Annotated in this window: 51 protein-coding genes and 4 pseudogenes (1 of these 55 running past the window's edge); 22 read left to right on the forward strand and 33 right to left on the reverse strand. The window is 59.2% G+C overall.

Annotated elements, in window-relative coordinates; translation table 11 throughout:
• Positions 1-3,412 precede the first annotated feature (3,412 nt).
• Positions 3,413-3,481, forward strand: a pseudogene (locus tag IPP88_16455) (peptidoglycan-associated lipoprotein).
• A 266-nt stretch (positions 3,482-3,747) separates the two neighbouring features.
• Here IPP88_16455 and lgt read toward each other — a convergent pair.
• The 8 genes and pseudogenes from lgt to IPP88_16495 form a co-directional block, all read right to left on the reverse strand.
• Positions 3,748-4,478: pseudogene (lgt, locus tag IPP88_16460) on the reverse strand (prolipoprotein diacylglyceryl transferase).
• A gap of 318 nt (positions 4,479-4,796) precedes the next feature.
• Positions 4,797-5,033: a hypothetical protein gene (locus tag IPP88_16465; GenBank protein ID MBL0124240.1), complete on the reverse strand. Its 237-nt coding sequence runs from the start codon at positions 5,031-5,033 to the stop codon at positions 4,797-4,799.
• Between the two features lie 363 nt (positions 5,034-5,396).
• Positions 5,397-5,720 carry a hypothetical protein gene (locus IPP88_16470; GenBank protein MBL0124241.1) on the reverse strand — a complete coding sequence of 108 codons (324 nt, stop codon included), beginning with the start codon at positions 5,718-5,720 and terminating at the stop codon, positions 5,397-5,399.
• A 289-nt stretch (positions 5,721-6,009) separates the two neighbouring features.
• Positions 6,010-6,396 (reverse strand): hypothetical protein, encoded by a 387-nt coding sequence (locus tag IPP88_16475; GenBank protein ID MBL0124242.1) that lies wholly within the window; start codon positions 6,394-6,396, stop codon positions 6,010-6,012.
• A gap of 181 nt (positions 6,397-6,577) precedes the next feature.
• Positions 6,578-6,766 (reverse strand): hypothetical protein, encoded by a 189-nt coding sequence (locus tag IPP88_16480; protein ID MBL0124243.1) that lies wholly within the window; start codon positions 6,764-6,766, stop codon positions 6,578-6,580.
• 4 nt (positions 6,767-6,770) lie between these two features.
• Entirely contained in the window at positions 6,771-7,016 is a 246-nt protein-coding gene (locus IPP88_16485) for a hypothetical protein (protein MBL0124244.1), read from the reverse strand.
• A gap of 146 nt (positions 7,017-7,162) precedes the next feature.
• Positions 7,163-7,570, reverse strand: a complete 408-nt coding sequence (locus IPP88_16490; protein ID MBL0124245.1) for a hypothetical protein — start codon at positions 7,568-7,570, stop codon at positions 7,163-7,165.
• 210 nt (positions 7,571-7,780) lie between these two features.
• Complete coding sequence (locus IPP88_16495; GenBank protein MBL0124246.1) at positions 7,781-8,548, reverse strand: GntR family transcriptional regulator; 768 nt, start codon at positions 8,546-8,548, stop codon at positions 7,781-7,783.
• A gap of 301 nt (positions 8,549-8,849) precedes the next feature.
• Here IPP88_16495 and ilvD point away from each other — a divergent pair.
• Together ilvD and IPP88_16505 are read left to right on the forward strand one after the other, a co-directional pair.
• Positions 8,850-10,461 (forward strand): annotated as a pseudogene (gene ilvD, locus IPP88_16500) (dihydroxy-acid dehydratase).
• Between the two features lie 99 nt (positions 10,462-10,560).
• Entirely contained in the window at positions 10,561-11,286 is a 726-nt protein-coding gene (locus IPP88_16505) for a hypothetical protein (GenBank protein ID MBL0124247.1), read from the forward strand.
• A gap of 1,147 nt (positions 11,287-12,433) precedes the next feature.
• Here the strand turns inward: IPP88_16505 and IPP88_16510 are convergent.
• Positions 12,434-17,332 (reverse strand): hypothetical protein, encoded by a 4,899-nt coding sequence (locus IPP88_16510; protein ID MBL0124248.1) that lies wholly within the window; start codon positions 17,330-17,332, stop codon positions 12,434-12,436.
• Positions 17,333-17,626: 294 nt separating this feature from the next.
• Positions 17,627-17,926: a DUF3500 domain-containing protein gene (locus IPP88_16515; GenBank protein ID MBL0124249.1), complete on the reverse strand. Its 300-nt coding sequence runs from the start codon at positions 17,924-17,926 to the stop codon at positions 17,627-17,629.
• A gap of 122 nt (positions 17,927-18,048) precedes the next feature.
• On the opposite strand from IPP88_16515, the gene IPP88_16520 reads away from it, so the two are divergent.
• From IPP88_16520 to IPP88_16535, 4 genes are all read left to right on the forward strand, one after another.
• Positions 18,049-19,029, forward strand: a complete 981-nt coding sequence (locus IPP88_16520; protein MBL0124250.1) for a tripartite tricarboxylate transporter substrate binding protein — start codon at positions 18,049-18,051, stop codon at positions 19,027-19,029.
• A 35-nt stretch (positions 19,030-19,064) separates the two neighbouring features.
• Positions 19,065-20,429 (forward strand): arylsulfatase, encoded by a 1,365-nt coding sequence (locus tag IPP88_16525; protein MBL0124251.1) that lies wholly within the window; start codon positions 19,065-19,067, stop codon positions 20,427-20,429.
• A 33-nt stretch (positions 20,430-20,462) separates the two neighbouring features.
• Entirely contained in the window at positions 20,463-20,903 is a 441-nt protein-coding gene (locus tag IPP88_16530; protein ID MBL0124252.1) for a nuclear transport factor 2 family protein, read from the forward strand.
• Between the two features lie 320 nt (positions 20,904-21,223).
• On the forward strand, positions 21,224-21,916 hold the full coding sequence (locus tag IPP88_16535) for a phytanoyl-CoA dioxygenase family protein (GenBank protein MBL0124253.1): 693 nt from the start codon (positions 21,224-21,226) through the stop codon (positions 21,914-21,916).
• 272 nt (positions 21,917-22,188) lie between these two features.
• Here the strand turns inward: IPP88_16535 and IPP88_16540 are convergent, their stop codons facing one another.
• Together IPP88_16540 and IPP88_16545 are read right to left on the reverse strand one after the other, a co-directional pair.
• Positions 22,189-22,575, reverse strand: a complete 387-nt coding sequence (locus IPP88_16540) for a VOC family protein (protein ID MBL0124254.1) — start codon at positions 22,573-22,575, stop codon at positions 22,189-22,191.
• Between the two features lie 277 nt (positions 22,576-22,852).
• A complete protein-coding gene (locus tag IPP88_16545; GenBank protein ID MBL0124255.1) occupies positions 22,853-25,741 on the reverse strand; it encodes a DUF11 domain-containing protein in 2,889 nt (962 codons plus the stop codon).
• A 20-nt stretch (positions 25,742-25,761) separates the two neighbouring features.
• Between IPP88_16545 and IPP88_16550 the strand changes: the two genes are divergently transcribed.
• Positions 25,762-26,184 carry a hypothetical protein gene (locus tag IPP88_16550; protein MBL0124256.1) on the forward strand — a complete coding sequence of 141 codons (423 nt, stop codon included), beginning with the start codon at positions 25,762-25,764 and terminating at the stop codon, positions 26,182-26,184.
• Positions 26,185-26,188: 4 nt separating this feature from the next.
• Here IPP88_16550 and IPP88_16555 read toward each other — a convergent pair whose 3' ends face one another.
• Positions 26,189-26,563 (reverse strand): VOC family protein, encoded by a 375-nt coding sequence (locus tag IPP88_16555; protein ID MBL0124257.1) that lies wholly within the window; start codon positions 26,561-26,563, stop codon positions 26,189-26,191.
• 221 nt (positions 26,564-26,784) lie between these two features.
• Here IPP88_16555 and IPP88_16560 point away from each other — a divergent pair, with 221 nt between their 5' ends.
• Positions 26,785-27,177, forward strand: coding sequence for a GFA family protein (locus IPP88_16560; protein ID MBL0124258.1), 393 nt, complete (start codon positions 26,785-26,787; stop codon positions 27,175-27,177).
• Between the two features lie 236 nt (positions 27,178-27,413).
• Here the strand turns inward: IPP88_16560 and IPP88_16565 are convergent, their stop codons facing one another.
• Positions 27,414-28,352: an alpha/beta hydrolase gene (locus tag IPP88_16565; protein ID MBL0124259.1), complete on the reverse strand. Its 939-nt coding sequence runs from the start codon at positions 28,350-28,352 to the stop codon at positions 27,414-27,416.
• 529 nt (positions 28,353-28,881) lie between these two features.
• On the opposite strand from IPP88_16565, the gene IPP88_16570 reads away from it, so the two are divergent.
• On the forward strand, positions 28,882-29,934 hold the full coding sequence (locus tag IPP88_16570; GenBank protein MBL0124260.1) for a dienelactone hydrolase family protein: 1,053 nt from the start codon (positions 28,882-28,884) through the stop codon (positions 29,932-29,934).
• A gap of 216 nt (positions 29,935-30,150) precedes the next feature.
• Entirely contained in the window at positions 30,151-30,561 is a 411-nt protein-coding gene (locus IPP88_16575) for a hypothetical protein (GenBank protein MBL0124261.1), read from the forward strand.
• 114 nt (positions 30,562-30,675) lie between these two features.
• Here the strand turns inward: IPP88_16575 and IPP88_16580 are convergent, their stop codons facing one another.
• The 5 genes and pseudogenes from IPP88_16580 to IPP88_16600 form a co-directional block, all read right to left on the reverse strand.
• On the reverse strand, positions 30,676-31,668 hold the full coding sequence (locus tag IPP88_16580; protein ID MBL0124262.1) for a TerC family protein: 993 nt from the start codon (positions 31,666-31,668) through the stop codon (positions 30,676-30,678).
• A 32-nt stretch (positions 31,669-31,700) separates the two neighbouring features.
• Complete coding sequence (locus tag IPP88_16585) at positions 31,701-31,877, reverse strand: hypothetical protein (protein ID MBL0124263.1); 177 nt, start codon at positions 31,875-31,877, stop codon at positions 31,701-31,703.
• Complete coding sequence (locus IPP88_16590; GenBank protein ID MBL0124264.1) at positions 31,870-32,301, reverse strand: TerB family tellurite resistance protein; 432 nt, start codon at positions 32,299-32,301, stop codon at positions 31,870-31,872. Before IPP88_16590 ends, IPP88_16585 begins: the two co-directional genes overlap by 8 nt.
• Positions 32,302-32,405: 104 nt before the next feature.
• Positions 32,406-32,983 (reverse strand): annotated as a pseudogene (locus tag IPP88_16595) (Bax inhibitor-1 family protein).
• A gap of 133 nt (positions 32,984-33,116) precedes the next feature.
• Positions 33,117-33,458 carry an HPF/RaiA family ribosome-associated protein gene (locus IPP88_16600; protein ID MBL0124265.1) on the reverse strand — a complete coding sequence of 114 codons (342 nt, stop codon included), beginning with the start codon at positions 33,456-33,458 and terminating at the stop codon, positions 33,117-33,119.
• Between the two features lie 98 nt (positions 33,459-33,556).
• Between IPP88_16600 and IPP88_16605 the strand changes: the two genes are divergently transcribed.
• From IPP88_16605 to IPP88_16615, 3 genes are all read left to right on the forward strand, one after another.
• Positions 33,557-34,441 carry a LysR family transcriptional regulator gene (locus IPP88_16605; GenBank protein ID MBL0124266.1) on the forward strand — a complete coding sequence of 295 codons (885 nt, stop codon included), beginning with the start codon at positions 33,557-33,559 and terminating at the stop codon, positions 34,439-34,441.
• 322 nt (positions 34,442-34,763) lie between these two features.
• Positions 34,764-35,732 carry a 23S rRNA (adenine(1618)-N(6))-methyltransferase RlmF gene (rlmF, locus tag IPP88_16610; protein ID MBL0124267.1) on the forward strand — a complete coding sequence of 323 codons (969 nt, stop codon included), beginning with the start codon at positions 34,764-34,766 and terminating at the stop codon, positions 35,730-35,732.
• A 157-nt stretch (positions 35,733-35,889) separates the two neighbouring features.
• Positions 35,890-36,075 carry a hypothetical protein gene (locus IPP88_16615; protein MBL0124268.1) on the forward strand — a complete coding sequence of 62 codons (186 nt, stop codon included), beginning with the start codon at positions 35,890-35,892 and terminating at the stop codon, positions 36,073-36,075.
• Between the two features lie 308 nt (positions 36,076-36,383).
• Here the strand turns inward: IPP88_16615 and IPP88_16620 are convergent, their stop codons facing one another.
• Positions 36,384-37,472 carry an alkene reductase gene (locus IPP88_16620; GenBank protein ID MBL0124269.1) on the reverse strand — a complete coding sequence of 363 codons (1,089 nt, stop codon included), beginning with the start codon at positions 37,470-37,472 and terminating at the stop codon, positions 36,384-36,386.
• 317 nt (positions 37,473-37,789) lie between these two features.
• On the opposite strand from IPP88_16620, the gene IPP88_16625 reads away from it, so the two are divergent.
• Complete coding sequence (locus IPP88_16625) at positions 37,790-38,626, forward strand: OmpA family protein (protein MBL0124270.1); 837 nt, start codon at positions 37,790-37,792, stop codon at positions 38,624-38,626.
• 58 nt (positions 38,627-38,684) lie between these two features.
• Entirely contained in the window at positions 38,685-39,128 is a 444-nt protein-coding gene (locus tag IPP88_16630; protein MBL0124271.1) for a PaaI family thioesterase, read from the forward strand.
• A gap of 135 nt (positions 39,129-39,263) precedes the next feature.
• Here the strand turns inward: IPP88_16630 and IPP88_16635 are convergent, their stop codons facing one another.
• Positions 39,264-40,556, reverse strand: coding sequence for an amidohydrolase family protein (locus IPP88_16635; protein MBL0124272.1), 1,293 nt, complete (start codon positions 40,554-40,556; stop codon positions 39,264-39,266).
• 298 nt (positions 40,557-40,854) lie between these two features.
• Between IPP88_16635 and IPP88_16640 the strand changes: the two genes are divergently transcribed.
• The gene (locus IPP88_16640) at positions 40,855-41,244 is read left to right on the forward strand and encodes a hypothetical protein (GenBank protein MBL0124273.1); all 390 of its coding nucleotides are present in this window, start codon (positions 40,855-40,857) and stop codon (positions 41,242-41,244) included.
• The gene (locus tag IPP88_16645) at positions 41,241-41,693 is read left to right on the forward strand and encodes an EF-hand domain-containing protein (protein ID MBL0124274.1); all 453 of its coding nucleotides are present in this window, start codon (positions 41,241-41,243) and stop codon (positions 41,691-41,693) included. Before IPP88_16640 ends, IPP88_16645 begins: the two co-directional genes overlap by 4 nt.
• Positions 41,694-41,695: 2 nt before the next feature.
• Here IPP88_16645 and IPP88_16650 read toward each other — a convergent pair whose 3' ends face one another.
• From IPP88_16650 to IPP88_16675, 6 genes are all read right to left on the reverse strand, one after another.
• Positions 41,696-42,520, reverse strand: a complete 825-nt coding sequence (locus tag IPP88_16650; protein ID MBL0124275.1) for a tripartite tricarboxylate transporter substrate binding protein — start codon at positions 42,518-42,520, stop codon at positions 41,696-41,698.
• Between the two features lie 302 nt (positions 42,521-42,822).
• Positions 42,823-43,227 carry a hypothetical protein gene (locus IPP88_16655; protein ID MBL0124276.1) on the reverse strand — a complete coding sequence of 135 codons (405 nt, stop codon included), beginning with the start codon at positions 43,225-43,227 and terminating at the stop codon, positions 42,823-42,825.
• 137 nt (positions 43,228-43,364) lie between these two features.
• On the reverse strand, positions 43,365-45,011 hold the full coding sequence (locus tag IPP88_16660) for a hypothetical protein (protein ID MBL0124277.1): 1,647 nt from the start codon (positions 45,009-45,011) through the stop codon (positions 43,365-43,367).
• 133 nt (positions 45,012-45,144) lie between these two features.
• Positions 45,145-45,942, reverse strand: a complete 798-nt coding sequence (locus IPP88_16665) for a response regulator transcription factor (GenBank protein ID MBL0124278.1) — start codon at positions 45,940-45,942, stop codon at positions 45,145-45,147.
• Positions 45,939-47,021: a histidine kinase gene (locus IPP88_16670; protein ID MBL0124279.1), complete on the reverse strand. Its 1,083-nt coding sequence runs from the start codon at positions 47,019-47,021 to the stop codon at positions 45,939-45,941. The genes IPP88_16665 and IPP88_16670 overlap by 4 nt, the downstream gene beginning before the upstream one ends.
• 192 nt (positions 47,022-47,213) lie before the next feature.
• A complete protein-coding gene (locus IPP88_16675) occupies positions 47,214-47,696 on the reverse strand; it encodes a hypothetical protein (protein ID MBL0124280.1) in 483 nt (160 codons plus the stop codon).
• Between the two features lies 1 nt (position 47,697).
• Between IPP88_16675 and IPP88_16680 the strand changes: the two genes are divergently transcribed.
• The 3 genes from IPP88_16680 to yjjG are packed head-to-tail and all read left to right on the forward strand — an operon-like array spanning position 47,698 to position 49,772.
• Positions 47,698-48,633, forward strand: coding sequence for a glycerophosphodiester phosphodiesterase (locus IPP88_16680; GenBank protein ID MBL0124281.1), 936 nt, complete (start codon positions 47,698-47,700; stop codon positions 48,631-48,633).
• Between the two features lie 54 nt (positions 48,634-48,687).
• Positions 48,688-49,089 (forward strand): NUDIX domain-containing protein, encoded by a 402-nt coding sequence (locus IPP88_16685; protein MBL0124282.1) that lies wholly within the window; start codon positions 48,688-48,690, stop codon positions 49,087-49,089.
• Complete coding sequence (gene yjjG / locus IPP88_16690; GenBank protein MBL0124283.1) at positions 49,086-49,772, forward strand: pyrimidine 5'-nucleotidase; 687 nt, start codon at positions 49,086-49,088, stop codon at positions 49,770-49,772. The genes IPP88_16685 and yjjG overlap by 4 nt, the downstream gene beginning before the upstream one ends.
• 50 nt (positions 49,773-49,822) lie before the next feature.
• Here the strand turns inward: yjjG and IPP88_16695 are convergent, their stop codons facing one another.
• From IPP88_16695 to IPP88_16720, 6 genes are all read right to left on the reverse strand, one after another.
• A complete protein-coding gene (locus tag IPP88_16695) occupies positions 49,823-50,152 on the reverse strand; it encodes a thioredoxin family protein (GenBank protein MBL0124284.1) in 330 nt (109 codons plus the stop codon).
• 43 nt (positions 50,153-50,195) lie between these two features.
• On the reverse strand, positions 50,196-52,070 hold the full coding sequence (gene sppA / locus IPP88_16700; protein MBL0124285.1) for a signal peptide peptidase SppA: 1,875 nt from the start codon (positions 52,068-52,070) through the stop codon (positions 50,196-50,198).
• Between the two features lie 241 nt (positions 52,071-52,311).
• Positions 52,312-53,784, reverse strand: a complete 1,473-nt coding sequence (locus IPP88_16705) for a DUF3943 domain-containing protein (protein ID MBL0124286.1) — start codon at positions 53,782-53,784, stop codon at positions 52,312-52,314.
• A 284-nt stretch (positions 53,785-54,068) separates the two neighbouring features.
• Positions 54,069-54,542, reverse strand: a complete 474-nt coding sequence (locus IPP88_16710) for a hypothetical protein (GenBank protein MBL0124287.1) — start codon at positions 54,540-54,542, stop codon at positions 54,069-54,071.
• A 157-nt stretch (positions 54,543-54,699) separates the two neighbouring features.
• Positions 54,700-55,989 (reverse strand): beta-lactamase family protein, encoded by a 1,290-nt coding sequence (locus IPP88_16715; GenBank protein MBL0124288.1) that lies wholly within the window; start codon positions 55,987-55,989, stop codon positions 54,700-54,702.
• 124 nt (positions 55,990-56,113) lie between these two features.
• Complete coding sequence (locus IPP88_16720) at positions 56,114-57,175, reverse strand: hypothetical protein (protein ID MBL0124289.1); 1,062 nt, start codon at positions 57,173-57,175, stop codon at positions 56,114-56,116.
• A 432-nt stretch (positions 57,176-57,607) separates the two neighbouring features.
• Here IPP88_16720 and IPP88_16725 point away from each other — a divergent pair, with 432 nt between their 5' ends.
• Positions 57,608-57,671: the 5' portion of an HDOD domain-containing protein gene (locus tag IPP88_16725; GenBank protein MBL0124290.1), read on the forward strand. It continues 788 nt past the right edge of the window; the window shows 64 of its 852 coding nt (coding positions 1-64); its start codon is at positions 57,608-57,610; its stop codon lies off the right edge, out of view.

Here is a 57,671-nt window from a genome sequence, read left to right on the forward strand (position 1 = left end):
GCCCTGTTTTCCGCCGAAAGCGCCGTCCGCCCTGCACGAGAGGCACGTGAATCACGCCCGCCGCGGATATTCGCACCGACCCTGCCAATAACACCGTCACGTTTATCTTGCCCGGCGAGCTCACTCGGGCCGCTGAAATCACTTTCGAGGCGTGAAGCTCTACGTCACCACCTGGGACCCCGAGCGTGGCTATCGCACCCTCCGGCCAGACGCACAGTGAGCAGCATCAGCGGCGGAGACCCGGCGGTTGACCCGCGAGTAATGGACGACACAAATGTGATTACGCTCCTTGAAAAACAATCGATCTGACGTGCCGCTGCAAAGCCCGTCCGCGTCTGCTGGCCATCGCTTGGCCCATGTTCTTTGAACTGTGTCTGGGCATCGGTGTTGGTGTGCTGGGCACCATACTGGCTGCACCTTATCAGCGATCCGGCCGGCGCCGCGTTCCGCCCTCGCCTAGCAGATTTCCGCGATGCTGCAGCCACCGTTGAGGATAGTGGGCGCAGATATCAACCAGATGTTAACGAAGACCTGGGCAGCCGGGCGGCGCGGCGCGAAGCAGATCCGGTCTTTGTTATTGTAACATAAAGCCGGGTTGAATCAATCAATTACCGCCATTAAGCGCGTTTTGGCGTTATACCCGCCACGTTGATATGTTTCCACTTGGAAGAGTGCTCTTTGTAAACAGTTACAGCGCTCCCGCAAACGTTCGCCGGATGCCGCAAAGAGTACTCGAACAGCGACAGCGTTGATATCACGCGATTGCGCGATACGCCTGCAACAGTGATGGTCTTTAAATGCCGCTATAATAAGTTCTCCCTTTCATTATGTAATTCAGAGGCTGCAGGGTTTTTTTATCGCTCGAATCTTAAACAAGTACTTCAGACTTTGATTACATTTGCATCTTATTAACAAAAATTGGGTTAATTCTCCTGGATGTCAAGCGACAGATGGCGTCTGCCGCGGCAAGACCTGGCGCTCGATCTGCGCGAAACCCTTGCCGGTGCGGCGGAAAATCATTACCTCAGAGCTCGCCCGCCTGGTCCGCGTCGGCCGTCGATGGACGCAGCTTCCAGAGCTGATCACCGCCGTTTTACAACCCGCTGCAGGTCACCTATGAATCCTTTGGTTTAACAACGGGACCTGCTGGTAGAGTCGTCCGGGTCATGGTCGGCGCCGAGCGCCCGCGCGACCCAAATCGACAGTCAACAGCGCGCGCCAAACAGGGAGCGCCATCAACTTCAAATCCCGTAAGCATTCAAACCGCGGATGCCAGATCAAACTGAACCTGCGACTGATTCACTCAAAGATGAAGGATATCATTACCTTCGGATTTCCATGTGTGTGATTGGACGATTGCTGCGCTGGAACCATTGAATACTTTAAATCAGTGTTTTGAATCAATGCTGCGCAAACAAGAATGATCTTTACATCCCAAATAATCGCGGAAGCAGAATCCACGCAACGATGCTGGTCGCAGCCGGTTTCTGAGCATCCGCACCTCAGCCTGGGCGCGAAACCGGTGTGTGGATTACCTACGCCAGCAACAGACCGATGGTGCGATCTGCTCCCGTTACGGCACTGGATCCGCCGCCGACTTTTGAATTCTGCACGCTCACCGCGGGCTGAGAAGCGCGAGATTATCGCGCCGCGAAACGCGATGGTTTTCCAACCATGAAACAGTTCTCGCCACTTTGCGCAGATCCTCAGGCGCAAAACAACAGCGGCGCTGGTGAATAAGCGTTGATGACCAATGGCAGGAACAAATCAACTGCCGGATTTAAATGCCTGATCCGACCGGTACGTCGCCTTCATCGGCGCGAGCCGCCGCCGCGTCCTCCACCGGCATGGAATCATGTGTTACCAAACGCCTCTCCGCTATCCATCCGCTATCTGGCGGTCCCGCGAAGCTGGTGCCCAACCCCCTGGGCGACAACTTATAACTCGCATCATCAATTGGATGCAAGGTTGGCGCTGTGGGCAGATCATCTTGCAATGCCGCCCGTGATAACGCGGAAGTCAGGAATGCGTGATGAGGATGCTACAACCTGACCGATTGGGTTGCGGTTGGCGCTGAAGTATGGCGCTAGGAACTGAGTTGCTTAAATGTCAAGGACCAATCTTTTCACCCGATTTTTTATGTTGTTATATCGGTTCTTGAAAGCTCAGATCATTATCGGTGGCGAAGCGCACCACGCCGACCGCGTTAGGAAACTTTATCGATGTTGATTGACCCGCCAAATCGTGAGATCGAGCTGCAGAATCGCGCGTCACTGTTGAAACGCCTCATGGATCATTTAGACCAGAACCATGGTTCCTTCCAGGCGCCGCCTTATAATCGAAGTGCCAGTTTTGAATCACGATTCTTTATCGTGGCATTAGTAGATCGCGGATTCCATACAAAGCAAACTCGAGCAGATTAACGATACGCAACTTCCACCTGATGGGTTTAAGCGCAGGACAGATACGAATAGGCGTAGGATATTTGTTTAAACTATCGGTTCAACTTTTTGCCATGTTTTAATCCCGATACCGTCGTTGTGAAACAGATCATTGCCAAGTGAGAAATCGTCCCCAGGATTTTAACAGAGAAGGCGATCAGACATTATCTTCGCAAACCACCATCCGATTTTTGCTGGCACAAAATTATGAATAAGCCATAAACTATGCAAGAACCTGAGGACAGAAGAGTTTGCTTGTTGTAAATAAGTTTTCCAATGAAAATGAGGCTGTATCAACCTCACCACCCCCGCGCCTATCACGCCGGCATGTCGAATGCCGCCGCGATCGACGAGCCGCCATCCCGATACCAATGGCGGCACGAAAAGTGGTTTGACACAGATGCGATGTTGCAAGTTTAATTGTGCACCCCTGTAATCACCTTGACAAGTGTCAATCGCGATCTTCGGCAATTAAACGGACACGGCATTAAATCGGATGTAGGCGATTCACCGACAAACCGTAGCCTTCGCATCTGACAAGTTCCGGCATCCGGGAATGGAAGCTCGAGCTTTTCGATACTTTTAATTGTCCCTCGTAACGAATATATTTCAGAAGTAGTGATCGTTCAATCAACTTTAGGAGATTATCTTGAAAAATTCATATGCAGGTGCGCTGACTTTGATGTTCGGCGCGCTCGTCCTCTCGGTGGTTGCGCGTCGGACAAACCCGTCGCGTCTGTCGCCTCTTCTTCGCAGGCAGTCCCTACGCAGGTCAGCGAACGCATCGACCAATGCCCGACCCGCGGCAGCGCACATCCAACCGATGCAAACAGCCGTGGTTGCACCCAACGCCCGCAAGTAATATGGTCTACTTTGATTACGACAGCTATACCGTGAAGGATCAATATGCAGGAGTCGTTCGCGGCAACGATACCAGATTACCTGGCCAATACCAATGGCGCGATTAGCAGACGCTGGACGGTTATGCCGACGAACGCGGCAGCCGTGAATACAACATAGCGCTGGGACAAAAGCAGCGCTGACGCCGCCAAGCGAGCATTAGCCGTGCTGGGCGTGAAGAACGACCGCACATCAGAGACGATCCCGGCTTTGGCGAAGACAAACCAAGGGCACTGGCCATAATGAAGCCGCATGGGCGGAAAATCGCCAGGTCGATTTTGTGGTGAAGAGCGGCAAATAGGCTGGCGCCAAATCCATGATTGCAGGGAAAGCGCCCGGCCAGCCTGGCTAGCGCGCCCCGCATGATGCAAACAAACAGGCCAGGGCTCGGGGGCTGACGCAAACGCTAAGCGGTTCGTGTCCGGTTGCTACGCACCAGGGAGAAAATCACGCCTGCCGACCATCGGCCAAAGCCCAAGCCATTGCCCCATCCGGAAGCCCAGCCCAGGATGCCCAGAAAGCTGTCCGGCTCGCGCGCAAATTCATTAAAAACGAAAGCTCTGCCGTATCCAATCAGGAACACGGCCGACCACCGCCCCACCGGTCGCGGCTTCTTGAGTAGATCCACAAAATCACGAACAACGGGATTCCTTCCATCGCGAACTGATACAACTGCGAAGGATGGCGTGCCAATGGCGGTAAGCATCAACCTGCAGAAACCACATGGCCCACGGCCCTCGCGGCGTCGGTCACGCCGCCCCGGCAATTCGCCATTGATGAAAGTACCCATCCGGCCCCCGCGGCGGGTCCCGTCGGCACCAGTGGCGCGATGAAATCCGTCACCCCCCAGAAAGAACGATTGGTTTTGCGCCCAAACCACCACATCGCCACCAGCAGCCTAAGCCGCCATGAAACGACATGCCGCCCTGCCATATATAGAGAATTTCGATCAGGGTGCGCGATGAAGTAACCGGCATGTGGGAAATCACGTAACCAATCTTCCGCCCAGCACAACCCCGAAAGGCATGCCGAAGAACAGCAGATCGTCCGGGGCTTCCAGATGAAACCGGTATCCGGGCGGCGTTTCATGTGCAATCTCCCCAACGCCATGAACAGCACGAACGCGACGACGTACATCAACCCATACCAGCGAATGGCAACGGGGCCAAGTGAGAGCGCGATGGGATCAAGGTGGGGTGAGTCGGCATGGGGTCAAAACAAATTCAGCAGAATGCGATTATCGCATCGCTATCGCCGCTTACCCGCGATGGCCCGATCGGGCTGTCTCCAAAACCGTCGTCCCAGCCTCCGCTGGGACGACGGCAAATTACAAATCTGTAGACCAAACTCCAGCATCCACGCGCCTCACGGGCAATAAATGCCTTTCAAGCAGCGCCAGTGCTAGTGTTTCATAATCTACATCCTGCTAGTCCGCCTTGATCTGCGATTTCTTCACTACATCGCTCCAGCGCGCGGCTTCCACCTTGATGAATTCCGCGAACTCCTTTGGCGACATGGTCGCCGGTGCGGCTGCTTCACCGACAGGCGCTCAGCGACAGCAGGTGTCTTGCCCTGCAGCAGCCCGCGCGCCAGTTTCTGCACGATGGCATCCGGCGTGCCGGCGGGCGCGAGTAATCCGTACCACTGTGAGGTTTCAAATCCGGTGTAGCCCGATTCCGCAACAATCGGCATCCACCAGCGCAGGCGAACGTTTTTGCCGTGCCGACGGCGGTGGGACTACCATGTACCTGCTTTTACGTGCGCCATCAGCGGCGGGCGCCGGTGAAGGTGGTCGCAAGCCTGCCGGCAAAGGTCGGTCTCATCATCGGGCCGGTGCCTGTACGGCTTGGGTCGCCATAAAACCGCAATCAACGCGAGGTACGCCATTGCCGGGTGCCCCGAACTGCCATTGCCCGCCGAGCCGTATTCAGTTCCTGATTTTTCTTCGCGTATTCCACCAGCTCTTTGAGATTCTTTGGCACCATTTTCCGAATTCACCTCCAGCATGCTCGGCCTTTGCCAGCAGCGTGATCGACACGAAAATCGCCAGCCGGGTCATAGGGCAGTTTGGGAAACATGGCCGGATTCACGGCTGGCGTGCCGACGTGGCCGGGATGATGGTGCCCAGCCATCGGGCGCACTGTTTTTCGCTTCCTGCATGGCGATATTGCCGGCGCCGCCGGGTTTTGCTTTCAACCAAGTCAATGGCCGAGCGTCTTCTGCATTTCGCCCGCAAACGAAGCGCGACACAATATCCGAACTTCCGCCCGGCGCGAACAGCACGAGCAAGCGGATCGGTTTACTGGGGTAGATGTCGGCGTGCGCCGCACCGCACAAGGCGAGCGCCGTGCGATGGCGGCAATGATTCGAAAGTTTCATGTTGGCACCTGAAAGTGAAAGTGAAAGTGAAAGTGAAATTGAGGAATTCTCTATGCGTTGCGCAGCGCCATTCTCGTGACGCCCCAAAAAACACTGTCGTCCCGGATTCAGTCCGGGACCCAAGTTGTTGCACACCCCGATGCGAAGAACTGGATCAAGACACCACATGTGTTCCGCCCAACAGACAATCGCCGATAAATTCCGACAGACGTGATCGTTGCTTGCTCTACGATTCGGCAAGCACACAACCTCTCCCCGGCGCTCCAACCAGAATCGGTGCTGTACTGCTTCATCCGGAAACGCGCGCCACCGGCGTAAGCAATTCTCCATACGCCGTTGCGTTGCCGCGCGGCTTTTCCGCGAACCACGTGTGCGGCCAATCGGATCCCCACAATACGCGTCCGGCGAACCGTCCGCCAATGTGGGGCGGCAATGTGTCGCACGCGGCAAGCGGCGCCTGCATCTCCGTGCGATACTGCGCGGAAATCTTGATCAGACACCGCGTCTGCCGAGGCCCGCGGGTCCGCGCTCGGTTGGCGTGGTGCGACATCCGCCCCATGCCGGCCAGATGATCGCCCACGACGTTGATGGCCCACGCCTCAGGCCTCTCGCGCACCACGCATAGGCGCGCGGGCCGCAGGAACGAATACAAGTGCCAGCCCAATGGACAAGGCACTCCACGGTCCGGTCGATCAGCGCCGGATCGTTGCCGACCGGAGAGACCAGATTGGATCGCGCCCGCGCACCCCGGCCGCGTGCATGTCTTCCAACCGCCGGTCCGTCACCCCGGGATCGAGGACCGCCACGCCGCGATACGCCACCCGACGCTGAGGAGTGCGGCGAGCATCACCGAATTGTCAACGCCTTACGCTCGGTTGCACCAGCACGACGCGGTCGATGCCGTGCGGCTCCGCGGTCGCGCGCCACATCGCGAGCGTATGGTCCGCGGGCGTGTAGTGGCTGCCCGGCAGCACCGGGCCCGCGAACACATGTGCGTGCGTGTCCCAGCGATGCGATTGCGGGATTACGTTCGACTGCGCTATCAAGAAATTATTCGGGCTTGATGCCGCGATCCTTGATGACCTTGCTCCAGATGGCGGTTTGCTCATGGAGAAACTTGACGGACTCCGGCGTGCCGCCACTGAAGACTTCGCCACCGAGACCCGCAATGCGTTCGCGCACATCGGGCGCGTCGAGCGCGGCGCGCAAAGCGCCGGCGAGCTTGGCCAGCACGGGTGCGCGTGTGCCGGCAGGCGCGACGATCACATTCCATTCGTACACCTGATAGCCCGGCACCGGCCTCGGCGATCGTCAAAACGTCAGGAAGAATGGCCGAGCGCTGCTGCTGGTCACCGCGAGCGCCTGCATTTACCGCCCTTGATATGTTCCCGGGCTCGAGGCAACGTTGGCAAAAAGAACAGTACCTGCCCGCCGAGCGTCGATCAGCACAGGTCCGCCACCTTTGTACAGCATGCAACATATCCACTTCGCCTGCCAGTTCGAACAACGCACCGGCCAGATGCTGCGCGGAACCGTTGCCTGACGACGCGCGTGACAATCGCACCCGGTTGCTTCTTTGCCAATACAGTCACATCCGCCCCGACTTCACCCGGATAGCCGGCCGTGGAAACCAGCATTCCGAAACGGCGCCGTCGCCGATGGGTGTAAATGCCTTGTCCCGTGTCGTAGGGAAGCTTGGCGAACAGGCTGGGATTGACGGTGTACGACGACGCATCGAGCATCAACGTGTAACCATCCGGCGCCGCCTTGGCCACCGCGCTCGCCGCGATCTGCCCGCTGGCGCCGGGACGGTTCTCGACGATCACCGGTTGCTTCAGGGTCGCGGACATTTTCGGTGCCACCAATCTCGCCATCAGGTCCGCGCCGCCACCGGCAAGATAGGCTAACGACGATGGTGATCGGCTTCCGATGGATATTCCTGTGCGATGGCGGTGCCCGCAACGAAGAAGGACAGGAATATCGACAGTGCGATCAAGCGTATCAAGCGGGCGGCGGGGGAAGGAGCTGGGGCAACTGGCTGGGGAAATAGCAGAAAATCTCTATGGGCTCCGACTGCACGAAAGAACTAAGTCAGGTTGACGGTGTAATGGAAAGCGTTGGCGTCGCCGCTGACGCTTACCTCCACACCAGCCGCCCGCAATATCGAACGCCTGCCGGAAACCATCACGCACGGGTGCCGCGCCGACAATTACGGCAGTCGCGCGTCGGCGGCGTTGAAGTTGCCAGATTCGATCGTGTCCCGTCGCGCGATGCACCACCACACCGCAGCGGGCGGCGTATTCAGGATACATCAGGTCGCCCATTGCGGCGGGTTCGCTGGCGACCATGGCGGAAAAGCGGCGCGCATCCGCAGATATTTTCAGCAGGAGGCGCGGTGCATCATCCAACCAGCGGGTACGCGCCATATGCGGCATTGCCGCCCGCGCGGATGCCAGGTTAATTGGCGAGCTCGGCGGACGCGGCGATGTCCTACCGCTCATGATCTTCGATTTTGGAATCTGCGCGGCGCCGGACGCGCCGAAACGAAAGAAGCGCATCAGTGAGGCGCCCGCCAGCCCCGCGCGCACAAACGTGCCGCGCCCGTGCCGCCGTTCCAGCAGCCCCTCATTCACCAGCAGCGCGATGGCCTGACGCATGGTCCCGAGTGCGACCGCGAATTCCTGCATCAATACCGTTTCGGCGGGAATCGGCTCGCCCGCCGCCCAGCGTCCTGCCGTAATCGCGGCGCGCAGGCGTTCGGCGATGGCGGCGTAACGTGCGCGGCCGATATCGGTATTGACCGCAGCGAGTTGGGCGGAAGGTGGCAAGGCAATGTCCTATAGAGGACTAGATGATAAAGCAGGTTTGCGCCGGAAGTCAATTCTCCCGGCGTGCCCGCACGGGTACAATTCCATCAGGCAGCAATTCGCACCGTTATCAGGCAGCATTCCGCACCGTCATTTCGCACGTCAATTCGCACGTCACATCGCACGTTACATCGCACGCCACCTCCACCCTCATCCCTTCGCTCACTCCCGCAGATAAATCATACTACGCCCACCCAAAACGCCCCAACCACCTTTCCGCTCATTCGCCATCACCCAGGGCAAGGAACGCGCTAACCGCTCGATGCTGCGCGGCATCGGCTACAAAGATGCGATTTTCAACAGCCCTTCATCGGCCTCGCCAGCAGCCACTCCACGCTGAACCCCTGCAACGCTGGCATCCAGCCGCTCGCCGATGCTGCCGACGCCGCCATCCGCGAAGCAGGCGGCATGCCGCAAATGTTCGGCACCATCACCGTCACCGACGGCATCTCGATGGGCACGGAGAGGCATGAAGTACTCCTTGGTATCGCGCGAAGTGATCGCCGACTGATCGAGACCGCCTGCCAATCACGCAATTCATGGACGGCGTGCTCGCCATCGGCGGCTGCGACAAGAACATGCCCGGCGCGATGATCGGCCTGTGCCGCATGAACCTGCCGGCGATCTTCGTCTACGGCGGCACGATCAAGCCCGGCCACCACAAGGGCCAGGACCTGCAGGTGGTTTCAGTGTTCGAAGCCGTCGGCGCATTCCAGGCCGGCAAGATGGCGAGGAAGACTTCGGCTGCATCGAGCGCTGCGCGATCCCCGGCGTGGGCGCCTGCGGCGGCATGTACACCGCCAACACCATGTCCAGCGCCTGCGAAGCGATCGGCATGTCGCTGCCTTACTCTTCCACCATGGCCGCCGAAGACCAGGAGAAGGATTCCGCCGCCGAATCCGCGCGCGTGCTGCTCGCGGCCGTCAAGAAAGGCCTCAAGCCGCGCGACATCGTCACCCGCAAAGCGGTTGAGAACGCCATCGCCGTCATCATGGCCGTGGGCGGCTCGACCAACGCGGTGCTGCATTTCCTCGCCATCACCCACGCGGCCGATGTGGATTGGACCATCGACGATTTCGAGCGCATGCGCAAGAAGGTCCCGGTGATCTGTGACCTGAAGCCTTCCGGCAAGTACGTCGCGGTCGATCTGCACAAGGCCGGCGGCATCCCGCAGGTGATGAAGCTTTTACTGAACGCGGGATTACTGCACGGCGACTGCATGACCATCACCGGCAAGACCGTCGCCGAAACATTGAAAGACGTACCCGACGTGCCGCCGAGCGCGGATCAAGACCGTGATCATGCCGATCGACAAGGCGCTATATAAACAGGGCCACCTCGCCATCCTCAAAGGCAACCTCGCCCCCGAAGGCTGCGTGGCCAAGATCACCGGCCTCAAGAACCCCGTCATCACCGGCCCCGCGCGCGTATTCGATTCCGAGCCGCAACTGATGGACGCCATCATGGCCGACAAGATCAATCACGGCGACGTGATCGTGCTGCGCTACGAAGGCCCCAAAGGCGGCCCCGGCATGCGCGAGATGCTGGCACCGACGGCGGCGCTGATCGGCAAGGGCTTCGGCGAAACCGTGGGGCTCATCACCGACGGACGATTTTCCGGCGGCACCTGGGGAATGGTGGTGGGGCATGTGGCGCCCGAAGCGTTTGTGGGCGGCACCATCGGCCTGGTGCATGAGGGCGATTCCGTCACCATCGATGCGGTCCAGCTGCTGATTCAGTTGAATGTGGATGAGGCGGAGATTGCGAAGCGGCGGGCGGCGTGGAAGGCGCCTGCGCCAAGGTATACGCGGGGGGTGTTGGGGAAATACTTTAAGTTGGTGGGGACGGCTAGTAAGGGGGCGGTGACGGATTAGGGCAAACTGGAGAAGAGAGCGTGCGAGACAAACTCTTTATCCGTCGGCAAAAGGCGCGGCAACGTCCCGAGTCTGCGGCGGAACACTCCGTCAAGCAACTTGGATTTGACAAGTGGTCTTTGCGCGCTTCGCAGACGGCGACAATCCTGGGCGTACTTACTGCCATCTTTAGCTATTTCTACACTGTCAAGCCAATTTATCGAAAAAGCGCTGCTTGACGAAACAATAGCGAAGAAAAGAAATCAATTGCGGTCAGTTACTGGTGCGCTTGAAGAAAATTACAAGCAATTAAGATCACTTACGCTTCGCAATTTCTTGTTTAGAGCCTCAGCTGAATGCGGAGGAATCATTAATTCGAGGGCCCTGAAGGATATTGAAGTGCCCAACGAAAAAAAACCAACCGCTGAAGAGGAATTGCGTTCAGTAGATGTAGCGGCATGTATTCGTAAGGTCCATACCGATTACCAATCTCTCTTGACTCCATTGCGAATATCCGATGCGGCTAGACTACGGGCAGAACTCGATGCGCGGAGCGCTAAGCTAACCAGCAGACGTGAAGTCTTTCTGCAAAAGATTCGCTCACTTCCAGTTGATGCCAGTCGGGATCCATCTATTCTTGAGCCCCCGGGACCGTTTCGACAACGCTCGCTTGATTTATTGGCTGAAGCCGCGCGCAAAGTCGGTGCAAAGTATTACCCATCAAAGGAGCAATTGCTGGCAGAAGGTATAGCGCGGACACAGCATTCGATTGTTCGCAGCTTTGAAGAAGAAATTAGAGATGAGTTGCAGTCTATCTCTGATGCTTCGTGGAATTTGCCCAACTAGCCGCAGCGCTTTCGCCGCCCACATCCACAAGCCCATGATGGGGACAGGGATAAGCGCCACGCAGCTTAGTAGTCACAACACAAAGCTGCCATGGGAATATTTTCTGTGTTAAAGGTTTCAGCGTGATTTGTTTTCGCGACCGAGAAAAACTAATCACGCTGCCCCTAAATTCTCGCGTACCAACAACCCGTGCGTCGCTAGCCAATCTGGGGCAGAGGATCTCAGATTTGAATCGTTATGTTCTTCCGAACGGTCACTTTTACCCCAAATTTTCTGAGGAAGCGAATAGTTCGATCTGAACCGTTGAATTGAATGATGGGAGATTTGAGATAGGACGTAACAATGGTCTAACAGCGCACGTGTCTCATCAAGCACCGGAATGTTCAATCGTCGCCTCTAATTGCAGAAATGCTTTTCCAACATCACTTCCTTTGAGTTCAACTAGTTTATCTTGTCCACTCCCGCTTTCAGCTTCTTCCAAAGGCAGTTCGAAACACAGAGTTGCAAGTTATTTGGGCTCGATTCAACATCCAACTTGCGTTGAACGGAGGCGTGTTATTTGCATACCTAAGCCTCATTAAGGACAATGTCGTTTCAAAGTTCGAACCCGCAGCGCCCGTTTTTGGTTTGATATTGACGATACTCTGCATTCTGGCTGAACGAGCGGGCCGCAGAAATCTTGCGTACTTCGATAGCAAAGTGCGGGCAATTGAGCAAGCGCTATTCAACAAAGAGGCTGAGCGCAAACTTTGCCCCCTTCAGCACATCCCTCTCTTTCTTCAACGACCAAGCAAACCTATCGCGGACATTGATCTTTTCATTTTCAGTAGCTTGGTTGTATCTACTGTCGTCTCGAGATCTATTTCCATGGGTCAGTTCAGTAGCAATTTGCTATTTTTGTCTGGTACTTACCTGGGCACGCGAACATGGTTGGGGCAATCCTGAGCTTGACAGAATTTATTCGCCGCAGATAAAGCATAATAAATAATAAATGGGGTCAGACTGAATTAAAGGGGTAGCGTCAATTGTTTTTCGAGTCAATTGACGCTGACCCCTGACTGGGCAGCAGCTTCCGGCAAGACCGTTCAGCAGGATGAACGTGGTGCCTTCACACGACACCGCCGTCACCACTGCGCTGGCGCCTTCTCTAGGGAAAGCCCGCCACATCGACCGCCGACGCGCTGGCCGTCGTCGTGCCATTGCCGAGTTGTCCCTGGAAATTCTGGCCCCAGCATTTCACACCACGGCTCGCGGTGCGCGCGCAGGCGTGAGCGAAGCCCGCGGCAATCCCCGTCACGCCGCTCGCCAACCCGCTGACGTCGGCAGGTACGGTGCTATTGGTTGATGAACCGCACATCACACCGCCGGTGGTGGTCAATGCGCAGAGCTGGCTGCCGCCGACCGCAATCGCCACTACGCCACTGGCAAAACCCCCGGCGTTGTAAGGCGGCGACGGCGCGAGGCCGCTCAGATCCCAGCATTTGATCGCACCAGCGGTCGTGACGCCGCAAGTGGGGGTTGAAAAACCATCGGCGGCAATGGACGTGATGCTGGATCCCAGCGCGCCGACAGTGACCGGCACGGTCTGATACTGGTCCTTGAAATCCGGCGCCGGGCCCTCGAAGCCGAGCGCATAACCCCAGCATCTGACGCTGCCGCTAGTCACCAGCACGCAACTTTGGCGGCTGCCGGCCGACAGCGCAGTGACGCCACCCGACAGCGCGCTGGAGTTGGGCGTCAGCTTGTCGACATACGTTCCATCCGCCAACGCTCCACCGGAGTTGCTGCCCCAGCATTTCACGGCACCGGCGCTGGTCAAGGCGCAGGTCGCACTACTGGCAGCCGAGATCGCGGCAATACCGCTGGTGAGCCCGACAACATCGGTCGGCACATTCCGGCTGATTCTGGTGCCGTCGCCGAGCATGCCGTTGAAGTTCGCACCCCAGCATTTCACGCTGCCGTCCGCCATCACCGCGCAGGTATGGTCGGGGCCGGCCGCGACGGCGGTGACGCCACTGCTCAACCCGAGCACATCGACCGGCGCGTTCCTGCTGATGTTGGTGCCGTCGCCAAGCTGGCCGGAAGTGTTGTCGCCCCAGCATTTGACGCCCCGGCTTGCCGTCAGGGCACAGGTGTGTCCACGTCCGGCTGTCAGATCGCCGCGTACCTCCACGCCGGCCGATCCCACCTCCAGCGCCAGCAAATCCAGCGGCAGCAGCGTCGTCACCACGAAGGCCGAGAACTGCGACGCCGTTCCCGCATTCGGCGCGGTGAAGGCGATGTTGAACACCGTCTGCCCTGGTGCCGCATCCAGGCTGCCGACCACCGTCGGCGAGCCGGTTTGATCGCGCACCAGCTGGATTTTCTTCACGTTGTACGGCCCGATGACGGGCAGGAAGTCCACCGTGGCCGGATCGAGCTTGACGGTGAAGTTGACCGTATCGCCGGTGACAAAGGTGTCTTTGTCCGCCACTACCGCACCGGTCGCCAATGCGCCGGGCGATTTGGCGATGTCGGTGGTGATCGCCAGTTCCACCGCATTGATGCTGAACAGGCCGAACAACCGCAGCGCTTCGCTCAGATTCGAGCCGGCTGTGACGCCGGCCTTGAGTTGCAGCTTGTAATCGGATTTGTAGAGCGGGTCGGCGAGCTGACTTTCCTTGAGCGCAAAGCTGCCCAGCAGATCGGCAGATGCCTTGATCTTGATGAAGTTGAAGCGCAGCGATTTGAAGAACGGGTTGCCGACCGAGGCATCGACAAAGCCAAACGCGGAAAACTTGGGTTCGAGCCGGACATCGCCGATCGATGGCGCGTTCAGTGTCGGGGTGAACTTCGGCGGCGCGATGTCCAGGCCGGTTTCAAAATTGCAGTCAAAGCCGCCGCCCACGCAGGAGAAGCCCGCCTTGGCATCGGCAATGAGTTCAACCTTGCTGCCGATACCCATGGTCGCCAGCGTGATCTTGCCGCCGGCCTCGATGCCGACGCCGACCGGCACCAGGCCGCCGATGATCAGTGCAAACGGCCCGCCGACCGGCACCCGGAATATGAACAGGTCGGCCTTGCATTCGACCTTGCCTTCGAATGCCGCGACGACGTTGACACCGCCTTCGACCTTGACCGTGGGCTTGGCGCGGACAATGAAGCGCTCGACTCCTTGCGCGCCGGCGGCGTTGTATTTGAAGTCGAGCGTGGGGTTGATGCTGACGCTGAACAGTGGCGGCGCGCTCAGCACGATCGGCAATGGCGCACCGGGACCGCTGCCGGTGATGGTGGTTTCACAATTGGTGAACGGCGGCAGCGCGCTGGTGCCGACCGGCCCGTCGCGGCTGATGCCCTTGTCGGCCGGGCCCTTCAGCGTCGTGTTTGGCAGTGCAGCCGCTTTGCTGGCAGCCGCTGCAACGGCGGCACCGGACTTGGGCGTGAAGGTGTAGGTGTCGCCGGTGCGCACGACATCGTAAGCCGCGGCGAGATCGCCGGGAATCGTGACCGGCGCATTCCTCATTTCGATGGTCTCGTCGATGTCCAGCGTCGGAAACATGTCGCGCAACGTCACCAGGCCCAGCGTGACCACCGCCGGGTTGCTGCCATCGACCTGAAGCACCCGCCCGGCAACAATTTTCGATCCGGTATTGATCAGCAGCGAGCCGACCGCAGGGGGCGTACCAGCCAGCGTCACTTTGTAGGTATTGCTGAAACTGGGCGCGGCAACGGCATTGGTTTCAACCGGTTCGCCCACGATCTGCTCATCGTCGAGCAGGATCGCACCGGATGCCGGCACGGTGGCCACCGCCAGCAGCGGTGCCGAGCTGACGCCACCGGCGGTGGCAACGATCTGCGTCACACCATTCAGCGACGACGCCGTCGCCAGTCCGTTGCTATCGACCGCGATATTGGCGGCGCGGCTGGAACTCCAGGACACCGGCACATTGAGGCGCCGCCCCAGCGCATCGGTGACCTTCGCTACCAATTGCCTGCTGGCGCCTACCTGGCTCAACAGCAGGCCGCTTTGTTCAATCGCCACGTTCGCGATCGACGGCGCGACGATTGCTGTGAACGGGACATTGGCCGCGCTGCGTGCCTTGATCGCCGCAATATCGGCGGCCGTGACCACACCGGAGGCATTGATGTCGTAACGCACGCTGTTGTCGTCAATGACGTGGCCGGATCGCGACTTTGCGACCGCGATATCGGCCGCGTTGACGCTGCGGCTGGCATTGGCGTCGCCACGCAGCAGGCCGAGCGATACGTTGGCATCGACCGGGATGCCGTTGATGCTGGCAAAGGCGATATGCACGCGCTTGTTGTCGGCAACGGGTGCCAGCATGATCGTGATTTCATTGCCGGCGAATCCAACCGTGGCATCGAGAATCACCGAGGATTCATCACTCACCGTGACGGGACCGACCGCCGTCACCGCTGCGCTGAACTGGAATACGAGGCTGGTTCCTCCCAGCTGCGCACGTGGCTCCACGCTCACCGCGCCATCGATGGTCGCCGTGGTATCGATGGGCAAATCCTTCAATCCGGCAGCGCCGTGATTCTTGCGCGACTGCACAGCCAGCAGCGCCAGCGGCTGCCCCGCCGGGATGATCGCGATATTCCGCGTCACCTGCGGTGCCGGCAGGAAGCCGGCGGCGCCGGCCTGATTGGCGGCAATCACGCAATTGCCGCTGGCAACGCCGGTGACCGTGGCGCCGTTGCTGCCGGCGACGCTGCAGGTGGCTGGCGTGACCGACGTAAAGGTGACCGGATTGCCCGATCCGCCGCCGGTGGCCGTGACTGTGCCGCTGCTGCCGACCGCGATCACCGGCGCCGGGCCGAAGGTGATGGACTGCGCAACCGGAATCGGCGCGAAGGCGGCCGTGACCGCCTGGTTGCCGTTCATCGTGACGCTGCAGGCGCCGGTGCCGCTGCATGCTCCGCTCCAGCCGGCGAAGGTGACGTCACCCGCGGGTGTGGCCGACAGGGTGACCATGCTGCCCGACGCAAAGCTCGCGGAACAAGTCGCGCCGCAATCGATGCCCGCGGGACTGCTGGCCACCAAACTGGCGGCGCTGCCGGTCTTGTTCACGGTCAGCACCGGCGACGGCGGCGGACTGGGGGCAATAAACGGGCTGAGTGACTGCGCGTTGTTACCCACAGGCACCGTGGCCGTGACGGCGTTGCCAGCGGTGCTGATCACCGAAACCGTGCGGGTGCAATTGTTGATGACATACACCGATGCGCCATCGGCCGTGACCGCAACGCCGTTCGGACACTCGCCCACCGGCACCGTCGCACTGATGGTCTTTGAAGCGGCGCTGATCACCGAAACGCTATTCCCCAAATAATTCGTGACGTAAACCCGGGCGCCGTCGGGCGAGACCGCGACGGCGTACGGTATGCCTAAACCCGCGTCGCTGATGGTATCGGTCACGGCATTGGCAGCCGTGCTGATCACCGACACGCTGCCGCCATTCGAGTTGGCGACATAAACACTGGCTCCGTCCGGTGTGACCGCCACACCGACTGGCGCGGCCGCCACCGGTATGGTTGCGACCACCGTGTTGCTACCCGTGTCGATCACCGAAACGCTGTTGCTGTTGTTGTTCGCTATATAGACTTTTGTCCCATCCGGCGTGACCGCCGCGCCCTGCGGGAGAATTCCAACCGGCACGGTGGCCACGACGGTATTGGTACTCGTGCTGATGACGGAAACGTCGTTGCTGCTGGCATTGGCCGCGTAAATACGCGAGCCATCCGGCGTGACCGTCAATCCGGTCGGGTTGGTTCCCGCCGCAATGGTAGCGATCACGGTGTTGGTCGCGGTGTTAAGCACCAGCACGTTGTTGCCCATGCCGACGTAGGCGCGTGAACCATCGGGTGCAAACGTCACCGCGACCGGGAAGGACGCGACAGACACGGTGGCCGTCACGCTGTTGGTCTGGATGTCAATGATGGACAGCGTTTTCGAGTTCGCGTTGGGGATGTATGCGAACGGCGCCGCGGAAACCGTCGATCCGACAAGAGCAGCGACCGCCAGCCCGCACGCCGACAAGATGCGCATGCCCCTCGATGGAAATCCAGCGGCCCACCTTGGGCAGCGCAAGGTAAAAGTCAAGCACTGGCGCGCCTTCCAGGCCATTTTCGGCCAGGAAGGCGCGCCAGTGATAGAGTTTATTGCTCCAATGTTCACATTGCCACCTGTTGCCGTTGCGATACCACCCATACGGAATAACCAGGGGGAACCAGACATGCGGGCCGGCAAAAGGTCAGCGTGGCAGCACAACCCCGGGGCGTCACGCAGCGGCAGTGGACCCGCCGGCATGCCGCGGCACCTCCAAGCTAATGGGTGATCCCTTTATTTCTCCACCCGATTCGCCTTCTCTGCATCCTGATCGCCACCGGGACGGTTGGCATGGTGCGGCGCGGTCCGGTAGTGCTCGGCCAACACATATTTGCCCCAGTCCCCCTTGAACTCACGCCACACGTTATGGATGTGATTGGCGTTGTTCCGGGTGTTGTCGTACTCGATCAGGAAAGCGGAGCCCAGAATCCGGTAGTAATGGCCCTGCCCCTTTTCGCGACCGCCCATCCAGGCAAACTTGATGTTCGCCAGGTCTGTCCTAAATCTATCGAATCTATAGGGCCAGGCTTGCATGTTTTCGTGGCCTGAAATTATCGATCCGGCTCCTTTTAACCGCGAGCCTATCTATTTTTTTGGCATGCCCTTACCTTTCTTACCTTCTATACTTCGGTTGTGCATAGCCCACGAGAAAGAATATGAATCCACATTCCCACCGCATTTCGATTGCCCTCGCTACCGCGTTGGTTCTACTGGCGGTCAGCGCCCCCGCTTACGCGAGTTGGCCAAGCGACCAGCCAATCAAGATCATCGTGCCGCAGGCTGCCGGAGGCACCAACGACACGGTGGCTCGGTTGATTGGCGTCGAACTCGGCAAGCTGCTGAAGCAGACGGTGATCGTTGACAATCGTCCCGGTGCGGCAGGCGCCATCGGCATGCAGGCCGTGGCAGAAGCCAAGCCAGATGGCTACACGCTGGGCCTGGCATCGGACTCGGCAGCGCTGATGGACGTCACGCGGCCGAACCTGACCTGGAAGTTCAAACGTGATCTGCAAGGCGTGGGCATGATTGGTGACCAGCCAATTTGTGTCGCCGTTTCCGCCAAATCGACCTTCATGTCTTTTGCTGACGTCCTCAAGGCCGCCAGGGACAAACCTGGCAGCGTGGCCTACGGTACTTCCGGCGTTGGCACATCCCAGCACGTCGTGGGCGAATGGCTTGCCAAGCTTGCCGGCGTTCAGCTATTGCACATTCCGTACAAGGGAGGCGGACAGGCCACCACCGACATCGTTGGCGGCCAGGTTCCGCTGGCGGTACTTGGGTTGGCACCGATGTTGGCGCAGGCAAAGGCGGGCACCGTTCGCATCGTGGCCGTTACCTCACCAAAGCGCGCAGGCGCGATCCCCACCGTGCCAACCACGACCGATCTTGGTTATGCACAGATTGCTTTGACACAGTGGGCCGGGGTGGTCGCCCCCGCGGGGACGCCTGAGGCCATCGTCAAGCAACTCTCGGAGGCGATCTTCAAAGTCGTTTCACGGCAGGAGGTTCAACAGAAATTGTCTGATGTCGGCATTGACCCGAAGCCACTTGGCCATCAGCAGTTCGACAAGTTTCTGAAGACCAACGTGGATACCTGGGCCCGCGTCGTGCCTAGCCTCGACCTTAAACTGGAGTGATACGGCACTTCGGAGCGTCTGATCAAAGGGATAGCGTGCAAAAGACAAACATTGTTCTGGTTTTGGCGGATAACCTCGGATGGGGCGAGCTCGGCTGTTATGGTGGCGGGGCCATACGGGGCGCTCCCACGCCCCGTATTGATGCATTGGCCGGCGAAGGCATCCGCCTTCTCAACTTCAACGTTGAGAGTGATTGCGTGCCGACACGCTCGGCGCTCATGACCGGCCGTCACCCGATCCGCACGGGTGCGCTGCAGTCGGTGCCCGCCGGCCTGCCGCAGGGTCTTGTGCCATGGGAGATCACGATTGCCGAGTTACTATCCGGCGCCGGCTATGCGACCGCCATGTACGGCAAGTGGCATCTGGGGGACAAGGAAGGGCGCTATCCCAAGGACAAAGGCTTCGACGAGTGGTATGGCATCCCCCGCACCACCAACGAGAGCATGTTCATGGAGTCCGTCGGATTCGATCCGACTGTGGTTGATATTCCCCATGTGATGGAAGGCGTCAAGGGTAGTCGTGCCGAGAAGCGTGAGGTCTACGACCTTGAAATGCGCCGGCGCATCGACGAGGAATTGACACGCCGTAGTTGCGCGTTCATTCAGCGGCAGGCGGTGGCCGGGAATCCGTTTTTTCTTTATGTGCCGCTGACACAATTGCATTTTCCGACGATTCCGCATCGGTCCTTCGAAGGGACCTCCAGGAAAGGCGACTTTGCCGACTCGCTCATTGAACTGGATGCCCGGGTCGGGGAAATACTCGATGCGGTGGACGCGTCAGGCCTTCGCGAGAACACGCTCTTCATCTTTGGCAGCGACAACGGCCCGGAATACCGTCGGCCGTGGCGCGGCAGTGCCGGGATGTGGACCGGTACCTACCATACCGCCATGGAAGGCGCGCTGCGCGTCCCGTTCATTGCGCGCTGGCCGGGACACATAAAGCCCGGCGGTGTCACGAACGAGATCGTGCATGTCGTGGACTTGTTTCCGAGCCTGGCGGCGGTTGCAGGCGCCAATATGCCAACGGACAGACCCATCGATGGCGTCAACCAACTGCCATTTCTCAGTGGCAAGACTGAAAAGTCCGCACGTGAAGGATTCGTCTACTTCATCAAAAACGAAATGCGGGCCGCCAAGTGGCGAGACTGGAAGATGCACTTTGTCTGGGAGGTCGAGCCCAATGCAGGCGCCAACCACCTCGAAACGCCCTATCTATTCAACCTTGTCCAAGACCCGAAAGAGGAATCCGACGTGAACAGCACCCAAGGCTGGGTGCGCGGCCCGATCAGAAAGATGATTGATGCATTCCAGAGATCGCTAAGAGAAGCGCCGCCAATTCCTCCGGGGGCACCGGACGAATTTGTTCCGGCGGCATACCCGTCAAAACCTCATTGCAATTGATTACCTTCTTGTCGCAAAACAATGGAGGTTTCCATGATCAATATGACGGCCGCAATAGCTGCCACACTGGCAGCCCTCATTTTTTCAGGATGTACGACATTGCCGTCCGATCGCCAGATCGCAGCAACCGATGAAGAGCACCTTCTTGCCCTCGAACGCGAATGGGTGGAGGCTGAAGTCAAACACGACCGCCAGGCGCTTGAGCGCATTCTCGACGAGAGATTGGTTGTTGTTTATGCGTCGGGAAAGACATCGGACCGCACGGATTTCATCAAGATGATTCTCTCCAAGCCGATTGCGCCGTACAAAGTCATCAATGACATGGTGCGTGTGTTCGGCGACACCGCGGTGGTCGTCGATCGCTTTGGCCCCGGGCTCGCAACCAAAGTAACGTGGGTGGCCATCAAGCGCGATGGGCGCTGGCGGGTGATTTCCGAAACGTTTTCCAGGGTGGCAGAAGCAGGAATGAAATGAACTAAGCAGACACTGAATGACAAATTAAGAAATTAAAGGGGTCGGCGTGATTTGTTTTTGACGTACGAACGCAACAATCACGCTGCCCCCTTTCCTCCCCAGAATCCACACCCCGCCGATTTACTCGCGCGCCTCTTCAGCCATTTTTGGCCGGGACGCCGCACCAGTGCTAGAGTTCACGAATAGGAACTCAACGTTCGTACGAGGCTTGAAAAAAATAGGGCCAACGCTCGCAACACAGCAATGCGACATTGAAAGAGCCCACGTTCGCACGAGTTATTCCTCATTTATTCCTTTTGGTCCCGTAAATATCCTGAGCCATGAGCACCCTGTTGCGGCAAACGAAGGTTGGAAAGCTCGATGCCGAAACCGGCAGCCGTCTCGACCATGACGGTTATCTTCTCCTGCGCGGAGCCATTCCGGCGGACTGGCTCCCGACGCTGCGTGCCGCATTCGAGGCGGGCGAGCTGGCATCCGATCGATGGCCGGTTCCGCGCGGCCACGATTGGCGACACGCCTTGCTCGACCTCGATCCCGTGGTGCAGCTGGTCTGCCGACTGCCTGCGCTGCTAGCCGCCGCGCACCATGTGCTCCGTGGGCCGTTCTTCCTTTCCCAAGTCGAGGGCCGCGAGCCCCGCCCCGGTGGCGGTGCGCAACAACTGCATCGCGACGGCCCCGGGTCCAACGAGACGCAGACGGTCTCCGTGCTGGCCTTCCTCGACCCGTTCGGACCCGATAACGGCGCTACGCGCGTGGCGCCTGGCACGCATCTCGGCGAGGGGCTTGCGGCGGCGGCCCCGGCCCAACCGCAGGCCTTCGTGACTAGCGGAGACGCTGGCGACGTTTTGCTGTTCGGCTCCACCCTGCTGCACGGTGCCACCCGCAATGAGACCGGCGCCCCGCGCCGCTCGCTGCTCTTTTGCTATGCGATCGAGGCCCTGCGCGAGAGCTACGACAAGACCCGCGCCATGCGGGCCGTGCGCATGGACACCGATGAGGGGTTTGATGCATAGCAAATAAGTGCAGCAAATAAATGGCAACAAATAAATGGGGTCACCATTTACCTCGGAGTTGCCATCGTAAAACGCCATTTGGCGCGCCGCTCCAGCCCCTTTTGCCCCGAACGCCTCGCCAGCGCTAGAGGTTGAGTATTCTCCACGACAACAGCGCCGCCAATGGTCGTGAATCAACGGGACCGGGCTCGCATTTCCTCGCGGGCTGTACATATCGATCCTGCCCCGTTAACTCTTACGGCATTGCAGCCACGCAGTAATCGGGTGGATCGTCAGCGCTTCGGGCTGGGAACGTGCTGGTCGAACAGGAGCGTGTTGCCGTCGGGGTCGGTGACTTTGAAGTACGCAGGCCCCTCGGTCTTCTCGTCCGCCTCGGGCACAATCGTGAGCCCACGCGCCTTCAAGGTGCGCTGCAGCTCGCGCACATCCTGGAAGTCTTTCAGGGACTCCTTGTCCTTGTTCCACCCCGGGTTGAACGTCATGATGTTCTTGTCGAACATCCCCTGGAACAGCCCGATCCTCGCGTTCCCGCTCTGGAGGACGATCCAATTCTGTTCGAGCTTGCCGGCGACCACCTTGAAGTCGAGCTTCTCGTAGAAGGCCTTGGAGGCCTTGATGTCCTTGACGTTGAGGCTGACGGAAAAATTGCCGAGGTCCATGGTCTTCTTCTCGCTGGGCGGGGCGGATGGCGCCGCAGTCGTACCGGCCGTAGCGATGATAGCGATCAAGGCCAGCGCACCGGCGAGCATGCTGGTGAAAGTGAGTGTTTTCATGTGAATTCTCCTTGGGGCGAGAGTCAGCCACATGGGACGGCGACTCGAACTCGCGTGGGTGCTAGCATGCCCGAAAACCGCAAAGTGAACTTGCCAATCAATGGGCCGCCATTTCGCGCGCCTCCCCGGCCTCCTCTTGCCAGGTGTGCCGCTGCAACGATGGCTATGGCAGTGTCGTTCCCGATCTTGCCTTCACGGCCGCAATATCCGCAGCGCTGATGATGCCGGTTCTATTCACATCAAACATGAAATTGGATAGTGAGCTCGACTCACCGGCACGCGCTTTTATGGCTGTGATGTCATTGGCATCAACCGAACGTGAACTGTTGAAATCGCCCAGCATGAAACCCATCGAAAGCGCCACCGTTGCAAAGCCGTTGATGCCGGTCAGTGTGACGGTAATGCGCTGGCGATCGGGAATTTTGCCGAGGTTGACGACGACGACGGCACCAGAAGCCGTAGCGGCTGCGTCGGTCAGCTTCGCATCGTTTGCATCCACCACGACCGCCACCGGATCGACTGAGGTGATGGGAGAGGCAAACTGGAAAATCAAATTGAACCCATTCGCGCTGGACCGTGGTTCAACGGTGATGGCGCCTTTGATGGACTGCAGGTAGTCAATGGGCAGGTTGTAAAAAATGCCATTTTGAACTTGCTGCGATACCACTGACACCAAAGCCGGAGGCGGCGGGGACGTGACAGTCGACGTCACCGATGAGCTGTTGTTATTGGTCACCAACTCGCCGCCGCCGGACACGGTGGCGGTATTGGTGATCGAAGCCGGTGCATTGGCGGCAATATTGACCGTTAGCGTAACCATCGGTGCCGACGCGCCGGACGGGATGGCGGTGTTGCGCGAACAACTCAACACGGTGCCCGTGCTGGGCCCGCAATCCCAGCCACCGCTAACGGCGATGGCGGTGGTGGTCAGGCCGGCCGGCAGGTTATCGCTGATGGTGTAGCCCGCACTTGTGGCGCCATTGCCAATGTTGTTAACAGTGAGCGTGTAAATGGCGGTGCCGCCGCGTTGAAAAGCGCTGCTGGTGGCCTTGGTGATCGTCAGGTCCGGGGCGACCACGGTGACCGATACCGTGTTCGAGGCGCTGTTGTTGTTCGTCACGGTCTCGCCGCCGCCGGAAACGCTTGCCGTATTGGTGATGGAGGCGGGAGCATTGGCGGCGATACTGACATTGAGCGTAATCAGCGGGGCCGAAACACCTGCGGGAATGGTCGTGCTTCGGGTACAACTCGCCACCGTGCTTGTGGAGGCGGCACAATCCCATCCAGTACCGAATGTTATTGTGGCCAGTGTCAAGCCGGTCGGCAAGGTGTCGGTTACCGTGTAAGCACCATTGGTGACCAGCGTACCAATATTGTTAACGATGAGCGTGTAACTGGCCGTGCCGCCCTGCGCAAAAGAGCTTGGTGTGGTCTTGGAGATCGTCAAATCAGGCGCAGCGGCACCCACGCTGATGAATGCGGTACCTGCGTTGTTGTTGGTCACCACCTCGCCGCCACCCGCAACGTTTGCCGTATTGGTGATGGAAGCTGCTGCATTCGATGCGATATTGGCGGCAAGTGTAATGACCGAGTTCGTGCCCGCCGCGATGGGCGTGGTTCGCGTACAGGAGACCGTCGTACCGGTCGTGCACGTCCAGTTTGAGCCGGTCGCGGACGTTACCGTAAGGCCCGTCGGAATCGTATCCGACACGGTAATCGTTCCGGACGTCGGGCCATTGCCGCCGTTGGTGACGGTGAGCAGATAGGTCACCGTACCACTCCGTTGGAACGGCCCACCCTGTGCGACTTTTGTGATGGTCAGGTCCGGCGCGACGGCGGCAACGCTGATAATTGCACTTCCGGCGTTGTTGCCGGTATTTGATTCCCCCGGCGTAGTGACGTTCGCCGTATTGGTGATGGAAGCTGCCGCATTTGATGCGATATTTGCAACCAGCGTGATGACCGAGTTTGTGCCGGCTGCAATGGGTGTGGTTCGCGTGCACGAAACCGTCGCGCCTGACGTGCACGTCCAGTTTGTGCCGGTTGCGGACGTTACCGTAAGGCCAGTCGGAATCGTATCTGTCACGGTGATGGTTCCGGTGGTGGGACCGTTGCCGCCGTTGGTGACGGTGAGCAGATAGGAGACGGTTCCGCCTTGCTGGAACGGTGTCCCTTGCGCAACCTTGGTGATGGTCAGATCAGGTGCGACGGCGGCAACGCTGATGACTGAACTCCCTGCGTTGTTGGCATTGTTGGACTCACCCGTTGTGGTGACATTCGCGGTATTGGTGATGGTGGCTGCCGCATTTGAAGCGATATTTGCAACCAGCGTGATGACCGAGTTTGTGCCGGCTGCAATGGGTGTGGTTCGCGTACAGGAAACCGGTTGGGCATTGGTGCAATTCCAATTGGTGCCGGAGACAGACGTTACCGTAAGGCCGGTCGGAATCGTATCCGACACGGCAATCGTTCCGGACGTCGGGCCATTGCCGCCGTTGGTGACGGTGAGCAGATAGGTCACCGTGCCGCCCTGTTGAAAGCCTGAACCCTGCGCTATTTTTGTGATTGTCAGGTCCGGTGCGACAGCGGTAACAGAAACGGTTGATGAGGCACTATTGTTGTTGGTAACCGTCTCACCACCGCCAGAAACCGTTGCGGTATTGGTGATAGACGCAGGCGCATTGGCGGCGATATTCACTGTAACCGTAATGGCAGGTGCCGAGGCACCTGCGGCGAGGATGGCCGCGTTTGTACAGTTTAACAATGCAGATGTGGGGACTGTGCAAGACCACGGACTAAAGGTGCTGAACGATGAAATGGTCAGACCGGTCGGCATCGTATCGGCAATGGAAAAGCTTGCCGTGGTTGCCGCGCCGCCGACATTGCTGGCGGTAAGCGTATAGCTGGCGGTCCCGCCCTGAACGAATGTGCTGGTCGTGGTCTTGGACAGGACCAGATCCTGTGCAACAGCCGGAAATGCCAGCGTGCAAAAGAGCGCCAGTCCGACGAACAGACGCGTCACCAATGACCTCGCTCGCGAAAAGACGCTCATATCAAACTCCTGATTGAACAATGCTTGAAACTGCCCGCTTCCATACCAGCCAGACGTTCACACGCGGACTGTCAACCCTGACTCGCATGGATGTTGGCAGAATTGGATCTCTCGCCACGCTTCCTGTTTTGGCCGCGATTCGTGCGCAGTATGGCGTCGGCCTTCATTCTGCGCAACAAAGCGAACGAACGGAACAGACCACTATTATCTTTTCTGCAACAGACAATCGTGGTCTGTCCTCCAGCAATCCAAAGGGCGATACCAAGTCGTCGCCGACCAAGCGGTCCGAAGACTTGGTAGCGGCTCAGGTTATATCGGCGACTTTGCCCCAGCCCATTCGAGAGCCTCCTGCCTTTCGCCGAACGAACGCCCCTGCTCAGCGGCATGCGATGGTGTTTGTTCGCTCATGTTTTTCTCCCGAAGTCTTCAGGGTCAACGTTTGAAGGGTCAGGCCCCGGATTCGTGGCAAACCGCTTCGATGTTGTGTCCATCCGGACCAAGAACGAAAGCGGCATAGTAGTTTGCGTGGTAGTGCGGGCGGAGCCCTGGCGCACCATTGTCTTTGCCACCCGCTTCCAGCGCCGCACGATAGAAGGCGTCGACTTGGCTACGATTCCCGGCGACGAACGCCAGGTGAAGATGCGCCGGCTTCTCCCCGGTTTGATACAGACACAATGAAACACTACCCTTTGGTTGGCTAAGTTCGACACCGTTCGGCGGCCACTCCGTGACAGCCGTTACGCCGAGCGGTTCGAGGGCCTTGAGGAAAAACGCTTTGCTCGCTGCATAGTCGCTGACACCGAATTTCACGTGGTCAAACATGCGTTCTCCTGAAGGGTGTGGTCCTGCGCGAGACCTAATCGTTGTTTTCAGTCGGCTGTTGTCGTGCCGGTGTTAACTGCTAATTGAGTTCCAAGGGGTCCGCGTGGATCGTTTTTGAACTGCTCGATTTTTTCAAAAAAATTCACCTTGAGCGCCTTTAGTTCGTCTACAGTGCCGTTCGTTGAACTATTCCAACCGCTCGATTTTAGAGGAGAAGCAACATGGACCGATTCACCGGTGGTTGCCTGTGCGGCAACGTCCGACTCGTCGCGTTGGGACGCCCATACCGGGTCGGCCTTTGCCACTGTCTCAACTGCCGCAAGCATCATGGGGCTCTGTTTCACGCTTCCGCCGTGTTCCCTCATGATGCGGTGACAATCGAAGGCGAAACTTGTGACTTCGCCGGTCGGTTTTTCTGTCCCCGCTGTGGCTCGCCTGTTTTCTCACGCACCGCAGACGAAATTGAAGTGAACCTGGGATCACTGGATGCCCCTGACCAACTGAGGCCCACCTACGAACTCTGGACCGTCCGTCGCGAGTCATGGTTGCCGCCGTTTCCGCTCACGAGGCGATACGAGCGCGATCGTGAGGCAAAGGGTCGATTTGAGGAGTAGGTCGTATGAGCGGTGCGAAGGCGCCGTTACGAGGTAACGAGAAGGGTGAATCAATAAACGAATGGGACACCATTTTCCCCGCAGCAGTCCGCATTGCAGATCGCCATTTGACGGGCGTTTCCAGCCATTATCGGCCTGGAAGCCTCGCCAGTGCTAGCATTGTTGCCACGCTTATTCCGACGCGACCAGTGCCGGTGCCATAGACGCAAGGACAATGGACACGGCACCGAAACGTTTCATTTATTCCCCATGACGAATGAAAGGACCGCTTCCAGCCGGTCGGCCCAGTCGGCCTCGCTGTGCCCCGTGCCGTCGATCACGGCCGTCAACGCGTGGGCCGGCGTGTACCCGCGATCGCGCAACACTTCGGCCAGCATCCGCTGGGCCGGCGCGTAAAGCGAATCCAGCCAGTCGTCGCCGCGATCACTGTATATGCGGTGCGTGGCCGGGTCCGGCAGGTGTTTGCCCAGATAGGTCATCGCGGCGAGCGGGAGCGCGGCGTTGCGCACGCGCTCGCGGCCCCATGCGGTCGGCCGACCGACCCAGTGCGTGGATAACCCCGCCGCGCCGCCAAAGAATTGCGGGTACTCGCACAGCGCGTAGAGGGAAATCAAGCCACCCATGCTGGAGCCGGCGATGAAGGTGTGCTCGCGCCCGGTGCGCGTCGGGTATTTCTTGTCGATGGCCGGCTTCAATTCCTCAACGATGAATCGAAGGTACGCATCCGACTTGAGCCGGCCGTTGCTGGCCTCGACTTCGTACTCGCGCCGTACGGCGTCCGGGGCAAAGGCCAGGAACTTCTCCGGGTAGTACTCGGCATAGCGCTCGATGCCGTTGTTCCAGATGCCGACGATGATAGTGTCCTCGATCTGGCCGCGCTTGGTGAGGTTCGCCACCGCCACATCAGCACGCCAGGCTTTCTTCGTCCAGTTCAGGCTGCCATCGAAAATGTTCTGTCCGTCGTGCATGTACAGCACCTGGTAGCGCCGCGAGGGACTGAAATCGCTCGGCAGCCAGACATCGATGTGCCGCGGCATGACGTGGCGCGAGGCGAAGTGCTCGATGCGCTCAATGCGGCCCGTGGTGACGTTGGGCAACGACGGGGGTTCTGCAGCGTGTGCCGAAATGCTTGCCGCGGTGGCAAGCATCCAGATCCCGTTGATCAGTGTTCTCATTCTCCCCTCCAAGGCCAGCCAAAATGCAATGCCCGCGCATTGAAATGCCCGCGCCCCTTTCCGGCCATGAATAGCCCACGCACCGCGCGTGCGTTTGAGTTTGTCGCGAAGTCATAATAAATGGATGGTGGATTCAACTTCAAAGAGCGACGGTTGAGCAAGCGAAGAATACTTCATGTGCCACTTCGCTGACCGTTTGGGATTTCTGTACGCGTAGAACGGAATGGCAAGTATGGGTCATGGTCATCTTGCCCTCGAAGGTCGGACACCCTGGTCCAGCGAATAAATGGGCACCCATCTTCCGGCCTGCCCCTCGCCGTTTGATTTCTCTCAATACATGGTCATCGGTTTAACCCAACAATGATGAATGTGGAGGACATGGTGCGGACATTAAGGTGATGCTCCATGTCCGCGAATGTTGCGCGGAGCGTGGCACGCGACTACGATGAAAGAGCGCGGAGGCGGGCGACGTGAACCGGGTGCATGAAATTTGGCGATTCGACATTTCTTGATTGGAGAGGAAGCATTCATGTGCAATTCTGTGAAGCGGATGTTTGGATTGATCGCCGGCATGGCGATGGCGTGTTCGACGGTGGCGTTGGAGGCGGCGTCCGATTTCAGCAAGGCGCCGGGAAATGGCGCTTACTCCTTCGGCAGCGTCACACCGAAGATGTTTCCGGATCTGCTCAAGACTTCGTTGACGGGTGATCCGGTCAACATCACGGGGCACCTCTTTCTTCCGGCTTCGGCAACGGAAAAAGACAAAGCGCCCGCGATCATTCTGGTGCACGGCTCTGGCGGCATCTACGATGCGATGCTGGAATACTGGCCGAAACAATTCAACGCCGCAGGGTACGCGGTGCTTGCCCTCGATTCCTTCGGTCCGCGCGGCGTGAAGAGTACCGCCGAGGATCAATCGCAGGTTCCGTTTGCGGCGGACGTGGCGGATGCATTCAGCGCGCTCAAACTCATGGCCAGCCACCCGCGCATCGACGCGAGCCGTATTGCCGTCATGGGTTTTTCGCGCGGCGGTATCGCCACCTGGCGGACGGCGGTCGAGCGCATCATCGCCGCGCAATCCGCCGCGCAAACACTTCCTCCGGGCCTGCGCTTCGCGGCGCATATTCCCGTCTATTCGGGCGGTTGCGTCGGCGTATTCCGCCTGATCGTCAAGCCGGGCGTCTTTTCAAAATCGCCCATGCTCTGGGTGCATGGCGACGCCGACGATTATGCGGCGATGGAACCTTGCCGCGACTACGCGGAAAAGATCAGCAAGGCGGGAACGCCAGTCGAATTCAACACCATCGCAGGCGCGCGCCACAAGTTCGATATGGATGATCAGCGCCGTACCGACGTGCGCAATGCGCAGAAAACGCTCGACGCCTGCCCGATCGAAGTAGATATCGAGACCCTCTATTCCCACGACCGCACCACCGGCACACGCCTGACCGGCGCGGCCTATGTGGAGACACTGAAGAAGCAATGCAGCGCGACCGGCGCTTCGGTTGAAGGCGACCGCAAGGCGCGTGACAAGGCCGCGCAGGCCATCCTGGGTTTTCTGCGCAAGACTTTTGGACGCTGATCTCCTGTACGCCTGTGAGCGAGGTCAGTCCCCTGAGCTGCGCGATAACCCGCGAAGTCATAGCAGGAGTAAACGGCAATGCAAATGGATGGCGTCAAAAAGTGAAAGCAGAAATGCAAGTCCATTCAGTCGCAATCGAATACACGCATGACTTGCAGAAGCGGCGCTTGAAATTCTCGCACCTATTGCGAGAGCAGATGGAGTCGGGATCCTGATTTGAGGCACAAGCTCTTCTACACAATTGCCCTGTCCGGGTTTCTGGCGGCAATCTGGCTGAAATTCTTTGCGCACGGTTGGCTGCGCGGCAACGCATACGATGTCTTGCTGGTGGCGTTTCTATCCTCGGCAACATTCGGCATAAGAAACCTCGCGTTGATCCAGTCCGTCGGCCACAATACGGCGGCTGAAACGCTAAGGCAGTCGCAGATCGCGCTGAACAGGAAGATCTCCGCTGCCTGGGCCATCATCGCTTGTAGTGCCGAACTCATGCAGGGGATCATGAAGATGGCAACGGGAAAACACGCCCTCGGCACCTTCGATCCGGTCGATCTGGCGTGCTACGTCTTTGGGGCGATACTTTCACTCAACGTGAACAGATTGCTTTATGTCGTCCAGCAGAATAAGTAGAAGCCGGCAGCCTTCGTCTCATCGCAGATCGCCATTTGGCGGCCTCGCAGAGCTGCGCCCGGGGCGGCGCAAACGCCAGGGCGCCCCCTACGCCGAAATAGCGGTGCACAAGCCTCATAACTGGCCAAGGACCACAGGTTGCGCGCGCGTTTTCCAGAGCGAGACGATTACGCCACCCGCTATCAGGCCGAATGTCACGGTCAACGATATGCTCGGCGGAATCTTGCCGATGATTCCGACCAGGAATATCTTTGCGCCAATAAACACGAGCACCAGGGCCAGCGCATATTTCAGATACGTGAAGCGGTGAATCATTGCCGCGAGTGCGAAGTAAAGCGCGCGCAAGCCGAGGATTGCGAAGATATTGCTGGTGTAGACAATGAAAGGATCGCTGGTGATCGCGAAAATCGCCGGTACCGAGTCGACCGCGAACACGAGGTCAATGACCTCCACCATACAAAGCGCGAGGAACAGCGGCGTCGCCCAACGCACTGGTTTTCCGCTCGCCGGGTCGGTGCGGTTAACGAAGAAAGAGTTACCTTCAACTGCTGCCGTGACGCGCAGATGCTTGCGCAGGAACCTGAGCAGCGGGTTGTTCGCGATGTCGGGAAAGTGGTTAGCGATGATCCACATCTTGATGCCGGTGAACATGAGAAAAGCACCGAATACGTAGAGTACCCAGCTGAAATTGCTGATCAAAGCGGCACCGAGCCCGATCATCAAAGCCCGCAGCACAATCACTCCCATGATTCCCCAGAACAGAACACGGTGCTGGTACTGGCGAGGAATGGCGAAGTAGGAAAAAATCAGCGCGATGACGAAGACGTTGTCCATCGACAGCGATTTCTCGATCAGAAAGCCGGTGAAGTACTCCGTCCCGCTTTGGACGCCGAAGTACCACCAGACCCAGGCACCGAACAGCGAAGCAATGCTGATGTAGCCGGCTGAGAGTGCCAGACTTTCCTTGACGCCTATTTCGGAATCGCTTTTGTGCAGCACACCGAGATCAAAAGCAAGGAGTGCTACGACAATTCCGGCGAAGACGAGCCAGACCCAGGCGGCCTTGCCAAGCAGCGGGTTGCTGAGGAATTCAATGAGAGGTTCCAAAATAGTGATGTCCAGAAAAGGTGTTGGTCAGGTTATGTCAGAGTTTGCGGGCCGTCAGAGTTGGCGAGCCATATGGCGGCGAGCATGACGCTTGCGCCGAAAGTGGCAAGCAATGCCGCGTCTCTGCGGTTGTCCCATGCGTACTCGCGCCATGCCGCGTAAAGTGCCACGGCAGCGACCACGCCAACCAATATCGCGGGGTCAACCATGTTGCGGGCACGCCACCAAAGGCGGCGGCGGCGAGAAGGGCCGCACCAGTCGCCAGTGCTCGTGCATGGCAGTCAGAAGGATTGCCTCTCCATCTGCAGCGTGTGCGTCCGCTTCGGCGACGGCGACGCACAATCCCATCACTTGGCCGCGTATTTCGCGGTCGTCAATCTCTGCCAGCAATGCGGTGAGCGTGCCGGGGTCAAGGTACGCCGCTCCCCAGCCTCGCAGCGACGTGGAGCAAAGGTCTTCGCACAGGCCCTGCACAACGACCTGCAACTCGTCGGGCGAAATACCCAGCAGCGCGTGCGCGTGCATGCGGTCGAGTGCGTCCAACTCAGTCTTGCAAAGGTGGCCGTCGGCCAGCATGGAGACGGCAACAATACGCGCGGCCGCGAAGGGGCTGTTTTTTGGATAGGTACGCAATTTATTGACTCCTGAATTTGGTTTTGCGTTGATTGGTCGGGCTTGTGCGAGATCGGCGTTTCGTGTTGCGATCGGGACCCGCCACATACCCGATCCGAATGTATTTATTCATCGATACCGCCCATCCCGAACAAGCTCATAAGGCTCGTGAAGAGGTTGAAAATCGAGACGTAGAGCCCGACCGTGGCCAACACGTAATTGGTTTCGCCGCCATTCACAATGCGGCTGGTCTCAAACAGGATCAAACCTGCCGACAAAGGGCGACCATCGCCGACACTGCAAGGCCGAGTGCGGGCATTTGCAGAAATACAGCGGCGAGGCCCGCGAGCAGGGCAATAATGAGACCCGCAAACAGGAACCCGCCCATGAAGCTGAAATCTCTCCGGGTCTTGAGCACATATGCCGACAGCGCGAGGAAGGTGACACCCGTTGTGCCAAGCGCCATGGTGACGATCTTTGCGCCGCCAGGCAGGGCAAGCGAGGCAGACAGCATCGGGCCAAGCGTGTAACCCATGAAACCGGTCAGGGCAAATACGGCAGGCAACGCCCAGCCACTGTTTTTTTGATGAAAAACCAGAAATAGCAGGCCGAAATAGCCGGCAAGCGTCAGCAGGATGCCCGGACTGGGTAACTTCAGCGCGGCGCTGACGGCAGCGACGACAGCGCTGAACAGCAGGGTCATTGCAAGCAGTGCATAGGTATTGCGCAACACACGGCTGGCACCTCTGTCGATCGCTGGTGCGCAGCGAAGGCTGACGTAGCGACGTCGGGTTGGGGTGGCGGGGTGATGTTTTCCATGGGGTGGTTGTCACTTTCTATTCTTCAATGATGGTTGGGTGTCGGCGTGATCGATACAGGTCGCGGCGGCGCTGACAGTTGCGCAGCAGCAGGCGGGTTGCGCGAGCCAGCGAAGCTTGCAGCGCGGAGTGGCAGTCACTAGCCTTTAAAACGATAGTTACGGTGCCGACGCTATCGGTTTTCAGTTCGAGATGGCAACACTTGTCGACGCCGCCGCGGGGGCCGTTGACGTCAGACAGCCGTACTTTGGCGCGTGGAACCAGCCACGACAGGCGGCGCATTACAAACTGCACGCGGCTCACCGCAAATTCGCGGATCTTTGCTCCGTCGTGATGACGGGATTCAAACACTACTTCCATTGCAAGCCTCCATCGGTTGAAAGTGGACAAAAGATAGGGCACAACCGACTTCGGAAAAAGCAGATAATAGCGAATTGATAGTTCGGAAAAACAGGATAATGAGCGTCAGCTTCAGTTACCGGCACTTGTACTATTTCTGGGTTGTCGCCAAGGAGGGCGGCATCACTCGTGCCGCGACCCGGCTCGGCATGGCAGTTCAAACGGTAAGCGCCCAGGTACGCGAGCTGGAACGCTCGCTTGGTCATACCTTGCTCAAGCCTGCTGGCCGCGGACTCGTGTTGACTGAAGCAGGTACGGCAGCGATGCGGCAGGTCGATCAGATTTTCCAGCTGGGTGAGCAACTGCCGGATGCAATCAAGGAGGCCACCAGTTCGCCCGGGCTGCGCTTTGCGGTGGGAATCTCCGACGGACTGCCCAAACTGGTGGTGCGGCGCTTGCTGCAGCCGATCCTTCAAGAGCCAAACCTGCGTTTGCTATGTCATGTCGACGAGTTCGAGGATCTGCTCGGCGATCTGGCGCTCCACCGGCTTGATGCCGTACTGGCTGACAGGGCTGCGCCGCCCAACCCGAACGTAAAGGTATACAGCCATCCGCTGGGTTCATCGGAAATCGCCTGGTACGCGTCCGCCAATTTGCATGCGACCGCGAGGAAAGCGTTTCCGCAATCACTTGAAAGCGTCCCGGTGCTCCTGCCAACGACACACGTCGCGGTTCGCGCGCGTCTCGACCAATGGTTCGAGAGACGGGCAATCAGGCCGCACGTGGTGGGCGAGTTTGAAGACAGCGCGCTTCTTAAAACTTTTGGCTCAAGCGGCATGGGCGTGTTTCCGGCGGTCGACATGGTTCACGACGAGTTGTTGGCGCAGTACAACGTCAAGCGCGTCGGATCATGCGAGGGTGTGGAGGAGCACTTCCATCTGATCGTCGCGGAGAAGAAAGTGTTGCATCCGGTCATCATTCGTTTGCTGGAACTGGCGCGCTGACTGTACGGACTGCTTGGGCTCATGCGTAGGGCTGAGCGCAAGAAGTTCCACATCACCATTCGGCGGGCATCTCCATGGCATTTCGGTCTGGAAGCCGCCCCAATGCTGGCGTTTCTTGTACTGGACTTCTATTTACCTCTGTACGTGGTGAGCCTGTCGAACCACACTTACTCCAAGCGCTTTTTTTAACATGCCCCACTAGATCCTTCGACAGGCTCAGGGCGAACAGGGATCGGCCAATAGAAGTTCCCTCCCGAAGCATCCTGCTCGCAACCGCACTTCAAGTTCGCTTTATCTTTCCACTCAATGGCACCAGAACATCATGCACGCAAAGACCGCACGAATCGCCCGTACCGTAACGAAGAAAACGCGTGCGCCGGTCCTCGAAAAACTGAGCCTTCACCCGCGCAATCGCCATCGCGGCCGTTACGATTTCGGAATGCTCTCAGACGTGTTGCCGGCGCTTAAGGATTTTCTCGTTGCCAATCCGTTTGATGCCAACGAGTTGACGATCGACTTCGCCAATCCCGCCGCGGTGATGGCACTGAATGCTGCGCTATTGAAAGCTTTTTATCAGGTCGAGTCGTGGCGTATTCCGCCGGGCTATTTGTGCCCGCCCATTCCGGGCCGCGCGGATTATGTGCATCATGCGGCCGATCTGCTGGCGCGAGACCGCAAAGGAAATATCCCGCGCGGGCCGGATATTCGGGTACTCGATATCGGAGTCGGCGCGAATTGCATTTATCCGTTGATCGGCCATCACGAGTACGGTTGGCGGTTTGTGGGAAGCGATACCGACGCCGTCGCGCTCAGCGCCGCGCAACAAATCGTGGATGCAAACAAAAATCTGGCGGCGGCGATCGAATTGCGGTTACAGGCGTCGCCGCAGAAAATTTTCGAGGGCATCCTCAAGCTAGTTGATCGCTTCGATTTTGTTCTCTGCAATCCACCTTTTCACGCCTCCGCGCGGGCAGCCGAAGCTGGCGCTATTCGCAAATGGAAAAACTTGGGCAAGGCAGGAAATCCCCAATCAAATCCCAAACTGAATTTCGGCGGTCAGGCGGCAGAGCTTTGGTGCGAGGGTGGCGAAGTCGGGTTTGTGTGCCGCATGGCGGCGGAAAGCGCGCAACACCAAACGCAGGTGTCGTGGTTCAGCGCGCTGGTGTCGCGGGAGGAAAGCCTGCCTGAGATTTATTCCGCGTTGAAAGCAGTCGACGCGCGCCGGGTTGAAACCATCGCCATGGCGCAGGGCCAAAAGAAAAGCCGCATCGTTGCGTGGCATTTTCGGTAGATCCCAACATCGGCGCAAACAGAAAACTCTCGCTTTGCGCATGCCTCGCTTTGACGTGAAGCCGCTGCCCCGCATGTTCGAACGGCAAGAAATTCTTGCGGGGGAACGTCTGTTCATTGCATCGTGTCTTCGATCGTAAGAAACGAACGGGAATGCAATGGATCGATGGTCCGTTCTGGCAATTACCGCAGCGTGCACATTGGGGCTCGCGCTGACTTCGAATGGTTCGCACGCTCCGCCGGCGGGCAAAGTGTACCGGGTCGGGTTGCGTGTGAATCAAGGCGCCAATGTCGGCGGAATGCCCTATCCGCAAGTCGCATCACTTCGCCAGGGGCTGACGTAGCCCGGGTATATCGAAGGCACTAACCTCATCATCGAGGAGCGTTACCCGGAAAGGCAACCGGAACGTTTGCCCGGCGTTGCGGCGGAACTCGTCGCTTGATCTAACCCTCGAACGGTGGACGCCCCATTCAGGGGTGGTTGTTGCCGCGAACTGTAGCAGTGTGTCCTGCCGGAATGACCGGCGCGGAGTATCGCACGCGAGACTGCTTAACCTTTGTCGCAGGCCTGCCAATGTGGATTCAGTTACTGCCTGTGCAAACCCCAGCCGTGGCTGGGGTTTTGTTTTTCTACAGGATGCGCGCGCGCAGTTCAGGCAGGCAGAGCAGTATAGTCCGTGTAGCCCTTCGCACCGGGTGTGTAGAACGTCGACATGTCGGGCGCATTGAGTGCGGCGTCCTTTTGCATACGCGTGACCAGATCCGGGTTGGCCAGGAATCCGCGGGCGAACGCAATCATGTCTGCCTGGCCTTCGTTGAGCGCCGTTTGTGCGGACGCCGCATCGAACCCACCGGCAAGAATGAAGGGCCCGTTGAAAGCGTGGCGCAATGCGAGCTTGAAGGCTGCCGGTACCGGTGGCGCACCCATGGCCGAATGATCGAGCACATGCAGATACGCGAGTTTCAGCGCGGAAAGTTCTTTGACCAAGGCAAGGTACTGCGCTTCCTGCTCGGGATAGTGGCCCGTCGAATTGAAGACACCGTATGGCGAAATGCGGATGCCGACCCGTTCCGCGCCGATCGCCGCAACGGTCGCCCGGGCGACTTCGAGTGCAAAGCGATTGCGCCCCGCGATCGAGCCGCCATAGCCGTCGGTGCGCGTGTTGACGTTGGCATTGAGAAACTGTTCGATCAGATAACCATTCGCGGCGTGTAATTCCACGCCGTCGAACCCGGCCTCGATGGCGAGCTTGGCGGCGTGGGCGTATTCGCCCACCGCATGATCGATATCGGCCTGTGTCATTGCGCGCGGTTTGCTGTGCGGCAGCATGCCGTGGCTATCGGTGTACATCTCGCCGGGGCAGATCGCATCGGTGGGGCCGACTACCTCGGCGCCGGCGGGCAGATTGGCGGCCTGGGTCACGCGGCCGGTGTGCATGAATTGAATGTATATCTTGCCGCCTTTGGCATGCACGGCATCGGTTGTCTGTTTCCAGCCTGCCACCTGCGCCGCATTGAACAATCCCGGGATTCGCGGGTAGCCCAGTCCGTTTGCGGAAGGCGAAGTGCCTTCGGTGATGATGAGGCCGGCGCTGGCGCGCTGGCCATAATATTCGGCCATCAGGGCGTTAGGAGTATTGGTGTCCACCGCGCGGCTGCGTGTCATCGGCGCCATCACGGCACGATTGGCGAGCGCCAGTTTGTTCATCGAGTAAGGGGACAAGAGGGAGGCAGGTGACATGGCAGTCCTGTAGAAAGGGGGAAATGGGAGAGTCGCGTCCAGTGCTTGTTGAGGCACATGTAGGCGCGACGCTGAAAAGATATTGGGGTTGAATTGGCAAACTCAACGGCGAGGAGCGGTTCAGCAAAAGAGGGAGGCCAGGAAATGGCAGGGAACAGGTTATTGGCATCCGGACGTCTTGCTCCTTTCGGCAAGGGAAAACCCGACTTCCTTGACCATTGACAAACGGGGCCCGGACCCTGGGAGTACATTCGATCAGGACAGTGAGAACTGGATTCGATTGACGAGGCATTGCGTTTGAGCGGAAAGGGCGAACAATGAAAAACATTTTGCGAATCGTGATTGCGCTGGTGTGCGTGCTGGCCGGTGCGACCGTGGCACTGGCGCAGCAGAAGGACGAAGCTGGCTGCAAGGACCATCCGATGTTCACACGGATGCCGGGGTACTGGATCTACAAGTGCGTGGACAAACAGTTCGATGCATACGCGTTCGTGACCGGTCCCGGGAAGACCGAAACCGTGGAGGGCCGAAAGGCGACCTGGACCTACTACCCGCAGGCGAAGGCGACGGACAAGCCCAGCGAACTACAGATCAAGCGGAATTTCGAAGCGGCGATACAGAAGGCCGGCGGCAAGATTGTCGGGGCCGACAAGGGACGTCAGACGTTTACGCTGACCGCGGACGGGAAAGAGATCTGGGTGGAAGTGTGGGCGGAGTTCACCGGCAAATACGGCTTCACCATCGTCGAGAAAAAGGCGATGGCCCAGGACATCGTCGCCACGGCTGAAGTTTTTTCCAACGACATACGTTCCACCGGACATGCCGCCATTTACGGCATCTATTTTGATAGCGGCAAGTCCGTGATCAAGCCCGAGTCTGATGCGGCGCTCGCCGAAATCGCCAAGTTGCTCAACAGTGATCCGGGCCTGAAACTCAACGTGGTGGGCCATACCGACAATGTCGGCCAAATGGATTCCAACATGAAGCTCTCCCAGGCGCGGGCCGAGGCAGTTGCCCAAGCGTTGATCACCAAGCACGGCATTGCCACCACGCGCCTGAAGGGCTATGGCGTTTCTTCCCTGGCGCCGGTGACGTCCAACGAGTCCGATGCGGGGCGCGCCAAGAACCGGCGCGTGGAGCTTGTCAAGCAGTGAACCGGTAAATGGGATCGGCACTATTTTTTCAAGTTAAACGCAAATGTAGAATTGGGGCATGACCAAGATTCCCGATCCGCACTTCGCCGAGCGTATTCATGCCAGCTTCGAGCGGCAACACGCGATGCAGCTTATTCAGGCGACACTGCCTGTCGTCGAGCACGGTCGCACCGAAATCCATCTGCCGCACTGGCAAGGCGTCGAGCAGCAGCACGGCTTTGTGCATGGCGGCGTGGTCGGCATGATTGCCGACTCGGCCGCGGGTTACGCGTCCATGACGATGGTTCCACCCAGCGCCACTGTACTGACGGTGGAGTACAAGATGAACCTGGTGGCTCCCGCCGATGGAGAGAAGCTGATCGCCCGTGGTCAGGTCGTCCGTGCCGGCCGTACGCTGATCGTCACCAAGGCAGAAGTTTTCGCCGTCAAGGAGGGCAAAGAAACCCTTTGTGCCCTGATGCAGCAAACGATCATGGTGATGCACGGGAAAGTGGAGAAGTAGGATCGTTGCGCTGGCATTGATGCGGTGACGCATACCCGGATCAGGAATACAAACCCTAGCACCGGCGAGCCTCTCCCGCCGTTTATGCCCGAAAAGGCGCACCAGTCCTTGAGTTTGCGGATTTAGTCCGCGCTCCTACTCCCCTGAACCCGGGTAGATCGTCCGCCCCCGACTGATCGTGCACCGCACCGTCGCGAAATTCGCCACATCCGCCGCCGGATCCGCGCCAAGCACCACGAGGTCCGCATCCAGCCCTGCCGCCACGCGACCGCGGCGGCCGCTTTCCTTCCAGCGCGCGGCAGGCGTCGTGGTGAGCGAGGCGAGTATCTGCATCGGCGACATGCCCGCCTTCGCCATGAGCAGGTACTCTTCGGCGGGATCAGCATCGTTCATGTAGCCGACGTCAGTGCCGAACAGCACCTGCCCACCCGCCGCGATGAAGGTCCTGACATGCGCCACCGATGCGTCCACCAGCCGCGCGGTGACCGCGGGCGGCGCGTTCTCCTTGCTCATTTCGTAGCCCATCAGTTTCAGCGTCGGGATGACGGACATGCCTTGCTGGATGGCCCGCTGGCGCAGCGCATCCGGCCACGGTGTCGCAACACCCAGGGTGGTATGTGCAAGGATGTCCACCCCGGCCGCGAGCGCTGCGTCCACGCCCGCGATATCGGTGGGATGCGCGATCACCAGCTTGCCGCGGCGATGGGTCTCGTCGGCGGCGGCGCGGGCGATGTCGGCAGGCATGCGCTGGATTTGCCTTGCCTGAGGTGTGGCGATGAAGAGCTTGGTCGCGTCGGCACCAGCGTCGAGATTTTCGCGCACCACTTTCAGGGCGGCGTCAATGCTCGCTGGCTGCGGCATGCTTTCGAGGAACTCGCGTGGAAAATTGTCCAGATAGATCGGGATGCCGTTGGGCGGGAACAGCGGCAGGCCCGCCGTGAGAATGCGCGGCCCGCGCACTTCACCCCAAACGCCGTCGCGTTCAATTCGCGCACGCAGGGCCAGTGTGTTGTCGCGGTCGGAGGCAATATCGACCACGGTCGAATAGCCGTAGCGCGTCAGCATCGTCACTAATTTTTTCGTCAGTTCATTTGCGGGCTGCGTGCCGGCGGCGTTCCAGGTCTCACCGATGAGATGCACGTGGCTGTTCTGGAATCCCGCCGTGATGATTCCGCCGCTGCACGTTGATTCGCGCGCGCCGGCCGGGATCGCGACCTTTCCCTTCTCGCCAACAGCCATGATCTTGTCGCCACGAATGACGACCACGCTTTCCTTGAGTAGCTCACGATCGGGGGCGATATATATTTTCGCGCCGCGCAGGAACCAGGTATCGGGCTCGCTCGCGGCACGCGCATTGACTACGGCAAGCAGCGCGGTCACGGGCGCGAGCAGGATCAACTTTGCGATGTGCGTACAGGTCATGTTCATTGGGCGCTCTCCGTGGCTTGATCGGCGATGTGTAAGGGTAGCGTGATTCTATCGAGTCAATGATGACACCGTGGCCAGCCTGCTCGCAGAAAAGGACAGTGCAAGTTCCGTGAGGGGCGGAACACGGAAGCTCTTAGTGAGCTGCTTCCAGCGTTCCTGAAATCTGCCACGCGGCGCGGCAAACATCCTCGTAGGACATTCCCTACCGCATAAGCCGCGCTCGTCCGATGCCTCCGGCGGCCCGGCACAATCATGATCGTAATGGATACACGATTGTATCGGCCCACAGGAGTCGCAAATGCATCGCAACGGCAAGCAACCCATCAAACAGGACGAGCTCACGCCCAGCCAACTCATCCTGCCGATCGAATCCGATCTGCTGGCGGGCGATCAGGAGCGCGACGAAGACAGCGACAGTGGCACGCACGACGTTGTGACCGGAACGCCAGAGTTCCTAGAGATTGCCAATGAAGAGAAAGGCCCGCGCGAAACGGCGCCGGCCGATGCCATAGAGGTGCTCGCCGTGGAACCGCCAGTGGCGAAGAACGCCAAGGAAGACCGCAAGTCGCGCATGAAAGACTCAGGGGCCGCGCCGAGAAAAGTCACGCGCGCGGGCGCGCATCCCCAGCCCGCCAAAAAACTTGCCGGCACGCTTCGCGCTGGCATCAAAAAACAGACGAGGCCATGAAATCAATTCACAAGACTGCCGCGCGGGCACTTGCCGGCCTCGCTGCGCTGGCTACGTGGGCGTACACCGCTCACGCCAACCCGCGCAAGTCCGACGCGGAATTCGCAAAGATGGATATCAACAGGGACGGTCGCGTTTCTTCCGATGAACATGCGGCTGGCGGCAAACAAATGTTCGACGCGATGGATGCGAACCATAACGGCAAGGTGACCGCTCTAGAAATGGATGCTGCGCATGAGCGCGTGACCGGCGCCCAAGCCAACAGGGCGGAGATGTCGGCCGCCGAGAAAATCAAAGTGATCGACAAAGATGGTGATGGGATTCTGTCGGCGGCAGAACACGCATCGGGCTCCCAAGCCATGTTCGAGAAAATGGATACGAACAAGGACGGCTATTTGAGCCGGGTTGAGCTTGCGGCAGGTCATGCAAACATGCTGAAGAAAACCTAGTCCTACTCCGGCTTGATATTCCCATCCTTGATAACTTTCGCCCACTTGGCGATTTCGCTCTTAACGGTAGAGGCAAGCGCGTCGGGCGTGCTGCCGGAAACTTCGATCCCCTGTTCGGCGAGCCTTTCCCGCACTTCCGGCATCAGCAGGACCGCATTCACTTCGCGATTTATCAGCGCAATGATTTCCGCGGGCGTGCCGGTCGGCGCGAACAGCGCGTAGGGCGCGATCGATTCGAAACCAGGCAACGTCTCCGCCACCGTCGGCAGATCCGGCAGCACCGGCGAGCGCTTGGCCGACGTCACGGCGAGTGCGCGCAGCTTTCCGGATTTGATGTGCGGCAGGTGTGGCGGCATGGAATCGAGCGACATCGACACCCGGCCGTCGATCAGGTCAGGCAGGAACAGCGCGGTGCCTTTGTACGGCACATGCACGATATCGATGCCCGCCATCTGCTTGAACATTTCCCCTGTGAGATGAATCAGCGCGCCGGTGCCCGAAGAGGCGAAGTTGAGCTGGCCGGGGTGCGACTTGGCGTAAGCGATCAGTTCCGGCACGGTTTTCACCGGCAGGCTATTCGTGATCACCAGCACGCTCGGGACATGGCCCACCATCGAGATGGGGGTGAGGTCGCGGCGGAAATCGTAGCCAAGGGTCTTGTAGTACGTCACCGAAATCGCGTGCGACGCGACCGAGCCCATCAGCAGAGTGTAGCCATCAGGCGCCGCCTTGGCCGCCGCTTCCGCGCCGATGTTCGCGCCCGCGCCCGGCTTGTTGTCGACGATCATCGTCTGGCCGAGTCGCGCACCGAGCTTTTCCGCCACCACTCGCGTGAGGATATCCGTGGCTCCGCCTGCGGGAAACGGGACGACGACGTGGATGGGTTTTGACGGATATCCGCCCGCGGACTTTGCGGGGTCTGTGACTGTGCGAGCTGCGGAAGAATGAACACGAACAGCAATGCAAATGCGGTGGCGGCAATTTGTTTCAGTTGTTTGCGCATGACGCGGTCCCCGTATCGATGTGTTTGCGCAACCACTATAGAGGCCGGGATTCCTTAAATCAAATGCGCCGGGTCTCCCTGCTGCCAGTCGCGTGCCGGATCAATTACTTTTGTTTCCCGCGCGACTCACCGCCATCTGTCTCCGGTCTTCTTCACGTAATTCGCCAGCACATAGGGCCACGGAATGACGATCGGGAAAATCACCCAACCCATCAGGCAGGCGTTGACCGACTCCCATGTGTCCGCGTCCATCTGCTGCGCAGACCACAACGGGAATGCAACGGCGATCAACCATATCGACTTCCAGACCAGCTCGAAAAGAAGCAGCGGCAACATTTGCAGCGGATAGCGAATTCCCAACGCTGCCAGGACCGATACGGCCGCGAGCAAGCTTGAGGCAGCGCGAGGCGTTGGGTCACCCGCGATCGCGTGGCTGACGATTCCTGGCCATATGGCGAATCCAAGCCCTACCAATATGAGCAGGTAAGTGGCTCTCAGCAGATACAAGCGAAACGTTGATACCTCAGCCATCGTGCGAGTCCCTTTCCTCTATAACGACGGAAAACTCCAGCGCTGGCGGTCCTCACAGGCCATTAGTGCCGTGCAACCCCCGCCAGATACGGCGTTTCAAAACCTGAGGCGACGGATTCAATCACCGAGTAGCAGCGTCACGCTACCAACACCTTCACATCCGGATACCCCAGCATCTTCAGGATGAAGTAGTTGGCGGCGGCGTCGCCAGGATCGTCTGCGACGCAAATGATTTCGGCATAACGCGGGAGCCCGGCTTTGACGAGGATGCTCCAGATATCTTTCGCTGCCTTCGGTGTTCCGTCGACATTCACCAGCTCGGTGTACGGCACGTGAATCATTTTTCCGTCCCGCACTTTGGCCGGCATCGCTTTGCCGGAAGCGATGTAGACCTTCGGATACGCGCCTTCCGTGCGCGACGGCTCGCCGGTCAGGATGCCGGGACGAACGTTGGCGGTATATGTGGTGGCCGGGAGGGCAAGATCCTGCGGCGATTTTCGCGGGCCGACGATGGTGGCTTCCTTGGTGAGCGTAAAACCGCCGAGCCCCCAGTCGTCCATGCCCTCGGCGAGGACAGAGATCTTTTTCTGTCCGAGCTTTTCCAGCATCAGGAACGCCAGTGCCGAACTTGTGTTCAATCCGCCATCGGAGACGATGACAGCCTCAAAGGCCGCATTGACGCCAGCGGCCCCCAGCATGTCGGCAAGTTTCTCTGGGGTGGCGAGGTGGCGCTTGAAGACATCGGCGGGAATGTTGACGGCGAACGGCACATGTCCCAGTTGGTAGGCCTCTGCCGGGCGCACATCCACAACGTTCAGTTTTGACACACCGAAGCTGCGCAGCATCGGGTTGCCCCATCCATTCAGCCAGTTTTTTTCGCGCATCATATTTGGCGCGTCGTACGTCCAGAACGGCAGCCCTCTGTCGTCACGCAGCCACTCCAACTGGGATTCCTTGTAGAGCTTGACCTTCGGGTAGTTCAGCAAAATCCTGGTGGCAAAAAACGGTACGCTGGCAGCAATGCCGCCGCCGCAGTGCGTGTACACCTGCTGTTCAGGTTTGATCCCCAGGTAGGTGAGCATTCGCTTGATCTCCCCGCTGGATTTGAACGTCTTGTCCGGGTTAAAGAAGTCCGCGCTGGGCGCCATGATGGCATTGGGGATATGGCCGGCGCGGTCGAAAAATTTGGCACCGCCAAAATGCTGATCGGGTTCGAGCGCCTCGACGAGCGCGTTGTTGACCGGGTCGCCGGAGGCCACCAGAAATTCCGGCAGCCGCACACGCACCTCTTCCCTCAGCGTCGCGACGCGAAATGTTCCCGTCTTCGGCGCCGGTGTGGCGTCTTTCGTGGCCGCGCCGCCCGCCGCCAGCCATTTCGCCATGCCGCCGTCGAGGACGAACATGTCCTCGGCGGGGAAGCCGTGATAGTAGAGGTCAAAGAAAAGGCTGGTCGCAAAGAAGGTGCCGCCCTGGTCGGTGAGGACGATCTTCTTGCCGGCGCTGACCCCCCAGGACTGGATGCGCCGCTCCATCTCTGCGGTGGAATTCTCGCGGCCACCGAAGCTGAACACATCGACATTAACCGCGCCGGGAATGTGCCTCGCCGCGTGCAACGGGGTCGGTGATGCATCCAGCAAAATAATATCGTCGCGATGGAGGTTCTTCTCGAGCCATTGAACGCTGACGAGATTGCCCGGGCGATCTTCGGCTGCCGCGGCCGGCTGCATCATGAACAGGCCACTCGCGATGAATACGAAAATCCAATAGCTCAGGTGCTTTGACATGTTGTGCTCCGGTTGCGTAATGGCCGTAACGTAGTCTTGCGGCAACGCCGGGAGCAAGCCCGATGTGATGAGCCACGGTTCAGGCGGACGGGGCACGATCCGCGCGGATAGGCCGCACGCCTGCGGACCGCGTTTACATCATTCGAAAATGATGAAGAAAGGTGCGGCTTACCGGCAACACATCCGCGCGATATTTCAGATGGATGTTGGCCGTCTCGTTATGACCGCGCAGGACCTGTTTGATCGCGCGAAGGTTAACCACCACCGAGCGGTGCACCTGCACAAACTGCTCGGCATCAAGCTGGTTGATGAGTTCCTTCAATGGCGTGCGCACCAGCCCCTCGGCAGGCTGGCCCGCCGGATCATGCCAGGCGACGAGCGTGTACTTGTCTTCCGAGCGCAGGAAATCGATCTCGTCAGCCGACACCAGGCGCAGCGCCTGCCCCACCGATACGCGCAGCCAGCGAAGCGACGTTGGTGCCGCATTCTTGAAAACCCGCGCCGCGAGTTGATCGAGCAAGGCGGCGGTATCGGGAATCTCCGGCGTGGCACGCAGTCGCTCCTTGAGGCGCGCCACGGTGTCCATCAGACGTGAAAGCTCTACCGGCTTCACCAGGTAATCGAGCGCGCCCTGGTCGAACGCCTGCACCGCGTACTGATCGTAAGCGGTGACGAACACGACATGCGCGCGGCGGCCGATGAAGCGCGCTGCTTCGATGCCGGACAAGCCGGGCATGTGCACGTCGAGAAAACAAATGTCGGGGTGCTGTGCCTCGAAACTCTCGACCGCCGCGCGGCCATTGCGCGCCTGCGCGACCACCTCCAGTTCGGGCCAGGTCTGCGCAAGCAGGCGCGTGAGCGATTCGCGCAGCAGTGGTTCATCATCAGCAATCATCGCCGTGGGGCGCCGCGCGGTCACGACCTCCGTCATGGCGCATCCTTTCGCGCGGGGAAATCGATTTCGGCACGCACGCCGTGTGGCGAGATTTCGCTGAGCGTAACGTGGGCATCGCCGTCGAAGGCCAACTGCAAGCGCTCCCGCAAGTTGGCAAGCCCGGTGCCCAGCCCTTCGCTGCCACGGGCAAGGCCCATGCCGGTATCGCGCACTTCAGCATGGCCGCGCCCATTGATGATGGTCACGCGCACATCGATGCGTCCGCCCTCCTCGGTCGGATCGATGCCGTGACGCATGGCATTTTCGACCAGGGTCAACAGCGTCATCGGCGGGCACACCAGCGTTCGCGCGTCGTCGTCGGCTTCAACGCTGAATTGCAGGCGATCGGGCATGCGCATTTGCATCACGTCCAGATACGCCTGCACCAGTTCGAGCTCCTGACCCATCGTGCTGGAGGGCTGATTGAGGCGCGGCACCGCGGCGCGCAAGTAAGCGATCAGGCTCTCCAGCACCGGCGCTGCGCGCGGCGAACCCGTGCTGACCAGTTCGCGTACGTTCGCGAGGGTATTAAACAGAAAATGCGGCGCGACCTGCGCTTGCAGCAATCGCAGGCGCGCATCGAGCGCATTGCGATCGTACTCGCTGCGCGCGAGTTCAAATGTCAAGGCGAGCTTGTGCGCCTCGTCCTTGATTTGCCGAAGCAACGCCGCAACGGCAATCCACGGCGAGACCAGCAGCCCCAGTGCGGTCATGATGCTGAATCCGAACATGCGATTCTGGTTCTGCCACCAGTGCGCCGGGTCCCCTATCGTGGTGATTGCGTAGGCGATCGCGGTACTGATCGGAACTGCCACGGCCACCGCGAACACTTGCAGCGCCCAGCGCGAAATCCACGCGGGCAGGTGTATGGGCGAGCGCTCGAACAACCCGAAGGCAAGCAATACCACACAGCCGATGAACAGCACGCGACCGACAAGGACGGCATAGGACGCCTGCCATGTCGCGAGTATCGGCAGGTGCAATAAGAAGCACGTTATCAGCATGACTTTCATGCGCCGCCAATGGAACACGCGCGCAAGGTCGTGGCGGATGGGCGTGGCGTCTATGAATGTCATCGTGACAAGATACCAGCGCGGCGCGGCGAATCAAAATCGCGGGCAGCATCGCAACAATAGGCGCCACTATGAAGCATCACGACACGGCCCTGCCGCCAGGGTCGCTCGTCGGCGCCGGGCGTCGTTAGATGGCGGTTGACGGCCTCTCGTCGGAAACGGATCAAACTGGATCGGACGCCTGTTTCCGCGCTACTACTGTTGAACGGTCAATTCAGAGACTATTTGTGCCGAGAGATGCTGAAATGCGTTGTTCAACGATTGATCAATGAAATCGTTTTGTGCGTCGATCCACGCGGCATAGCTGCCGGGCGGGCCGGCATATTCAAAGCGCTTCTGATTACGTGCCTTGCCCGCCGCGTTGGCCGACACCAGAACGCTCATCATTAATGCGGTCTGCTCCGCGCGGGACGTATCGACAAAAAGAGTTTCAACGTCAACTTCAACCAACAGCGTGTCGCGAGGAAGAGCGGGGTCCTGGTCGCGAATCCCAGCAGAAACAAGAAAAACACCCGCATTGGCGAGCCTGTCCAGACATTTGTGGCTCAGAAGCCGCGCCAATGCTGGTGTTTCACTGCCAGTTATGCCCCGGTCACTAAAGGCGTCAATACCTGAGTTGCTGGGGTGAATTGTTTCCAACCTGCTATAGTTTTTCCCTGCCACTTGTGAAGCCGTCACGATGCGCCGACTCGCCCTGCTCACCGCACTTTGCCTGACGTTTCCCCTCCACGCCTTCGACTTGCAAGGCCACCGCGGTGCGCGCGGATTGTTGCCGGAAAATACGCTGCCCGCGTTTCAGAAGGCAATCGACCTCGGCGTCGATACCATTGAATGCGACATGGCGATCACGAAGGACGGCGTGGTGGTGATCCATCATGACCTGTACCTCAACCCGGACACCACGCGCGGCCCCGATGGAAACTGGCTGGGCGAGAAGAACCCCGCCATCAGCGAGCTCACCTTTGCCGAGCTGCAGAAGTACGACGTCGGCCGCCTGAAGCCCGGCACCGAATACGCGAAGACGTTCAAGGACCAGCAGCCGGTCGATGGCACGCGCATCCCGAAGCTTTCCGATCTCTTCGATCTGGTGAAAAAATCCGGCAATACAAAGATCGGGTTTGACTGCGAGACAAAGGTTTCCCCCGCGGATCGCGCGGCCACACGGCCGCCGGAGGAATTCGCCCGCATGGCCATCGCCGAAATTCGCAAGGCCGGGATGGCGACGCGAACAATGGTGCAATCGTTCGACTGGAGCACGCTGCAGGCGATTCAGAAAGAGGCGCCGGAAATCCGCACGATGTATTTGTCTTCTCCGCGCACGCTTGCCCTCGCGGCAGACGGCACTCCGTCACCGTGGCTTGCCGGCTTCAACCCCGAGCGGTTCGCGGGCTCAGTACCCAAGGCGATCAAGGCCGCAAACGGAAAGATCTGGGCGCCAAACCAGACTTTTCTCACGCCAGCCATGTTGGCCGAGGCGCGGTCAATGGGGATCATCGTCATTCCGTGGACCGTCAATGACCCGGCAATGATGAACAAGTTGCTGGACATGGGCGTGGACGGCATCATTTCCGACCGGCCGGACCTCGTGCAAATCGAGCTGAAGAAACGCAAGTAACGAACGCCGGGGACACCACGTGCAGGCAAGTTGCTCCCGTCCCCAAGTGCGAACATGATGGTCAAAATAGACAAGCTCGCCTGGCTGCACATCCAGGACAAGCGGCTTCTCGGCGCCCGGTCCAAAGGCAAATCGGCCTGGTACATGCCGGGTGGAAAGCGGGAAATCGGCGAGAGCGATGCGCAGGCACTGATCCGCGAAGTCAGGGAAGAACTTTCGGTGGAACTTGCGCCGGCGAGCCTCGAATACGCCGGTGTATTCGAGGCGCAAGCGGATGGCGAGCCCGTGGGAACGCAAGTCCGGATGACCTGCTATTTCGCGGACTTTACCGGCACAATAAAAGCTGCCGCGGAAATTGAAGAAGTGGCGTGGCTCACCAGCCGCGACAAATTGAGGTGCTCGGCGAATGCCCGGCAAGTGCTGGACTGGCTGAAGTCGGAAGGCCGCATCGAATGAAGTCCTATGAATGGATTTTGTTCGATGCCGATGACACGCTGTTTCACTTCGATGCGTTCAGCGGATTGCAACTCATGTTCTCGCGCCACGGCGTTGAATTTGCCGAGCATGACTATCACGCGTATCAAGCAGTCAACAAGCCACTTTGGATCGAATACCAGAGCGGCCGCATCGACGCGCAGCAATTGCAGCGCGAACGCTTCCAGCTGTGGGCCGACAAATTGCAAATTGCTGCAAACGAACTGAACAGCGCGTACCTGACGACGATGGCTGAAATTTGCACGCCGCTCGATGGCGCGGTCAGCCTGCTGGGGGCGCTGCGCGGCGAAGCCAGGCTGGGCATCATCACCAACGGGTTTACCGAACTGCAGGAAGCGCGGCTGGCACGTACCGGGCTGGCGCATCACTTCGACGTGCTGGTGATCTCGGAACAGGTCGGCATGACCAAGCCTCACCGCGAAATTTTCGACCACGCGCTCGCACTCATGGGCGATCCCGCGCGAGATCGCGTGCTGATGGTGGGCGACAACCCGGATTCGGATATTCTGGGCGGGATCAATGCGGGACTGGATACGTGCTGGGTGAATGCCGATGGCAGGGCGGCCCCGGCGGATTTGACGCCGACTTATGAAGTGACGTCGCTGGCCGAGCTCGAACGGCTGTTGCTTGCAGCAAGGTACTGACCATTGAACGCGGGCGCGCCGCTGGCTGATGGAAGCGACGCGGCGACTAGTCAACCGCCAGCGACGTCGATCGCCTCGAGCTCCTCCGCGATCATATCGGAATCCACCGGACGCACCAGCCTGGATTTTTCCATTCCATCATGCAGAAAAATCAGCGTAGGCCAGAGCTTCACCTTGAAGGAGCGCCCCAGCGGGCGGCCAGGGCCGTCGGCAATCTTGATGTGATGCACGCCGGGATGTTTCTCAAGGGCAACCGCGATCAGCGCCTGCGCGGCACGGCAATGACCGCACCACGGACTGCCGAATTCAATCATGACAGGGTCTTTCCGGGCATCGATTTCGGCGCGACCGGGTTCCACGTCTGCGTAGTTTTCATTCATCATCGCATTCACCGATGAGTGAGTCCGGCTTTTCACCCGCCAACTATTCGGCAACGCACAAACAATGCGTATACGCGGCAAACGGGTTGCCGCTGCTCTTCGCCTGATCGGCCGCTTCCAGGATCCACGCAAGATCGCGCCGCACCTCACGCGCAACGTCGGGAAGCGCCGCGAGTGGCAGGACATTGTTGGCCGCATTGCCCACCATCGTCTGGATCCACGCTTCCAGTTGCGCGCCGCCCAACTGCGATATCAGCTTCTCGAAAGGCGTGCGTTCCGTCTCGACGTAAATCACGCGTGCATCATCACCGAGCTTGGCTTTGGCGGCTGCCGACTTGATTGCATCGCCAAAGCTGCCGGTGCGGTCAATCAAGCCGCGTTCCCTCGCTTGATTGCCGGTCCATACCCGGCCTTGTCCGACGTCGTTGATTTTCTCCGGCGTGGTCTTGCGGGCGACCGCCGCTTTACCCGTGAATTCCGTGTAGATGTTGCCAATCGCGGCTTGCACCAATTGCGCAAATCGCGGATCGAGGCCGTGCCGCGGATCGTAGGCGCCGCCCAGCCATGTGGTGGTCACGCCGCCGGTCGCAATCGATAGCTTTTCCATCGCCTTTTCACCGGTTGGAAGCATGGCAATTACGCCGATGGATCCGGTAATGGTGGCCGGGTCGGCGATGGTTTCATCCGCGGCCATCGAGATCCAGTAACCGCCCGAAGCCGCGACATTTCCCATCGATACCACCACCGGCTTGCCCGCGATGCGCGTGAGTTCGAGCTCACGGCGAATCAATTCCGAACCAAACGCGCTTCCGCCGGGCGAGTTCACGCGCAATACCAGCGCCTTCACCTTGTCGTCGTCGCGTGCCTTGCGAATCAGTTCGGCCGTCGAGCGGCCGCCAATGCGCCCGGGTGGCGCAATACCGTCGCTGATTTCCCCCTCGGCAACGACGACGGCGATGGCGTCATCACCGCGTTTCGGCTTGAGCGTCCCAAGGTAAGCGTTAAACGAAACCTGGCGGAAAGTTTTGTTTTCTTCGTCCTTTGCGCCACGCTGAATCATCAATTCGCGAAATTCATCGCGCGTTTTCAGGCCGTCGACCAGCCGGCTTTCAAGTGCAAGTTTTCCCGGGTTGCCATTGACCACGGCAAAGCGTTGCGTGATTTCCTCGATGCCTTTGTTGATGGCGCCAGCGGGCAACTTGCGCGCCTTCTCAACAGCGCCCGTATAGGTCGCCCACAAGTCGTTGTACAAAAACGTGTCGGCTTCAATGGTCGCTTTCGAGGGCGCGTTGCTGGTGTAAGGCTCGCCGAAACTCTTGTAGGTACCGACGCGCAGGACATTGGCCTGGATGCCGAGCCGGTCCAGTGCGTCCTTGTAGTAATTGCGGTAGCGTCCATAGCCCTCCAGCATGACCACACCCATCGGATGCATGAAAACTTCATTGGCATGCGCGGCCAGATAGTAAGAACGCTGGTTGAAGTGGCCGCCCCACGCAATAACCTGTTTGCCAGCATCCTTGAACCGCTCAAGCGCGCTGGCCACCTCGTGCAACGATGCCGGGCCACTGCCGTCAAATTCATCGAGGGTCAGCACCACGCGTTCGATGCGCGAATCCTTGGCTGCCGCATCGAGTACTGCGAGCACATCACGCAATTGCGTTGGTTCTTTCGTGCCGCCCTGCACTTCGCTCAGGAGCTGCTCACGCGTGCTGCCCGAGCGCTGCTCCACCAGTTTTCCGGTGAGGCCAAGCACCAGCACGGTTTTTTTCATCAATTCTGGGGCTTCCTTGAAAATCACGGCAATGATGAAGGCTAGGACAATGAGAAAGATGAGGTTAAAAAACACGCGGCGGCTTGTGTCGAGCGCCGACCAGAAACCGCTGAAGACGCGACGCAACAATCCAGGGACGGATGACATGGATACTCCAGAAAACATAAGGGCCAACTGCAATGATACCGGCGTTGCAGCCGGGACCTGACTTGACCGCCACTCGCAAGTCAGTTTTTTTCGCGGCCGTGAATGGCCGGTGTCCAGGGCGGCGTTCCCGCGCGGGCGGAAATTCCGTGTGATTAGCCGGCGACCAAGAATGTGTAGCCGAATTTACTGCCTAAGGTGTAAGCGCGGAGGTTTGATATGCGGACAAAAAGGCATCGCAGGGCTAGCGCCAATCGACTTTGCCGAACCCGTCCTGACCCATGAATGTGTAGAAGATGCCGATGGTTCCCCGCGACTGGGTTCGGCTGCCGAGGTCGGGATAGGTCGCATCGCGGCGGTTTCCCAGGTACTTGATGGTGATGGCATGGCGGCGACTGATGCGCTGCGTGAATGATGCATCCACGCGAAAGATGTTGTCATGTCCCCCGCGGTCGGCAGCGCCAACGTTGCTCACGAAGTATTCGCGCGCGGTCAGGTCAAGTGACGCGCTGTCGGCATAAATCAGGCGCATCGCGAACAGTGCCTGCGGCGCCACGCCGTAGTGGTATTCGCGGTCGGTTGCATCGCCGCGCGTGGTGCCGACAGCGGCGTAACCCACGCCAAGGAGTCCCGTGCCCTGCACCGCAAACGAATCAGACAGCCGCCATTGCGCGGTGGTGCCCACCGACAACGCCGAACTTGATACGCGGAATATTTGTGGCGCCATATAGTCGTAGCTGCCGTACAGCCCCCAGATTCCCCGGTATTTCTCACCTGCCTCATAGTCCTTGCCCACCAGCAGTCCGCGCGTAAAGAGGCTCTCGAATCCATTGGCGCTCGAGGCGGTCGCCTGCAGATTGAAATAATCGAATGGACGCGCATATGTGTAGCCAGGCTTTCCCGGTAACCCGTAGTCGATGGAAAAATCGGTAAGCGCTTCGTTGCGCCGGAGCTTCGTGGTCGACGTGCCCTGGTCGTTTTTTGCCGTACCGCTGAAGCCGACTTGTATGCGGCTGTAGTAGGCGGGATCGTGGCCGGGAAAGATCTCTCGGTTGTGAAAGATGAAACGATTGATACCCATTGACGGGGTAATGGCCGTGGAGACAATTTCGCGCCAAAGCGGCGGCGAACTTCCACCATGCTCGAGCATCAGGCTGGACAAGCGAAAAAGTGCCTCGCCCAGAAAGGTCCCGCCGATACCGGAGGCGATCTGGTCGTTTCGTGACGGCGGTGTCGTCTCCCCTGCGATCTCCCAGAATGCGCTGCCCGCAAACGTGTAGGCGAGCGACTCCCAGTAACTGAGTCCGGAGGTCCGCGCGAACCGGTGGTAGATCGAGCCTTGATACGGATGTCCCAGCTGATTTACGCCAAACGGGTCGTTATCGACCGCCCAGCTACGTCGCAAATTGCGCCGGATCGACGACATGTTGCTTTTGTATTCATCGCTGATGTACCGCCGGTTGTACTGGTTCAGCAGGACGTCAAAACCGACGATCGCGAGTGCCGGAAACACATAGTTCTTGCGAGCCGCCACATCGGCCGAGAAGTCGGGCGGGGGTTTCCGGGTCGCGCTTGCGGGGGCGTCGGTCGTAGCGGCGGTCGTGGCAGATACGGGTGGCGTCAGCGTGGTCGTCGTCTCGCGTGTTTCAGCGCGTGCGCCACACATTGCCGCGAGACCAAGCATGAAAACAGCGCCGAAACGCGCTGCCTGGCACATAAAGGTGCGCTGTGAAGCATTCGCACCAGGTGCGGAAAGGGAGTCAGGAAATCGCATCCGCCGATTCTGTTCGAATTGGGGCCGGCTCTCCGTGCGTTAGCGAACACTTAAGCGGCCAGTTTGAAGTCTTTCGGGCTGTTTCCGCCTATCGGCACGCTGCCGGCAGCGACCAAATTTGAAGAAAGGCGCGCGCGACGAAAATTGAATCGTCGATTGCAACGTTCAGATTGCCGGATTCGTTACAGTATTGGAAATTTCTTGCCGGCATTGCGCAAAACAATTCTTCAGCGCAAGTTGGCATTGCCTTCGACATTGCGGCGCATTTCAATACGCACGTTGGTCAGCTTGATCGCGATGGGCTGGATGGGCACCACCGTCAGCTCATAGTCGCCTGCCTCCGCGACCTTTGCGGTCAACATGTTCTTCAGGATGTACGGCGCGCCGGGCTGTCCGTCGACGTCGCCTGCATAATTGATATTGAATTTGCTCGCCGCCACTTCGCGCCGGTTAAACGTCAACGTGGCGAGGTAGCTGTTCCACTTGCCCGCCTTGGTACCGTCAATGCCATGTTCCGCGCGGATGTTGACCGCCACCGGCGACATCTGCGGCGTGAGGGATAATTTGACCGGTCCATAGCCTCCGTTTGCCGATTCGGTCACCGGCTCGGAATGCATTTTGTCGCCGGTGGCGACACCGTCACAACCGGCAAACGTCGCGATCAGCAGGACGCAGGCAGCTACGGAAATGCGCTTTGTCATTTGGCGAATCCTTCTGAACTTGTTGCATTGCAGATACACGAAAATACCAAAACACCAGCATTGGCGGGGCTTTCGAGCCGTTTATGCCGCAACTGCCGCACCAGTGCTGGCGTTTCACTTTTCAGCAAGATAGCAGAAAACACCTTGCTGCCAGCCTCTACTTTCCGGCCTTCGGCAAATCCAGCATCGCGCCATACACCAGCGCGCCAACCTGCTCGCGATAGTACTTGCGGATTTCACCCGGCGCGACGGTGCCGTAAACCACCACCAGCCGCTCTTTCGGGTCCGCCCAGAACGCGGTGCCATTGGCGCCATTCCAGGTGTAATCACCAGCCGTGCCGGGTGTGGCGGCGAGGCCGTCATGCAATCGCACCGCGACAGCGAGGCCGAAACCATAGCCGTCCCGGTGCGGCTCGGTGCCCGCGACGTTGTTCTTGATATTCGCCCCGAGGTGATCGCTGGTCATCGCGCGCACCGTCTTCGGGCTCAGCACGCGCTTGCCGTCGATGACGCCGCCGTTCAACAGCATCTGGCCGAACCGCAGGTAATCGCCGACGGTGCTGAACGCACACGAACCGGCGCAATCAAATTTGACCGGCTTGTCGAGAATCGAGATGTTCTGGTCGCGGCCGGAGATCGGATCTTTCGGCAATGGGCGGGCGAGACGCTTGCGTTTCTCCGTCGGAACATTGAACGTGGTGTCTGGCATACCGACCTTGTCCCACACCGCCGTTTGCAGATAATCACCGAGGCGTTTGCCGCTGACCTTCTCGATGACCAGACCGAGCACATCGGTGGAAAAACCGTAATCCCACACGGTGCCGGGTTGATACATAAGCGGCGTGGCGCCGAGTTTGGCCACGAATTCATCGGCCGAATATTGCGCGGCGGCGGGCGCCGAACCGGCCGGATAAAGTTTATGTACCGGCGTGGTGCCGCGCCCACCATAGGTAATTCCCGAGGTGTGTCGGTAAAGATCATGGATGTAGATCGGATTGGCCGGCTCGAGTTTGATCTCGCCATCGGGCCCGGCGACGCCGACATTCATCTTGGCGAACGCCGGCAGATATTCGCTCAATCGCGATTTCAACGGCAATCGTCCTTCCTCGTTTAACGTAAGGCCACCGACTGCGGCCATCACCTTGGTCATGGAGGCAAGATTGAAGATCGCGTCGAGCGGCATCGCCTCTCCGGTCGATTTGTTGAGTGCACCGTAGGCTTTGTAATGCACCAGCTTGCCGTCGCGGGCGATGGCAATCACGGCGCCGGGCACGCGATCGGCGGCGATCTCACGAGCAAAGAACTGATCGATGCGCGCCAGGCCTTCTTTGGAAAATCCGGCTTTCTCCGGCGCGGTGACCGGCAGCGGTGTGGCGGCGCCTGCGGCAATTGATGCGAGCATCGTGCTCAGTGCAAGACAGACTTTCAGGACTCTCGATTTGCGCATGAATTCTTTCTCCCTATTGCTTTTGTTGGACAGCATCAGTTATCCGATGAATGTGGATAGTGTAGCGCCGGGCGCGAAAAGCGACCAGCGCGTACGCGGGACAGGAACACGTTGCAGAAACGCGCTATGACTTCAGCCGATTCAATTCCAGCCTTTCATCCACCAGCGAGACGATCTCGTCAATGACATCGTTGCGCTTGCCTTTCTGCGCGGCGATGGATTGCACCAGCCGATCCACTCGCTCGATATGGTGTGCGCCGCCGAACAGCGCGCGCGCGGCCGAGGATGGGTTGGCGAGTCCCAACGCGGCGTTGGCGTATTTTTCGAATGGCACCAGATCGCTTTCGGCCGCTCCCAGCGAGATGCACAATTCGGCTACCCACTTGTAGACCGCGCGCGACTCCTCGATGTTGCCATGCACCGCTTCCTTGATGGGCCGCATCGCGTCCTTCTGGATGCAACGGTAGTTGCCGGCCATCAGCATGCTCCACTTGGCGAGCGGCACGAATACGGATTCGTGCACTTTCAGCTTCACCGGTAATTCGATCAACTCCGCGCCGGTATTGAATCGCACGGCGTCGATGTCGGCCGCCAACTTGTGCAACATGGCGGTGTGAGCGTCCGAGACGAAACGCGCGGCCTTGAAGTTGGTGGGCAGACGCACTTGCAGCACATTGATCTTTTCGTCGGGTGGGCGAAACGCCTGCGGGTCCGGACTGCATAGCGTCATCAGCGAAATATCAAAGTTGTCCCAGACGGCGGGATCGGTGTAGCACGCGCGGCAGGCAGCCGCCGATACACCGGGGATACGTGCCAGGTACGGCAGTGGCGGCATATTCATGATCGACATGCACGGCACGCGCGATCGCGCGACACGGTCGAGCAATTCGCGAACGCCGGGCGAACCATACTGTGGTTCCTGCATGGCGAGTGCGATCAGATCGAAAGCGGCGGGATCGACCACATCCGGCCCGGCCGCCGAAAGCTTGCCTGGTGTCGTTCGCGAATCAATTTCAACCAAATCCGCGCGACCCTTCACCGGCAATCGCACGCGCGCGCCTTCGAGATTGAACAAGTCGACTTCGGCCGGCAGCCCGACCAGCGTCACGTTGTGACCGGCCAGCAGCAGCTTGGCGCCCAGCAACGAACCGTAGGACGCGCCCATGACAAGAACCTCATAGCCCATGATTTTTCTCCTCCGGGAGGGTAATTGGGCAGCCGGCATTGATGCCTTGTTGGATTGTTGCCGCGTGATTTTGTGCGCGGTTCGTGGTGTGCAGCCGGTTGTGTATCGACCATGGTAGTGAGGCGCGCGCGTCAGGACAATCCGAACAAACTAGAAAGTGGCTGATACTCTTCAGTAGAAAAGTCGCGCCACCGGTCGAAATGGCCGAGCACTTCCGGCGTCATGCGGCCGCAAGAAACGCGCATCTTGCCGGCAACAGGCGAACGTGGTTTGCACGCGCCCGGTGTCACCAGCCTCCGGCTGAATCGTTGGCAGGAAGCCTGTTCAGCGCGCGGGCAGTTCCATTAAACAATGGTTCCCGGATTAAAGATTTCTGCCGGCGCGCCGAAAATTCATTGACTAGCGGTGAATGCAAGGAAAACCGGGGTCGCAATGCAACATGGTGAAATGAAAAATCTGGAAGGCTGGGTGGCGTTTCTGACGCGGGCGGACATTC

Source organism: Betaproteobacteria bacterium (assembly GCA_016720925.1).
Classification (GTDB): domain Bacteria; phylum Pseudomonadota; class Gammaproteobacteria; order Burkholderiales; family Usitatibacteraceae; genus UKL13-2.

Bases quoted from the DNA above. Each gene is read 5' to 3' on its own strand.
- IPP88_16560 (MBL0124258.1), top strand. From the start codon at position 26,785: ATGGACCGATTCACCGGTGGTTGCCTGTGCGGCAACGTCCGACTCGTC.
- IPP88_16705 (MBL0124286.1), bottom strand. From the start codon at position 53,784: ATGTGCCAGGCAGCGCGTTTCGGCGCTGTTTTCATGCTTGGTCTCGCG.
- IPP88_16645 (MBL0124274.1), top strand. From the start codon at position 41,241: ATGAAATCAATTCACAAGACTGCCGCGCGGGCACTTGCCGGCCTCGCT.
- IPP88_16605 (MBL0124266.1), top strand. From the start codon at position 33,557: ATGAGCGTCAGCTTCAGTTACCGGCACTTGTACTATTTCTGGGTTGTC.
- IPP88_16655 (MBL0124276.1), bottom strand. From the start codon at position 43,227: ATGGCTGAGGTATCAACGTTTCGCTTGTATCTGCTGAGAGCCACTTAC.
- IPP88_16625 (MBL0124270.1), top strand. From the start codon at position 37,790: ATGAAAAACATTTTGCGAATCGTGATTGCGCTGGTGTGCGTGCTGGCC.
- IPP88_16520 (MBL0124250.1), top strand. From the start codon at position 18,049: ATGAATCCACATTCCCACCGCATTTCGATTGCCCTCGCTACCGCGTTG.
- IPP88_16630 (MBL0124271.1), top strand. From the start codon at position 38,685: ATGACCAAGATTCCCGATCCGCACTTCGCCGAGCGTATTCATGCCAGC.
- IPP88_16465 (MBL0124240.1), bottom strand. From the start codon at position 5,033: ATGCCGATTGTTGCGGAATCGGGCTACACCGGATTTGAAACCTCACAG.
- rlmF (MBL0124267.1), top strand. From the start codon at position 34,764: ATGCACGCAAAGACCGCACGAATCGCCCGTACCGTAACGAAGAAAACG.
- IPP88_16550 (MBL0124256.1), top strand. From the start codon at position 25,762: ATGCTTGAAACTGCCCGCTTCCATACCAGCCAGACGTTCACACGCGGA.
- IPP88_16535 (MBL0124253.1), top strand. From the start codon at position 21,224: ATGAGCACCCTGTTGCGGCAAACGAAGGTTGGAAAGCTCGATGCCGAA.
- IPP88_16530 (MBL0124252.1), top strand. From the start codon at position 20,463: ATGATCAATATGACGGCCGCAATAGCTGCCACACTGGCAGCCCTCATT.
- IPP88_16490 (MBL0124245.1), bottom strand. From the start codon at position 7,570: ATGTCCGCGACCCTGAAGCAACCGGTGATCGTCGAGAACCGTCCCGGC.
- IPP88_16570 (MBL0124260.1), top strand. From the start codon at position 28,882: ATGTGCAATTCTGTGAAGCGGATGTTTGGATTGATCGCCGGCATGGCG.
- IPP88_16540 (MBL0124254.1), bottom strand. From the start codon at position 22,575: ATGGACCTCGGCAATTTTTCCGTCAGCCTCAACGTCAAGGACATCAAG.
- IPP88_16695 (MBL0124284.1), bottom strand. From the start codon at position 50,152: ATGAATGAAAACTACGCAGACGTGGAACCCGGTCGCGCCGAAATCGAT.
- sppA (MBL0124285.1), bottom strand. From the start codon at position 52,070: ATGTCATCCGTCCCTGGATTGTTGCGTCGCGTCTTCAGCGGTTTCTGG.
- IPP88_16585 (MBL0124263.1), bottom strand. From the start codon at position 31,877: ATGGTTGACCCCGCGATATTGGTTGGCGTGGTCGCTGCCGTGGCACTT.
- IPP88_16710 (MBL0124287.1), bottom strand. From the start codon at position 54,542: ATGACAAAGCGCATTTCCGTAGCTGCCTGCGTCCTGCTGATCGCGACG.
- yjjG (MBL0124283.1), top strand. From the start codon at position 49,086: ATGAAGTCCTATGAATGGATTTTGTTCGATGCCGATGACACGCTGTTT.
- IPP88_16545 (MBL0124255.1), bottom strand. From the start codon at position 25,741: ATGAGCGTCTTTTCGCGAGCGAGGTCATTGGTGACGCGTCTGTTCGTC.
- IPP88_16615 (MBL0124268.1), top strand. From the start codon at position 35,890: ATGGATCGATGGTCCGTTCTGGCAATTACCGCAGCGTGCACATTGGGG.
- IPP88_16665 (MBL0124278.1), bottom strand. From the start codon at position 45,942: ATGACGGAGGTCGTGACCGCGCGGCGCCCCACGGCGATGATTGCTGAT.
- IPP88_16620 (MBL0124269.1), bottom strand. From the start codon at position 37,472: ATGTCACCTGCCTCCCTCTTGTCCCCTTACTCGATGAACAAACTGGCG.
- IPP88_16670 (MBL0124279.1), bottom strand. From the start codon at position 47,021: ATGACATTCATAGACGCCACGCCCATCCGCCACGACCTTGCGCGCGTG.
- IPP88_16565 (MBL0124259.1), bottom strand. From the start codon at position 28,352: ATGAGAACACTGATCAACGGGATCTGGATGCTTGCCACCGCGGCAAGC.
- IPP88_16510 (MBL0124248.1), bottom strand. From the start codon at position 17,332: ATGCGCATCTTGTCGGCGTGCGGGCTGGCGGTCGCTGCTCTTGTCGGA.
- IPP88_16640 (MBL0124273.1), top strand. From the start codon at position 40,855: ATGCATCGCAACGGCAAGCAACCCATCAAACAGGACGAGCTCACGCCC.
- IPP88_16715 (MBL0124288.1), bottom strand. From the start codon at position 55,989: ATGCGCAAATCGAGAGTCCTGAAAGTCTGTCTTGCACTGAGCACGATG.
- IPP88_16720 (MBL0124289.1), bottom strand. From the start codon at position 57,175: ATGGGCTATGAGGTTCTTGTCATGGGCGCGTCCTACGGTTCGTTGCTG.
- IPP88_16660 (MBL0124277.1), bottom strand. From the start codon at position 45,011: ATGTCAAAGCACCTGAGCTATTGGATTTTCGTATTCATCGCGAGTGGC.
- IPP88_16635 (MBL0124272.1), bottom strand. From the start codon at position 40,556: ATGAACATGACCTGTACGCACATCGCAAAGTTGATCCTGCTCGCGCCC.
- IPP88_16470 (MBL0124241.1), bottom strand. From the start codon at position 5,720: ATGAAACTTTCGAATCATTGCCGCCATCGCACGGCGCTCGCCTTGTGC.
- IPP88_16680 (MBL0124281.1), top strand. From the start codon at position 47,698: ATGCGCCGACTCGCCCTGCTCACCGCACTTTGCCTGACGTTTCCCCTC.
- IPP88_16555 (MBL0124257.1), bottom strand. From the start codon at position 26,563: ATGTTTGACCACGTGAAATTCGGTGTCAGCGACTATGCAGCGAGCAAA.
- IPP88_16600 (MBL0124265.1), bottom strand. From the start codon at position 33,458: ATGGAAGTAGTGTTTGAATCCCGTCATCACGACGGAGCAAAGATCCGC.
- IPP88_16685 (MBL0124282.1), top strand. From the start codon at position 48,688: ATGATGGTCAAAATAGACAAGCTCGCCTGGCTGCACATCCAGGACAAG.
- IPP88_16515 (MBL0124249.1), bottom strand. From the start codon at position 17,926: ATGCAAGCCTGGCCCTATAGATTCGATAGATTTAGGACAGACCTGGCG.